This window comes from Pseudomonas sp. CAM1A, assembly GCF_047501685.1.
Lineage (GTDB): Bacteria > Pseudomonadota > Gammaproteobacteria > Pseudomonadales > Pseudomonadaceae > Aquipseudomonas.
In genome coordinates this window covers 1-48,752 of the sequence record NZ_JBFNXP010000018.1, presented here as the reverse complement: position 1 = coordinate 48,752, position 48,752 = coordinate 1, and the positions used below count along the sequence as shown (strand labels likewise).

Sequence of the window (48,752 nt, the reverse complement as noted above, 5' to 3'; positions counted from 1 at the left end):
ATCCGCGATGAAAAGCATTTTAAGGTCCATAGGTTTCAGCTCTCGCCAAGGCATGGTCAGATCCTCGAAAACCGACCCTGCCAGTTAAAGACTGTTACCCATGTGCGTGAACTGATTTGTAACCCATGTGGGTGAGTCATACCGCGAGCGGTTTTTGCCTTCTTTTGCCCGCGTGCAAAAGAAGGTCGCCTTAAAGGCGAAAAGGTGAGTATGCGTCGCCATCGCCTCTGAATGCGCATACATCCATCAAAACCATCACCAACACTCTAAAGCCCGCCCGCCCGCCCGCCCGCCCGCCCGCGCACCCAGCCCGCCAAATCCCCCAAAACCAAAAGTTGGAAAGCTTCTTGCAAAGGCAGCGCCAGGCGCCACGCAGGCGTCAAAGTTTTGCTTGAAGAGGACTCGCGGTGGATCGCACTCAGTTAATCAGCAACGCCCGCAACAACCTGGCCGGTCTCGGCCGGGGCAATCTCGGCGTGCCGTTGCTGCTGCTGGTGATGTTGGCAATGATGATGTTGCCGATACCGCCGTTCCTGCTCGACGTGTTCTTCACCTTCAACATCGCCCTGTCGATCGTGGTGCTCCTGGTCTGCGTCTATGCGCTGCGTCCCCTCGACTTCGCAGCGTTCCCGACGATCCTGCTGGTGGCGACCTTGTTGCGTCTGGCGCTGAACGTTGCGTCAACCCGCGTGGTCATGCTGCACGGCCAGGAAGGCCATGGCGCCGCGGGCAAGGTGATCCAGGCCTTCGGTGAAGTGGTGATCGGCGGCAACTATGTCGTCGGTGCCGTGGTGTTCGCCATCCTCATGATCATCAATTTCGTGGTGGTGACCAAGGGCGCAGGGCGTATCTCCGAAGTGAGTGCACGATTCACCCTCGACGCCATGCCCGGCAAGCAGATGGCCATCGACGCCGACCTCAATGCCGGCCTTATCGACCAGGCCCAGGCCAAGGCGCGGCGCAGCGAAGTTGCCCAGGAAGCCGAGTTCTACGGTTCCATGGACGGTGCCAGCAAGTTCGTGCGCGGTGACGCCATCGCCGGCCTGCTCATCCTCTTTATCAACCTCATCGGTGGCATGCTCATTGGCATGCTGCAGCACGGCATGAGCTTCGGCGATGCCGGCAAGGTCTATGCCTTGCTGACCATCGGTGACGGTTTGGTGGCGCAATTGCCATCACTGCTGCTGTCCACCGCAGCCGCAATCATGGTCACTCGCGCCTCGGGCTCCGAGGACATGGGCAAGCTGATCAACCGTCAGATGTTCGATTCGCCCAAGGCGCTGGCGGTGTCTGGCGGCTTGATGATTGTCATGGGGCTGGTGCCGGGCATGCCGCACATGGCCTTCCTGGGACTTGGGGGGGTGGCCTGCGGTGGCGCCTACCTGCTCTGGAAAAAGCAGCAAAAGGCCAAGGTCGTGGCGCAGCAGGAGGCCCAGCGCCAGCAGGACCTGCTGCCTTCGCCGCAGCGTGCCATGGAAACCAAGGAACTGGGCTGGGACGACGTCACCCCAATCGACATGATCGGCCTTGAGGTTGGCTACCGGCTGATCCCGCTGGTCGACCGCAACCAGGGCGGGCAGTTGCTGGCGCGGATCAAGGGCGTGCGCAAAAAGCTCTCCCAGGACCTGGGCTTCCTCATGCCCACCGTGCACATCCGCGACAACCTCGACCTGCAGCCCAGTGCCTATCGCCTGACGCTGATGGGCGTGATCCTGGCCGAGGCAGAGATCTACCCGGACCGGGAGCTGGCAATCAACCCCGGCCAGGTGTTCGGCGCCCTCAATGGCATCGCCTCGCGTGATCCGGCGTTCGGCCTGGAGGCGGTGTGGATCGATGTTGGTCAGCGCGCCCAGGCACAGTCGCTGGGCTACACCGTGGTCGATGCCAGCACCGTGGTCGCCACGCACCTCAACCAGATCCTGCAGAAGCACTGCCACGAGCTGATCGGGCACGAGGAGGTGGTGCAACTGCTGCAGGTGCTGGCCAAGGTCTCGCCGAAACTGGCCGAGGAAGTGGTGCCGGGCGTCATTTCCTTGTCGGGCCTGCTCAAGGTCCTGCAGGCGCTGCTCGCTGAACAGGTGCCGGTGCGTGACATCCGCAGCATTGCCGAAGCCATCGCCAACAACCCGGCCAAGAGTCAAGATACCGCCGCGCTGGTGGCGGTGGTGCGCGTCGGATTGGCCCGCGCCATCGTGCAAAGCATTGTCGGCGTTGAGTCCGAGCTGCCTGTGATCACCCTGGAGCCAAGGTTGGAACAAATCTTGCTCAATAGTCTGCAAAGGGCCGGGCAGGGTCAGGAAGATGGTGTTCTTCTTGAACCGAGCATGGCCGAAAAGCTTCAGCGCTCGTTGATCGAGGCGGCCCAGCGTCAGGAAATGCAGGGCCAGCCGGCCATCCTCCTGGTCGCCGGCCCGATCCGCGCCATGCTGTCGCGCTTCGGTCGCCTGGCTGTACCGAATTTGCATGTTTTGGCGTATCAGGAAATACCTGACAACAAGCAAGTCACCATCGTTGCCACCGTGGGCCCGAACGGCTGAGGTAGTGGGTTATGCAAGTTAAGCGTTTTTTCGCCGCCGATATGCGTCAGGCCATGAAGCTGGTCCGCGATGAGCTCGGCTCCGACGCCGCCATCATCGGCAACCGACGCATCGCTGGCGGTGTCGAGCTGACGGCTGCGCTGGACTACAAGCTGTCCGCCCTGGCCCCGCGCGTGCCCAACGCGGAGCTAGAAGACGAGCTGCGCAAGACCCAGTCGCGCATCGTTACCGCCCAGGCCGAACTGACCGGGCGTGGCGATGCTGTCGAGGGCGGCAACCGGCAATTGTTCGCCGGGCAGCCGCTGACCGCTTCGGAACCGCTGGTCGAGCCACATGTCGATGAGCCCGCGCCGGTTGCCGCGCCAGCGTCGGCACCCGTTGATCCACGCCTGTTCGATGCCATGCGCTTCGAGCTGACTGGCTTGCGCGAGTTGCTCGAAGTCCAGCTCGGTTCGCTGGCCTGGAGCCAGCTGCAAGGCAGCAAACCGCAGCAGGCCAACCTCTGGCGCCGGCTGCAGCGCCTCGGCCTTTCCGGTGGCCTGGCCCGCGAGCTGCTCGACCTCACTGCCGGGATCGAAGAACCACGCCATGCCTGGCGCATGGTCTTGGCGCACCTGGCGCGGATGATCGACGTGCCCGAGATCGAACCGATCGAGGAGGGCGGGGTGATCGCCATGGTCGGCCCTGCCGGCATGGGCAAGACCACCACGTTGGCCAAGCTGGCCGCGCGTTACGTGCTCAAGTACGGCGCGAACAACCTGGCGCTGGTGAGCATGGACAGTTTTCGCATTGGCGCCCAGGAACAGCTCAAGACACTGGGCCGCATCCTCAATGTGCCGGTCACCTACGTCGATCCGGGCGAGTCGCTGGCTCAGGCCCTGGAGCCGTTGCTGCGCAAGCGTGTGGTGCTGATCGACACCGCTGGTCTGCAGGCCAGCGACCCGGCGCTGCGCATGCAGCTCGAGACCCTGGCCGGGCGCGGCATCGCCGCGAAGAATTACCTGGTGCTGGCGACCACCAGCCAGAAACAGGTGCTCACCGCCGCCTACCACAGCTACAAGCGCTGCGGCCTGGCCGGGTGCATCCTGACCAAACTCGACGAAACGGCCTGCCTCGGCGAAGTGCTGAGCCTGGCCATCAGTCATGAATTGCCGGTGGCCTATCTGACCGATGGGCCGCGCATTCCCGACGACCTGCAGCTACCGCGCAAGCACCAGTTGGTAAGCCGCGCCGTCAGTGTGCAGTTGCAGGAAGAGCCCAGCGACGAGGCCATGGCCGACATGTTCGCTGATCTGTACCACAACCCTGGCAAGCGCGCGGGTTGAGGGTGAATACTGTGCAAAGTACCTACATCATGGGGTTGCCCGGCCGGACCGAGGCCTTGAATGTTCAGCCCCTCATGTGGCCTGGGTCCAAGCGAGACAAGGTAAAGAACAGACATGGGTAGCATGCATCCCGTACAGGTGATCGCCGTGACCGGTGGCAAAGGTGGCGTCGGCAAGACTAACGTTTCAGTGAACCTGTCCCTGGCGCTGGCCGAGCTCGGCCGCCGGGTGATGTTGCTTGACGCCGACCTGGGCCTGGCCAATGTCGACGTTCTGCTGGGGCTCACGCCCAAGCGCACCCTCGCCGACGTGATCGAAGGTCGCTGCGAGCTGCGTGATGTGCTGTTGCAGGGGCCGGGCGGTGTGCGCATCGTCCCGGCGGCCTCCGGCACGCAGAGCATGGTGCACCTGGCGCCCGCGCAACACGCCGGCCTGATCCAGGCTTTCAGCGACATCGGCGACAACCTCGATGTGCTGGTGATCGACACGGCTGCGGGTATCGGTGACTCGGTGGTCAGTTTTGTCCGCGCCGCCCAGGAAGTGCTGCTGGTGGTGTGCGACGAGCCGACCTCGATCACCGACGCCTATGCGCTGATCAAGCTGCTCAACCGCGATTACGGGATGAATCGATTCCGTGTGCTGGCCAACATGGCCCAGAGCCCACAGGAAGGCCGCAACCTTTTCGCCAAGTTGACCAAGGTCACGGACCGCTTCCTCGACGTCGCCCTACAATACGTCGGTGCCGTGCCTTACGACGAATGCGTGCGCAAGGCCGTGCAGAAGCAGCGGGCGGTCTATGAGGCCTTCCCTCGGTCCAAGTGTGCGCTGGCGTTCAAGGCCATCGCGCAGAAGGTCGACAGCTGGCCGCTGCCTGCCAACCCGCGCGGGCACCTGGAATTCTTTGTCGAGCGCCTGGTGCAGCCCACCAGTGCAGGGCCGGTGCTATGAACGCGAGCGGTTTCAAGATGTACAGCAAGGCCGCCAAGGACGCGCAGTACGAGCTGATCGAACGCTACGCGCCGTTGGTCAAGCGTATCGCCTACCACCTGCTGGCTCGCCTGCCGGCCAACGTCCAGGTCGAGGATCTGATCCAGGCCGGGATGATCGGCTTGCTGGAAGTGGCCAACAAATACGATGCCAGCAAGGGTGCCAGTTTCGAAACCTACGCCGGTATCCGTATTCGCGGCGCCATGCTCGACGAGGTGCGCAAGGGCGATTGGGCGCCACGCTCGGTGCACCGCAACACGCGCATGGTCAGTGACGCGATCCGTTGTGTCGAAGCAAAGACTGGCCGCGACGCTAAAGATCACGAGGTTGCTGCCGAACTCCAATTGAGTCTCGATGATTACTACGGGATTCTGAATGACACCTTGGGCAGCCGCCTGTTCAGTTTCGACGACCTGCTGCAGGACGGCGAACATGAAGGGTTGCACGAGGACGGAGCCAGCGGCCAGCTGGAGCCGGCGCGGGACCTGGAAGACGAGCGCTTCCAGGCTGCGCTGGCCGATGCGATTGCCAACCTGCCAGAGCGCGAACGCCTGGTCCTGGCGCTGTACTACGACGAAGAGCTGAACCTCAAGGAAATCGGTGAGGTCCTGGGGGTCAGCGAATCGCGTGTCAGCCAGTTGCACAGCCAGTGCGCCGCGCGTTTGCGCAGCCGCCTTGGGGAGTGGCGGGCACGTTGAACCCGGGTTCAGTGCAGTCGTTTTTTTGTAGTGCCGAATTGATTGAGCGCGCGCTCGGCGCCGAGCGCGTTTAAGACTGCTTGGAGGTCTAATTGAACAAAGACATGAAAATCCTCATCGTTGACGACTTTTCGACGATGCGGCGGATCATCAAGAACCTGTTGCGTGACCTGGGTTTCACCAACGTCAAGGAAGCTGATGACGGCAACACGGCACTGCCGATGCTCAACAGCGAGAACTTTGATTTCCTGGTGACCGACTGGAACATGCCGGGCATGACCGGTATCGATCTGCTGCGCGCCGTGCGTGCCGACGAGCGTCTCAAGCACCTGCCGGTACTGATGGTCACCGCAGAAGCCAAGCGCGAGCAGATCATCGAAGCAGCCCAGGCCGGCGTCAACGGCTACGTGGTCAAGCCTTTCACCGCCCAGGCGCTGAAAGAAAAGATCGAAAAGATCTTCGAACGCGTCAACGGCTGAGTCACGTCTGGGGGGCGCAATGGAGTCAACCAATAACTCTTTGGGTGAGTTCGAATCAACCCTGAAGAAGCATGCCCAGGAGCTGGTCGAGAGCCTCGAGCGCGGCCGCTTCGGTGAGGCGGTGCAGCTGATCCACCAACTGAACCAGACCCGTGACCGCGGGCTGTACCAGGAAGTCGGCAAGCTCACCCGCGAACTGCACAGTGCAATCGTCAACTTCCAGATCGACCCGGCCATGCCGCAGGCCGAGGAAGTGTCGCAGATCACTGATGCCGCCGAGCGCCTCTCCTACGTGGTCCGCCTCACCGAAGGTGCGGCCAACCGCACCATGGACCTGGCGGAGGCATGTACCCCGGTGCTCAACGACCTTGCCACCGAGGCCCAGAGCCTGTCCGCCGACTGGCAGCGCTTCATGCGCCGCGAGGTGGCGGCGCCGGAGTTCCGTGAGCTGGTCAAGCGTGTGGACAGTTTCCTGACGCATAGCGCCGAAGGTAATCAGAAGGTCGCGGGCCATATCAACGATATCGTCCTGGCCCAGGATTATCAGGATCTCACCGGCCAGGTGATCAAACGGGTGACCACGCTGGTCACCGAAGTCGAAAGCAATCTGCTCAAGCTCGTGCTGATGGCAAGCCAGGTCGACCGCTTTGCCGGTATCGAACATGACCACCAGCAGCTGCGTGCTGAAAAAGATCAAGAAAAACATCCGACTCGGGGTGAAGGTCCGCAGATTCATGCCGATAAGCGTGAAGACGTCGTGTCCAGCCAGGACGATGTCGACGATCTGTTGTCCAGCCTGGGTTTTTAAGGAGCACGTTTAATGAGCTTCGGCGCCGATGAAGAAATCCTTCAGGATTTCCTGGTAGAAGCCGGCGAAATCCTCGAGCAACTGTCCGAGCAATTGGTCGAGCTGGAAAGCCGGCCCGATGATGCGGACCTGCTCAACGCGATTTTCCGCGGTTTCCACACTGTAAAAGGGGGCGCCGGCTTCCTTCAGCTCAATGAGTTGGTGGAGTGCTGCCACATTGCCGAGAACGTGTTCGACATCCTGCGCAAAGGTGAGCGCCGGGTCGACGCGGAGCTGATGGACGTGGTGCTTGAAGCACTCGACACGGTCAACAGCATGTTTGGCCAGGTACGTGAGCGCACCGATGTCACGCCGGCCACCCGCGAGCTGCTGGCGGCGCTGTCGCGCCTGGCCGAGCCCGCTGGTACCGAAGAGCCGGCCCCGGTCGAGGTGGCCGTTGTCGCCGAAGCGCCGGCGGCCGAACCCGACATCACCGACACCGAGTTCGAGCAACTGCTCGACTCGCTCGATGCAGTCAAGGCCCAAGCCGAGGTTCACGAGCAACTGCAGGGTGAGCAGGTCAGCGCCGGTGGCGACGAGATTACCGACGCCGAATTCGAGTCGTTGCTCGACCAGTTGCACGGCAAGGGCCAGTTCTCGCCCGATGCTGCGGCCAGTGAGCCCGCAGTAGCGGCGCCGGCCAGCGATGAGATCACCGACGACGAATTCGAGTCGCTGCTCGATCAGTTGCATGGCAAGGGCACCTTCGCCGTCGATGCATTGCCTGGCGTCGCTGCGCCTGTAGCCAGCGCGGCACCAGCGGCGGCTGACGAGAGCATCACCGAACACGAATTCGAGGCGCTGCTCGACCAGTTGCACGGCAAGGGCAAGTTCTCTGGCGAGGCGGTTGTAGCCGAAGCGCCAGCCGCCGCCGTTGCCGCACCTGTCGCGGCCAAGGCCGAAGCCAAGCCTGTTGCCAAACCTGCGCCAGCGCCTGCTCCTGCGCCAGCCGCTGCCAAGTCCGCCGCCCCGGCTCGGGCGCCAGCGCCAACCGCCGAAAAGCACGGCGCCAGCGAGGCCGAAACCACCGTGCGAGTCGACACCGCGCGTCTGGACGAGATCATGAACATGGTCGGCGAGCTGGTGCTGGTGCGTAACCGCCTGGTGCGCCTGGGGCTCAACAGCGGTGACGAGGCCATGTCCAAGGCCGTGTCCAACCTCGATGTGGTCACCGCCGACCTGCAGACCGCGGTCATGAAGACGCGCATGCAGCCGATCAAGAAGGTCTTCGGGCGTTTCCCGCGCCTGGTTCGCGACCTGGCCCGCCAGCTCAAGAAAGAGATCAACCTGGAGCTGGTCGGCGAAGAAACCGACCTGGACAAGAACCTGGTCGAGGCTTTGGCCGACCCGTTGGTGCACTTGGTGCGCAACGCCGTCGACCATGGCGTCGAGATGCCCGACGAGCGTGAAGCCTCCGGCAAGTCGCGCATGGGCCGGGTAGTGTTGTCCGCCGAGCAGGAAGGTGACCACATCCTGCTGTCGATTTCCGACGACGGCAAGGGCATGGACCCGAGCATCCTGCGCGCCAAAGCCGTGGAAAAGGGCCTGATGGACAAGGACGCGGCCGACCGCCTGAGCGAGTCGGACTGCTACAACCTGATCTTCGCCCCGGGCTTCTCGACCAAGACCGAGATCTCCGACGTGTCCGGCCGCGGCGTCGGCATGGACGTGGTGAAGACCAAGATTTCCCAGCTCAACGGTTCGATCAACATTTTCTCGGCCAAGGGCCAGGGCTCGAAGATCGTCATCAAGGTGCCGCTGACCCTGGCGATCATGCCGACGCTGATGGTGATGCTGGCCAACCAGGCGTTCGCCTTCCCGCTGGTCAACGTCAACGAGATCTTCCACCTCGACCTGTCGCGTACCAACGTGGTCGACGGCCAGGAAGTGGTGATCGTGCGCGACAAGGCGCTGCCGCTGTTCTACCTCAAGCGCTGGCTGGTCCAGGACCACGAGCACGAGGAGCAGCACGAAGGTCATGTGGTGATCCTGTCGGTCGGCACCCAGCGCATCGGTTTCGTGGTCGACCAGTTGGTCGGCCAGGAAGAGGTGGTGATCAAGCCGCTGGGCAAGATGCTGCAGGGAACCCCGGGCATGTCCGGCGCGACCATCACCGGTGACGGCCGTATCGCGCTGATCCTCGACGTCCCGAGCATGCTCAAGCGTTACGCCGCCCGGCGTATTTGATTTCGGTGGCGCGCCCAGGCGGGTGCGCCACCTAACGGAGTGTTTATGGCAGTCAAGGTCCTGGTGGTGGATGATTCCGGTTTCTTCCGCCGCCGCGTCTCGGAAATTCTCGCGTCCGACCCGACGATCCAGGTCGTGGGTACCGCGACCAACGGCAAGGAAGCGATCGACCAGGCGCTGGCGCTCAAGCCCGATGTCATCACCATGGACTATGAAATGCCCATGATGGACGGCATCACTGCGGTGCGCCACATCATGCAGCGCTGCCCGACGCCGGTATTGATGTTCTCCTCGCTGACCCATGAAGGCGCCCGCGTCACCCTCGACGCCCTGGATGCCGGTGCGGTCGACTACCTGCCGAAGAATTTTGAAGACATCTCGCGTAACCCGGAAAAGGTCAAGCAGATGCTCTGCGAGAAGGTCCACACCATCTCGCGCAGCAACCGCCGGTTCAGCGCTTATTCCAGCCCGGCACCGGTCGCCGCGCCGGCTCCTGCCAGCAGCCATGCCCCGGCCAGCAGCTTAGCCGGCACCGCGCCTGCGCGCACTGCCGCTCCAGCCCGCGCCGCGGCAGCGGCTGGCACGCATTCGCCAGCACCCAAGCGCAAGCCGTACAAGCTGGTTGCCATCGGCACCTCCACGGGCGGCCCGGTGGCGCTGCAGCGGGTGCTGACCCAGCTACCTGCCGGTTTCCCTGCGCCGATCGTGCTGATCCAGCACATGCCGGCTGCCTTCACCAAGGCCTTCGCCGAGCGCCTGGACAAACTGTGCAAGATCAGTGTCAAGGAGGCCGAAGACGGTGACGTGCTGCGCCCGGGCCTGGCCCTGTTGGCCCCGGGTGGCAAGCAGATGATGGTCGACGGCCGTGGCACGGTGAAGATCCTGCCGGGCGACGAACGTCTGAACTACAAGCCCTGCGTGGATATCACCTTCGGCTCCGCCGCCAAGTCCTATGGCGACAAGGTGCTCTCGGTGGTCCTCACCGGCATGGGCGCCGATGGCCGCGAAGGCGCGCGCCTGCTCAAGCAGGGCGGCAGCACCGTGTGGGCGCAGGATGAAGCCAGCTGCGTGATCTATGGCATGCCCATGGCCATCGTCAAGGCCAACCTCGCCGACGCCGTCTACAGCCTGGACGAGATCGGCAAGCACCTGGTCGAGGCGTGCGTCTGATGGATGTGTTGAGCCTGATCGGCCTGATCCTCGCCTTTGTCGCCATCGTTGGCGGCAACTTCATGGAGGGCGGCCACGTCGGTGCGCTGATCAACGGCCCGGCGGCGCTGATCGTGCTGGGCGGCACCCTGGCGGCGGCATTGCTGCAGTCGCCGCTGTCGTCGTTCAAGCGTGCCCTGCAGATCATTCGCTGGATTTTCTTCCCGCCACGGGTCGACCTGGCCGGCGGCATCGACCGGGTGGTGAACTGGAGCCTGACGGCGCGCAAGGAAGGCCTGCTGGGTCTGGAAGGCGTGGCTGATGCCGAGCCCGACCCCTATGCCCGCAAAGGCCTGCAGTTGCTGGTCGACGGCGCTGAGCCGGAAGCCATCCGCAGTATCCTCGAAGTCGATTTTTTGACTCAGGAGTCCCGTGACATCCAGGCCGCCAAGGTGTTCGAGAGCATGGGCGGCTACGCGCCGACCATCGGTATCATCGGCGCGGTAATGGGCCTGATCCATGTGATGGGCAACCTGGCCGATCCGTCGCAGCTGGGCAACGGTATCGCCGTGGCCTTCGTCGCCACCATCTATGGCGTGGCCAGTGCCAACCTGATCCTGCTGCCGGTCGCCAACAAGCTCAAGGCCATCACCCTGCGCCAGTCGCGTTACCGCGAGATGCTGCTCGAAGGCCTGCTGTCGATCGCCGAAGGCGAGAACCCACGCTCGATCGAGCTGAAGCTGCAAGGCTTCATGGAGTAAGCCATGGCCCGCCGTCGCAAGATCGAAGAGCACGAGAACCACGAACGCTGGCTGGTCTCGTATGCTGACTTCATTACCCTGCTGTTCGCCTTCTTCGTGGTCATGTATTCGATTTCGTCGATCAACGAAGGCAAGTACAAGCAGATTTCCCAGGCGCTGATCGGGGTGTTCAACGACCCCGAACGCAGCATGAAACCGATCCCGATCGGCGATGAGCGCCCGCTGAGCGTCAAGCCGGCCGAGCCGTTGATCAAGGACAGCGAGCAGACCGACGCGGGCCTGGCGCAGACCAGCGCCGATCCGCTAAAGACCATCACCGACGATGTCCGCGACGCCTTTGGCGACCTGATCAAGTCCAACCAGATGACCGTGCGCGGCAACGAACTGTGGGTGGAGATCGAGCTCAACTCCTCGCTGCTGTTCGCCAGTGCCGACGCCATGCCCAGCGATGTCGCCTTCGAGATCATCGAGAAGGTGGCGAAGATCCTCAGGCCGTTCGCCAACCCGGTGCACGTCGAGGGCTTCACCGACAACCTGCCGATCCGCACGGCCCAGTACCCGACCAACTGGGAGCTGTCGTCGGCGCGGGCGGCGAGCATCGTCCGCTTGCTGGCCATGGAAGGGGTCAACCCGGCGCGCATGGCCTCGGTGGGGTACGGCGAGTACCAGCCGGTGGCCAGCAACGACAGTGCCGACGGCCGAGCGCGCAACCGCCGGGTGGTGCTGGTGATCTCGCGTAACCTGGAGGTGCGTCGCAGCCTGACCGGCAGCGGCAGCGCCAATGCCACCCCGGATGCGGCGATGCGCCGGGCTGGCACACAAAGTGCACCAGCCTCGCCAGCACCGTCGACCGGGGGCTGATTTCGTCAAATCCCCGTCACTGAACTTCACACCGTTCCCGGCAGGGCAGGCGGCCATACCGGGAGGAAGCAACGCACGATGAGAGTCTGGGCAGTAGCCAATCAAAAAGGTGGCGTCGGCAAGACCACCACCACCATCGCCCTGGCCGGCCTGCTGGCCGAGGCGGGCAAGCGCGTGGTCGTGGTCGACCTCGACCCGCACGGCTCGATGACCAGCTATTTCGGGCACAACCCCGATGCGCTCGAGCACAGTTGCTACGACCTGTTCCTGCACAAGGGCACGGTACCCGAGGGCTTGCCGGGGCAGTTGCTGTTGCCGACCAGCGACGAGCGAATCTCGCTGCTGCCGTCGAGCACCGCGCTGGCGGTGCTGGAGCGCCAGTCGCCGGGGCAGAGTGGCCTGGGCTTGGTGATCGCCAAGAGTCTGGCGCAGCTGTGGCAGGATTTCGACTTCGCCCTGATCGACAGCCCCCCCTTGTTGGGCGTACTGATGGTCAACGCGCTGGCCGCCAGCCAGCAGTTGGTGATCCCGGTGCAGACCGAGTTTCTCGCGGTCAAGGGCCTGGAACGCATGGTCGGCACGTTGGGCATGATCAACCGTTCGCGCAAACAGGCGTTGCCGTACCAGATCGTGCCGACCCTGTTCGACCGCCGTACGCAGGCTTCGCTGGGCACCTTGAAAGTGCTGCGCGACACTTATGGCGATCAGGTCTGGCAAGGCTACATCCCGGTGGATACGCGCCTGCGCGACGCCAGCCGCAACGGTGTCACGCCCTCGCAGTTCGATGGCAAGAGCCGCGGCGTGGTGGCTTATCGCGCGCTGCTCAAGCACCTGCTCACCTATCGCTCCGCGCTGCAGGTGGCCTGATGAACCAGGCACCGCACATCACCACCAAGCCGCAAATGGCCTTGCAGTCCTACCTGGATGGGTTGCTGCAGGAAGCCACCGAGCCGTTCGAGTTGCCGCCCGAGCAAGATCTGCCTGTCGCGCAGCCCATGGAGCAGGCTCCCGGCGATGAGTTCGAGGCGGCGGTCCGCGAGGAACAGGCCCGCGATGCTCAGCGCCAGGTAACGCCAGCCGCGCCTGCGCCCCGGCCTTTCGCCGAGCCGCAGGCCAAGGTCCTGCCAACCGTGCTGCCGCCCGCCACACCTGTCATGGAACCGGTGGTGGCGGTGGTCGAGCGCGAGGTGGTGGCTGAGGCCAGCATCCCGCTGTTGACCGACCCCCCGGCCATCGAGCCGGCGACGCCACTGGTGGAGCTGCACCTGCCGGCGGCGCCTGCCGCGCCGACACCACCGGCGACGGTAGACGGGCGTCCTGAATGGGCCGCCGAGCCATTCGAATGCCTGCTGTTCGATGTCGCCGGGCTGACCCTGGCGGTGCCTCTGGTGTGCCTGGGTTCGATCTATACCCTGGCCGGTCAGGAGCTGACACCGCTGTTCGGGCAACCGGACTGGTTCCTCGGCATCCTCACCTGCCAGGCGGGCAACCTAAAGGTACTCGACACGGCGTGCTGGGTGATGCCGGATCGCTACCGTGATGACTTCCGCCAAGGCCTGCAATACGTGATATCCGTGCAGGGCTACGAATGGGGATTGGCCGTGCATCAGGTCAGCCGCTCGCTGCGCCTTGACCCGAGTGAGATCAAGTGGCGCAGCCAGCGCGGCCAGCGCCCGTGGCTGGCCGGCACGGTGATCGAACACATGTGCGCACTGCTCGATGTCGCCGAGCTGGCCGAGCTGATCGCCAGTGGCGCGGTCAAGCAGATGAACACCAAACACAACTGAATCAACGCCGCTACTGCCGCGGCTACACAGAGCACACCGCCGAAGGCGGATTTAGAGGGCTAGGGGAATGAAAAAGTCGTCTGCACAGGGTTCCGAAGATCCGATCCTGCAATGGGTTACCTTCCGTCTGGACAACGAGTCCTACGGCATCAATGTCATGCAGGTGCAGGAAGTCCTGCGCTATACCGAGATCGCCCCGGTACCGGGCGCCCCCAGCTATGTGCTGGGCATCATCAACCTGCGCGGCAACGTGGTGACGGTGATCGACACCCGCCAGCGCTTCGGCCTGATGTCGAGCGAAGTCACCGACAACACCCGTATCGTCATCATCGAGGCGGACAAGCAGGTGGTCGGCATCCTCGTCGACAGCGTCGCTGAAGTGGTGTACCTGCGCCAGTCGGAGATCGAGACCGCGCCTAACGTCGGCAACGAAGAGTCGGCCAAGTTCATCCAGGGCGTGTGCAACAAGAACGGCGAGCTGCTGATCCTGGTCGAGCTGGACAAGATGATGACCGAGGAAGAGTGGTCCGAGCTGGAGAACATCTGAGTTGATCTTCGAGGTTGCTGTCATCTTCCTGGCGCTGCTGTGGGCGCTGAGCCTGTGGTTTTTCCTCAACTACAGCAAGCGCCAGCGCGAGCTGGCCGCCCAGCAGGCCCAGGGCGATGCGCTGCGTGACCAGCGCATCAAGGACCTCGCCAAGCGCCTGGACGACTACCAGAACGGTACCGTGCGTATGGGCGAAGCGATCCATGAGCTGCGCGCGGTGGTGGCACCGCTGCCCGAGAAGCTCCAGCAACTCGAGCAGCGCGACCCCAACAGCGTCACCTTCGCCCAGGCCGCCAAACTGGTGGGAATGGGCGCCAGCGTCGAGGAACTGACCCAGACCTGCGGGTTGACCCAGGCCGAGGCGCAGTTGATGAGCAAGCTGCACCGCGGCGAGTGATGAAGGAAGGCGACCCTGCGGTCGCCTTTTTTCTGTCCGCAATCAAGGCTTTGCCCACGAGTGATTGCAACCCACGCGTATCAGGCGGTTGAGCGGCAGCCACTGGCGTAGTGCCGCACGATAGGCCTCCGGATCCACATACTGGAAGGTATTGATGCGCGGCATCTAGAACAGATTGGTGATATGGCGCAGGGTCTTCAGCAGCGGCAGGTGCTGGTCTACGACGTCGGTGAGCAGCCCCGGGCCGGTCAAGCGGTTGAGGCTGGCGGCATAACGATAGAAGCCGGTCTGGTCGTCCCGCAGGCCGGGGCGGTTGCCATAGAACTCTGGTTCAACCAGATAGCGGCTGCGCATCTCCTCTCTGATCGCCAGCAATGTCGGGTTGCCGGCGTGGCTGCCGATCAGGCTGGTGTTGAACTGGCAGTTCATCCCGAGCTTTTCGTTGGACATCGGAGGGAACAGCAGTAGCCCTTCGTCGTTGATGCTCAGCTCGACCTGCCCGATGGCTTCATCCGGGCTGCCCACCGGCCGGCCATTTATCTTGTAGGGGTGTTCACCCACGGCCAGCAGCGTGTCGTCGACGTCCATGTAGATGCCGCCTTCGCTGTGCAGCATGGGATAGCGCAGCACATCAGAGGCGGAGGAGAAAGTTGCCACCATTCAGGGCAGCCTGGTACTGGGCATGGTACGGGCCTTCACGAAAATGGATGAACCAGTCCTGATCTTCCAGCGGTACACATCGACGCCAGGTGCCTCCTTTGCGAGCAGGTTCAGGTTTTCATCAAAAGCACTGCTGTTGGCCTTCGAGAGATACAGCCGCAGGTTGTAGGCGCTGGCGCGCAAGCGTTCGGCATTGCTGCGCAGATTGCTCAATAATTGCGCGTCGATCGCTTTGTCCCCTACCCAAAGGCTAAGAAACTGTCTCGGAACGGGCCGTGCTCCGGCAGGAAGCGGGCCAGGCATCTGCACCGGCAGGTGCAGCTCCACGCCAAAGGCTCGCAGCGTGCGCATGCGCATGGCGTCGGTGACCTGTCGGCTGGACAGACTCACCGGCTGCAGGTCGCGGCTGCTCAGCTGGGCAATGTAGTGCTGGGGATCGATCGCATCGCCATTGCTGGTAATGCGGTAGTCGGCGTCCTCGTAGCCAGACCGCCTCCGGTGAATACATGCGGCCAGCACGCGAGCGGCAACAGGCTACCGCCCGATATCAGGGACGGTAAGGCAGGCCTGGCAGTTGTGGCGTGATGTCGCGCTCGGCGGCGGGCTCGTCCCTGAAGTTGACAGGCACCTTGCCGCGCAACTGCCAGGCGAACGCGATGATCTCGGCGATGGTCAGGTACAGCGCCTCGGGTATCTGCTCGCCCAACTCCAGCCTTGCCAACAGGCGCACCAGCTCGGCGTTCTCGTAGATCGGTACTTCGTGTTCGCGGGCCAGGGCGAGGATGGCTTCGGCCAGTTCGTCGTCGCCTTTGGCACTCAGGGTCGGGGCCTGTTGGCCGTCGTAGCTCAGGGCGATGGCCTGGCGCGGTTGCTTGTTGCTCATGCGTTCTCGTCCACCCAGCGTTGTTCCAGTCGCGTGCGCGGGCCTTGGGGCGGCGTGCCGGGGTGGCATTCCAGGTCGCCGACATCCAGGCCGCGGGCCAACAGGCGTTCGCGCAAGGCGCCCAACTGGCTGTCGATCAGGCGCGCCGTTTGTTCCTGCTGTGCCCACAGCTGGCCGGACAGTCGGCCCTGGGCCAGTTGCGCCTGGACCTGCAGCGGGCCGAGCGGTGACAGGTCGAAAGCCAGCTCGATGCGCCACAAGGCCTTGAGCGGATCATCCTGTTCGCGGTCTCGGTCGGCCTGTTGTTCCGGGGTTTCTTCGCGTTGCAGCTTCACTTGCAGGGGAATGAACTCCTGGCCATGGCGAACCGGGATCTCGCTCTGCCAGGTAGTCTGCTGGTTGCCGTTGTCGAGTGTGCCGGTCTGCTGCAGGCTGGACAGCGAATGGCTCTGCAGCCGGGAGATCGCCGCGGCGGCCAGGCGCAGCAGTTGCTGCAGGTCGCCTTCGCTTTCCAGCTTCTGCAGCAGACGTGAGGGCAGGGGGAATGCACTGGGCAGCGGTCGCGGGCTGACCTGGCCAAGCATGCCCAGGGCACTGCGGGCCAGGCCTGGCAGGGCCTGGGCGATGGTAGCGGTGCCCAGCGGCGGGTGTCCGGGAGTACCGGGCAGTGCCTGGGCCATCAGCTTGACCAGTTGCGCCTTGAGATCGGGCGCGATACTGCTCGTCTGCCCGCCGAGCAGCTTGGACTCGAAGAACGCTCCGCTGTTGTTGAGTGCCTGCGCCAGGCCTTTGGCGTCTCCCATCTGTCGGGCATCCGGCAGGCTGGCGAGCAGGCGCTCGGCGCTGGCGCGCAATTCGGGGGCCGTATCGGGACTGCTAGCGATCCGTTGCAGGCTGGCGAGCACGCCCGGCAGGGAAGCCTGGAGGCCCTGTTGGGTCGACAGGTGCTGGGTAATGGCCAACTGGTCCTGCCGGTTACTCAGGGGCACGAAGCGCAGCGCCTGCTCCCCCTGCACCAGCGCGCTGAGCAGGCTGCCCACGGGGAGCCGTCGAGGGCTGTCAATGGCCAGGGTGGCACCTGCCTGGCTGCTGTTGAGCACGCTCACCAGCGAGCGGAAGGTCGCGGGCAGGCCAGGGCTCTGCGACAAGGCCTGGCTGGTTAGAACCTTGGCCTGCAGCAAGGTGCCGACCGGTAGCTGCCGGGTGTCGAGTTGGGTCAGGGTGGCGATGTTGCCGGCAGCGGCCTGTTGCACCATTACCGCCAGGCGGTTGGCCTCGGGCTGGCTGACCAGGATCTGGCTGCCGGGTGGCATGGGCTGGCTGGCAGTGGTCAGTACTTGTGTCTGGTTGCCATTGGCCTGGGTAAGGCGCAGCAGCATCTGGAACTCCTGGCCGAGCTGGCGCAGGCTGACGACCTCGGCTTCGGCGGTTTCTCCGGGTGGCAGCAGGCCGGGCTGGGCCTGCAGCAGGCGCAGCATTTCACCGGTCATCGCGGCCCGTGTCGCTTGGGCGCTTACCGCAGTTTGTGTGCTGAGACTATTGATTTCAGTCATGATTGTATACAACCTGTCGAACCAGCCCTCTTGGCAGCGCGCTGGCGCGTGCAATAATGCCGCTCGCTCGCCACTGCCAGTATAACGGCAAGGGTTGGAGCGACTTGAGACACAGACTGCATAAGGCGATACCGTGACCCTTCACCTCCAAGCCGCGGGCCTGGCCTGCGAGCGCGACTGGCGGCTGCTGTTCGAGCATCTGCACTTCGAGCTGCACCCCGGCGACATGCTGCAGATCGCCGGCCCCAACGGTAGCGGCAAGACCAGCTTGCTGCGCCTGCTGGCAGGGCTCATGCAGCCCACTGCCGGGCAGATCCTGCTAGGAGGCGAGCCGTTGGCCGAACAACGCCATGCCCTGGCCAGCATCCTGCTGTGGATCGGCCATGCCGCCGGGATCAAGGACCTGCTTACCGCCGAAGAGAACCTTGCCTGGCTCTGCGCGTTACACCGCCCGGCCAACCGGGAGGCGATCTGGCAGGCGCTGGAGGCGGTCGGCCTACGCGGTTTCGAGGATGTGCCCTGTCATACCTTGTCTGCCGGCCAGCAGCGCCGCGTGGCCCTGGCCCGGCTGTACCTGGACAGCCCGCCGCTGTGGATCCTCGACGAACCGTTCACCGCCCTCGACAAACAGGGCGTGGCCCAGTTGGAGGCCCACCTCGCGGCCCACTGCGAGCAGGGCGGCACCGTGGTGCTGACCACCCATCACACGCTCGAACGCAAGCCATCCGGCTATCGCGAGCTGAACCTGGGGCAATGGGCGGCATGAGCGTATTCCTTCTGCTGTTGCGCCGTGAGGCGCGGCTGCTGTTCCGCCGCCCGGCGGAGCTGGCCAACCCGCTGGTGTTCTTCGCCATCGTCGTCGCCCTGTTCCCGCTGGCGGTAGGGCCCGAGACACAATTGTTGCAAACCTTGTCGCCGGGGCTGGTCTGGGTCGCGGCCTTGCTGGCGGTATTGTTGTCGCTGGACGGGTTGTTCCGCAGTGATTTCGAGGACGGCTCGCTCGAGCAGTGGGTGCTTTCGCCGCATCCGCTGGCGATGCTGGTGCTGGCCAAGGTGCTGGCACACTGGATCTTTTCCGGGTTGGCGCTGGTATTGTTGGCACCATTGCTGGCGCTGATGCTGGGCCTGCCGCCCAGTTGCTTGCCGGTGCTGCTCGCTTCCTTGCTGCTGGGTACGCCGGTGCTGAGCCTGCTGGGCGCGGTGGGGGCGGCGCTGACGGTCGGTCTGAAGCGCGGCGGCCTGCTGCTGGCGTTGCTGATTCTGCCGTTGTATATCCCTGTATTGATCCTGGGCAGTGGTGCGTTGCAGGCGGCGTTGCAGAATATGCCCGCCACCGGTCATCTGCTCTGGCTCGCCAGCCTGACGGCCCTGGCGGTGACATTGGCACCCTTTGCGATCGCGGCCGGCCTGAAGATCAGCGTCGGCGAATAACGAGTGCCGGGCATTGCAGCCCGGCCAACACCCTGGATGTACCCTGATGAAAATAAGCTGGACGTGGTTCCACAAGCTAGGCTCCCCCAAATGGTTCTATGCCATCAGCGGCCGCATGCTGCCGTGGCTGACCGTTTGCGCCATCGTGCTGTTGCTGGTCGGCATCACCTGGGGCCTGGCCTTCGCCCCCCAGGACTACCAGCAGGGCAACAGCTTCCGCATCATCTATATCCATGTGCCGACCGCCATGCTGGCGCAGTCGTGCTATGTGATGCTCGCCGTGGCAGGCGTGGTGGGGCTGGTATGGAAGATGAAGCTGGCCGATGTCGCGCTGCAGTGCGCGGCGCCCATCGGTGCCTGGATGACCGCAGTGGCGCTGGTCACCGGAGCGATCTGGGGCAAGCCCACCTGGGGCAGCTGGTGGGTCTGGGATGCGCGCCTGACGTCCATGCTTATCCTGCTGTTCCTGTACTTCGGCATCATTGCCCTGGGCCAGGCCATCAGCAACCGTGACAGCGCGGCCAAGGCCTGTGCGGTCTTGGCGATCGTCGGCGTGATCAACATCCCGATCATCAAGTATTCGGTGGAGTGGTGGAACACCCTGCACCAGGGCGCCACCTTCACCCTCACCGAAAAGCCGGCAATGCCGGTGGAAATGTGGGCGCCGTTGCTGATTACCGCGTTGGGCTTCTATTGCTTCTTCGGTGCGGTGCTGCTGCTGCGCATGCGTCTGGAAGTGCTCAAGCGTGAAGCGCGGGCCAGCTGGGTCAAGGATGAAGTGCTGAGCCAGCTTGGCCGGGAGGCGGCACGATGAGCTTTGCCTCCTTCAGTGATTTCCTCGCCATGGGCCACCATGGCCTGTACGTCTGGTCGGCCTACGGGATCTGCCTGGCAGTGCTGGCGCTGAATGTCGCCGCGCCTCTGCTGGCCCGTCGCCGCTACCTGCAAGAAGAGGCGCGTCGTCTGCGCCGGGAGAACAAACCGTGAATCCGCAGCGCAAGAAACGCCTGTTCATCATCCTCGGCCTGCTGGCCGGTGTCGGCGTCGCCGTGGGCTTTGCCCTGAGCGCGCTGCAGCAGAACATCAACCTGTTCTATACCCCGACGCAGATCGCCAACGGCGAAGCGCCGCTGGACACCCGCATCCGCGCCGGCGGCATGGTCGAGAAAGGCTCGGTGCAGCGCTCGGCCGACTCGCTCGATGTGCGCTTCGTGGTCACCGACTATGCCAAGTCGGTGCCGATCACCTACCGCGGCATTCTCCCCGACCTGTTCCGTGAAGGGCAGGGCATCGTCGCCCTCGGCAAGCTCAATGCCGACGGCGTGGTGGTGGCCGATGAGGTATTGGCCAAGCACGATGAGAAATACATGCCGCCGGAAGTTACCAAGGCCCTGAAGGAAAGCGGTCAGGCCGCCACTGGTGGGGAGGCCAAGCCATGAACGCAGCTCTGGTGATTCCCGAACTGGGCCAGTTGGCGATGATCCTGGCGATCTGTTTCGCCGTGGTGCAGGCCAGCGTGCCACTGCTCGGCGCCTGGCGCGGTGACAGCCTGTGGATGGGCCTGGCGCGGCCGGCGGCCTGGGGGCAGTTCGCCTTCCTGGCGTTTGCCTTTGCCTGCCTCACTCATGCCTTCATGACCGACAACTTCTCGGTCGCCTATGTGGCCAGCAACTCCAACAGCGCCTTGCCCTGGTACTACAAGTTCAGTGCCGTGTGGGGCGCCCACGAAGGCTCGCTGCTGCTGTGGGCGCTGATCCTCGGCGGCTGGACCTTCGCCGTGTCGATCTTCTCGCGCCAGTTGCCGCAAGTGATGCTGGCGCGGGTGCTGGCGGTCATGGGCATGATCAGCGTGGGCTTCCTGAGCTTTTTGATCATCACCTCCAACCCGTTCCAACGCCTGCTGCCGCAGGTGCCGGGCGATGGTCGCGACCTCAACCCGCTGCTGCAGGACTTCGGCCTGATCGTCCACCCGCCGATGCTGTACATGGGCTACGTGGGCTTCTCGGTGGCGTTCGCCTTCGCCATCGCCGCCTTGCTCGGCGGGCGTCTGGACGCGGCCTGGGCACGTTGGTCGCGGCCCTGGACCATCGTCGCCTGGGCCTTCCTCGGCGTCGGCATCACCCTCGGCTCCTGGTGGGCCTACTACGAGCTGGGCTGGGGTGGCTGGTGGTTCTGGGACCCGGTCGAGAACGCGTCCTTCATGCCTTGGCTGGTGGGCACCGCGTTGATTCACTCGCTGGCGGTCACCGAGAAGCGCGGGGTGTTCAAGAGCTGGACCGTGCTGCTGGCCATCGCCGCGTTCTCCCTGAGCCTGCTGGGGACATTCCTGGTGCGTTCCGGTGTACTGACCTCGGTGCACGCGTTCGCCGCCGATCCTTCGCGTGGCATCTTCATCCTGTTCTTCCTGCTGTTCGTGGTCGGCGGCTCGCTGACCCTGTTCGCCCTGCGCGCGCCGGTGGTAAAGAGCCAGGTGGGCTTTGCCCTGTGGTCCCGTGAAACCTTGCTGCTGGCCAACAACCTGGTGCTGGTGGTGGCGGCCTCGATGATCCTGCTGGGTACCCTGTACCCGCTGGTGCTCGACGCCCTGACCGGGGCCAAGCTGTCGGTCGGCCCGCCGTACTTCGACGCGTTGTTCCTGCCGCTGATGGCGCTGCTGATGGTGGTGCTGGGCATTGGTGTGGTGGTGCGCTGGAAGGACACACCGGGCAAGTGGCTGGCCGGCATGCTGACCCCGGTGCTGATCGGCAGCGCGGTGCTGGCGCCGGTCGCCGGGCTGATCGTCGATGATTTCGACTGGCCGGCGCTCAGCGTGTTCGCCCTGGCCGCCTGGGTGGTGCTCGCCGGCGTGCGCGACATTCTCGACAAGACGCGCCACAAGGGTCTGGTCAAAGGCCTGGGGGGGCTCAACCGCAGCTACTGGGGCATGCACCTCGCGCACCTTGGGCTGGTGGTCTGTGCCCTGGGCGTGGTGCTGTCGAGCAACAACAGTGCCGAGCGCGACCTGCGCATGGCGCCGGGCGAGACTGTCGAGCTGGGGGGGTACCACTTCCTGTTCGAGGGGGCCAAACACTTCGAAGGCCCGAACTTCATCTCTGACAAGGGTACTATTCGCGTTTCGCGCGATGGCCGCGAAGTGTCCGTGCTGCACCCGGAAAAACGCCTGTACACCGTGCAGCAGTCGATGATGACCGAGGCCGGCATCGATGCCGGTTTCACCCGTGACCTGTATGTCGCCCTGGGCGAGCCGCTGGAAAACGGCGCCTGGGCGGTACGGGTGCATATCAAACCCTATGTCCGCTGGATCTGGCTGGGCGGTCTGCTGACCGGCCTGGGCGGCTTGCTGGCGGCCCTCGACCGGCGCTACCGCGTCAAGGTCAAGACCCGGGTGCGTGAGGCCCTGGGCGTGTCTGGAGCAACTGCATGAAGCGTTGGATCATGGTGGTGCCCCTGGCGGTGTTCCTGTTGGTGGCGGTCTTTCTCTACAAGGGGTTGTTCCTCAAGCCCGACGAGCTGCCTTCGGCGATGATCGGCAAACCCTTCCCGGCGTTCTCCCTGGCGACGGTGCAGGATGACCGCACCCTGACCCAGGCCGACCTGCTCGGGCACCCGGCGTTGGTAAACGTGTGGGGAACCTGGTGCCCATCGTGCAAGGTCGAGCACCCGTACCTGAACCAGCTCGCCAAGCAGGGCGTGGTGATCCACGGGGTCAACTACAAGGACGACAACGCCGCCGCGCTGAAGTGGCTGGCCGAGTTCCACAACCCTTACCAGCTGAACATCGCCGACCAGCAAGGCACGCTGGGCTTGGACCTGGGGGTGTACGGCGCGCCGGAAACCTTCCTGATCGACGCAAAAGGCATCATCCGCTACAAGCATGTTGGCGTGGTCGATGCCACGGTGTGGCGCGAGCAACTGGCGCCGCTGTACCAGGGCCTGGTCGACGAGGCCAGGCCATGAGGCGCTGGCTTACCGCTGCCGTGCTGGGCCTGAGCCTGGCCGGGGTGGCCAAGGCCGCCATCGACACCTACCAGTTCCGCGACGAAGCCGAGCGCGAGCGCTACCAGCAACTGACCAAGGAGCTGCGCTGCCCCAAGTGCCAGAACCAGGACATCGCTGACTCCAATGCACCGATCGCCGCCGACCTGCGCCGCGAGATCTTCCGCATGCTGGGTGAAGGCAAGAACAACCAGCAGATCGTCGATTTCATGGTTGATCGCTACGGTGACTTCGTGCGTTACAAACCGGCGCTCAGCGGGCGCACCTGGCTGCTCTGGTTCGGCCCGGGGATCCTCCTGGCCGGTGGTTTCGTGGTGTTGGCGGTGATCGTCCGTCGTCGCCGCGGGCAGGCTGTGGCCGGCAATACCGAACTGTCCGCCGACGAACGCGAGCGTCTGGCCAAACTGTTGGATAAAGAACGTACCCATGACTGAATTCTGGCTTAGCGCGGGCCTGCTGCTGCTCGCGGCCCTGGCTTTCCTGCTGCTGCCGATCCTGCGTGGCTACCGCCGCCAGCAGGCCGAGCAGGACCGTACCGCACTCAATGTGGCGCTCTACGAAGAGCGCGTCGCCGAGCTGGCTGCCCAGCAGGCGGCTGGGGTGCTCGATGATCGACAACTGGCAACGGGCCGTGACGAAGCTGCCCGCGAACTGCTGGCCGACACCGAACGCGACGAGGCAGCGCGCCAGGGCCGCCTGGGCAAGGCCATCCCGCTGCTGGCGGCGGTGCTGGTGCCGGTAATGGCCCTGGGGCTCTACCTGCACTTCGGCGCAGCCGACAAGGTCGAGCTGACCCAGGAGTTCGCCAGCGCGCCGCAGTCGATGAGCGAAATGACCACGCGCCTGGAGCGCGCGGTGCAGGCCCAGCCGGATTCGGCCGAGGGCCTGTACTTCCTTGGTCGGGCATACATGGCCGAGCAGCGGCCGGTTGATGCGGCCAAGGCCTTCGAGCGTGCCGTGGCCCTTGCCGGGCGCCAACCCGAGCTGCTCGGACAATGGGCTCAGGCGCTGTACTTCGCCGCCGACAAACAGTGGTCGGCGCAACTGCAGGCGCTCACCGATGAAGCGCTGAAAGCCGATCCGCAGGAAGTCACCAGCCTTGGCCTGCGCGGCATCGCTGCATTCGAGGGCGAACGTTTCCAGGAAGCCATCGACTACTGGCAGCGCCTGTTGGCGCAACTGCCGGAGGGCGATGCCTCCCGTGCCGCGCTGCAGGGTGGCATCGATCGAGCCGCCGACAAGCTCAAGGCCGGCGGCGGCAAGGTCGCCGAGGCCGCGCGCCTGAAAGTGCGGGTCGAACTGGCCGCGGCGCTCAAGGACAAGGTGCGCCCGGACGATACCGTGTTCATCTTCGCCCGTGCCAGCAATGGCCCGCCCATGCCGCTGGCGGCCAAGCGGGTGACGGTGGCGCAGTTGCCGATCGAAGTGGAGCTGTCGGATGCCGACGCGATGATGCCGCAGATGAAACTGTCGGACTTCACCGAAGTCCAACTGGTTGCCCGAGTCTCGCGTGCCGGCGTGCCGACCCGCGGCGAGTGGAAGGGCCAGAGTGCGCCACTGGCCACCGCCACCCAGGCCACCCAGCACCTGACCATCGACAGCCCCGATTCGTAAGAGAGCTACCGTCATGAACAGCACCGTCCGCCTGACCCTGATCACCCTGGCCCTGGGTCTTTCCGCGTGTACGGTGCATCAGCCGGGCGAGCGTGAACCGCTGCCGCCGATCGAGACCACGCCGCCACCGCACCAGGGGCCGGTGGTCAAGCCATTGCCAGGTGGCCAGCCCGGTACCCAGCCGAGCAAGCCGGCGGCGATTCCCAAGCCCATGCCACGCACTTCTGCCAGCTTCGCGCCTCCACCCGGTGGCGCCAGCCATTGGGATCCGAAGCTGGGGGTCTATGTGCTGGAGAAACAACCCAACACCTTCTACCGCCAGCGCACCTACTACCGCTGGAACAACGGCTGGAGCTGGTCGCTGAGCCCCAACGGGCCTTGGCAGGACACCGACAGCAGTGGCGTGCCGGGCGGCCTGGGCAGGGCGTTCGGGCAATAATTGCCGTTGGCCCTATCGCGGGGCAAGCCCGCTCCCACGCATTTGACGACGAGCATTACTGGCGTGGGAGCGGGCTTGCCCCGCGACAGGGCCGGCGGCGCCAACAACTGGCATAATCCCCCTTCGCATACAACCGGAGGGTGGCATGAGCAAGACAGTCCTGGTGCTGGTGGAAACCGTCGATGACTACCTGCCGCTATTGGAACAGGCCGGCTACCGGCTGATCCGCGCACCGTCGCCGCAGATGCGCGCCGACGCCATCGCCCGCCATGCCGGCGAGATCGACGCCGTGCTCACCCGCGGCCCGCTGGGCCTCACGGCCGGCGAAATTGCCACTTTGACCCAACTCCAGATCATCTGCGTGATCGGCGCCGGCTACGAGCAGGTCGACCTCGAGGCCGCCGCGGCGCGTGGTATTACCGTTACCAATGGCGCTGGGGCAAATGCCGGTCCCGTTGCCGACCACGCCATGGCGCTGCTGCTGGCCTTGTTGCGCGATATCCCGCGTGCCGATGCCAGTACCCGGCGCGGCGAATGGAACCGGGTGATCAGCCCCTCGGTCAGCGGCAAACGCCTGGGCATCATCGGCCTGGGCGCGGTCGGCCAGGCCATCGCCCGCCGTGCTAGCCAGGGCTTCGACATGAATGTCAGCTACCACAGCCGCACACCCCGCCGGGACCAACCGTACACCTGGCACGACAGCCCGTTGCGCCTGGCCGAGGCCGTGGACATCCTGGTGGTCGCCACGCCCGGCGGCGCTGCTACCCGGCATCTGGTCGATGCCCCGGTGTTGGCGGCCCTGGGCGCCGAGGGCTATCTGGTGAATATCGCCCGCGCCAGCGTCGTGGACACCCCGGCGCTGATCGCGGCGTTGGAGCAGGGCGTGATTGCGGGGGCCGCACTGGATGTATTCGATGATGAACCGGCAGTGCCCGCTGCGCTGAAGGCGCTGGGCAACACGGTGCTGACCCCGCACGTGGCGGGGCAGTCGCCGGAAGCCGCGCACGACACCGTGGCCCTGGTGCTGCGCAACCTGCAGGCGTTCTTTGCCGGCGAGCCGGTGCTGACCCCGGTTCGCGGTTGACTCCTTTTCGGAGTCCGCCCGGCACTGCGCCGGGCTTGAGAAGCCTTCGCACCGCTAGCGGGTGGCCGATCGGCCTCCCGCTTTTTCCGCGAATTGGCCGTTTGTCCCTCGCGAGGCCGGGCTTAACCTGCAGGTAGATCCCTACAGGAGAAGCCCCATGCGATCCATCCATTTGCCCGCCGCCTTGCTGACGCTCGGCCTGCTAGCCCCACTGTCCCTCGCCTGGGCCCATGGCGAAAAGCCTGATCAAGTCAGAATCCTCCAGGAGCAACTGCCCACCAATGCCCCCGGCAACAAAGCCGTGATGCTCACGGTGAGCTATGCCCCTGGCGAGGCATCGCCAGGCCACTGGCATCCGGGTGCGGTCATGGCCTATGTGCTGGAAGGCGCGGTGACATCCAAGCTCAATGACGAACCGGAGAAGACCTACAAGGCCGGCGAATTCTGGTACGAGGCCCCGGGGACGGTACACAGCGTCTCACGCAATGCCAGTAAAAGTGCGCCAGCCAAGCTTCTGGTATGGAGCCTGGTGGAGGAGGGCAAGCCGGTGACCGAACCGTTGCCCAAGCGCTGAAGCGCAGGCAATAAAAAACCTCCAGTGCTTGCGCATCTGGAGGTTTTCAGTGTTTGGCTCCGCGACCTGGACTCGAACCAGGGACCCAATGATTAACAGTCATTTGCTCTACCGACTGAGCTATCGCGGAATCTGCGCGTATCTTACTGCGTGTCTGGGGGAAGTCAAGCTTCCCCTAGACAATCAAGTAGTTACAGCACTTCGACGATGGCCTTGGTGACCACGTGGATGTTGCTCTGGTTCAGCGCGGCGACCGCGATGCGGCCAGTGTCCAGAGCGTAGATGCCGAACTCGTTCTTCAGGCGTGCCACTTGCTCCACGGTCAGGCCCGAGTAGGAGAACATTCCGCACTGACGGCCGACAAAGCTGAAGTCACGCTTGGCGCCGTACTCGGCCAGCAGCTCGACCATCTGCTTGCGCATGCCGTGGATACGTTCACGCATCTCGGCCAGCTCGGTTTCCCACATCTGACGCAGCTCGGGGCTGTTGAGCACCGCGGCGACGATGCTGGCGCCGTGGGTCGGCGGGTTGGAGTAGGTGGTGCGGATTACACGCTTGACCTGCGACAGCACGCGGGTGCTTTCATCTTTCGAGGCAGTGACGATCGACAGCGCGCCAACGCGCTCGCCGTACAGCGAGAACGATTTGGAGAACGAGCTGGAAACGAAGAACTCCAGGCCCGATTCGGCGAACAGGCGCACGGCGAAGGCGTCTTCGTCGATGCCGGCACCGAAACCTTGGTAGGCCATGTCGAGGAACGGGATGTGGCCTTTGGCCTTGACCACTTCCAGGACGTTCTTCCAGTCATCCAGCGAAAGGTCGACGCCGGTCGGGTTGTGGCAGCAGGCATGCAGCACGATGACCGAGCCCGATGGCAGGCTGTTCAGGTCTTCGAGCATGCCGGCGCGGTTCACGTCCTGGCTGGCGGCGTCGTAGTAGCGGTAGGTCTGAACGGGGAAGCCGGCGCTCTCGAACAGGGCGCGGTGGTTTTCCCAGCTCGGGTCGCTGATGGCGACTACGGCGCCCGGCTGCAGGCGCTTGAGGAAGTCGGCGCCGATTTTCAGCGCGCCGGTACCGCCGACAGCCTGCACGGTGACCACGCGGCCTGCGGCCAGCAACGGCGATTCGGCGCCGAAGATCAGTTTCTGCACAGCCTGGTCGTACTGGGCGATGCCGTCGATCGGCAGGTAGCCGCGGGAGGCGTGCTGGGCGGCACGGGCGGTCTCGGCTGCGATCACTGCGCGCAGCAGCGGGATGCGGCCTTCCTCATTGCAGTAGACGCCCACGCCCAGGTTCACCTTGTCGGTGCGTGGGTCGGCGTTGAATGCTTCGTTGAGGCCCAGGATAGGGTCGCGGGGTGCCAGCTCGACAGCGGAAAACAGGCTCATTGTTACCTTGGCTCTGATAGGAGAGTGATAGGGGGGCACGCTCCAGCCGAAGGCACTGAAGCGGTGCACAAACGGGGAGTCAGTATAGTGATACCCATCGGTCACTGCGACAGTCTGGCGCAGCTTTTCCGGCTGTTTGCGCAAATATTTTTCGACCATTGGTCGAATTGCCGGGTCCATTGCCATGAAGGTTCAAGGGCTGCCCTTGAATCCGACGCCCGCCAGGCGCATTTGGGTATAGACTACTGGCTAAATTTACAGTTGCCGCGCCATCCACGAGGTCCGTCATGTCCGAATTCCAGCTCGTCACCCGATTCCAGCCGGCTGGCGATCAGCCCGAGGCCATCCGCCAGATGGTCGAGGGCATCGATGCCGGCCTTTCGCACCAGACCCTGCTCGGGGTGACCGGCTCGGGCAAGACCTTCAGCATCGCCAACGTCATCCAGCAGGTGCAGCGCCCGACCATGGTGCTGGCGCCGAACAAGACCCTGGCCGCCCAGCTGTACGGCGAGTTCAAGGCATTCTTCCCGAACAACGCCGTCGAGTATTTCGTCTCCTATTACGACTACTACCAGCCGGAAGCCTATGTGCCGTCGTCGGATACCTTCATCGAGAAGGACGCCTCGATCAACGACCATATCGAGCAGATGCGCCTGTCGGCGACCAAGGCGCTGCTGGAACGGCGCGACGCGATCATCGTCACCACCGTGTCGTGCATCTACGGCCTGGGCAGCCCCGAGACGTACCTGAAGATGGTCCTGCACGTCGACCGTGGCGACAAGCTCGACCAGCGCGCCCTGTTGCGCCGCCTGGCCGACCTGCAGTACACCCGCAACGAGATGGACTTTGCCCGCGCCACCTTCCGCGTGCGCGGCGATGTGATCGACATCTTCCCGGCCGAATCGGACCTCGAGGCCATCCGCATCGAGCTGTTCGACGACGAAGTGGAGAACATCGCCGCCTTCGACCCGCTCACCGGCGAGGTGATCCGCAAGCTGCCGCGCTTCACCTTCTACCCCAAGAGCCACTACGTGACCCCGCGGGAAACCCTGGTCGAGGCAGTGGACGGCATCAAGGAAGAGCTCAAGCAGCGCCTCGAGTACCTGAACGCGAGCAACAAGCTGGTCGAGGCGCAGCGCCTGGAGCAGCGCACCCGTTTCGACCTGGAGATGATCCTCGAACTGGGCTACTGCAATGGCATCGAGAACTACTCGCGCTACCTCTCCGGCCGCCCGGCCGGCGCGCCGCCACCCACGCTTTACGACTACCTGCCGGATGATGCGCTGCTGGTGATCGACGAATCCCACGTCAGCGTTCCCCAGGTCGGCGCCATGTACAAGGGCGACCGTTCGCGCAAGGAAACCCTGGTGGAGTACGGCTTCCGCCTGCCGTCGGCACTGGACAACCGGCCCATGCGTTTCGATGAGTGGGAGGCGGTCAGCCCGCAGACCATCTTTGTTTCGGCTACCCCCGGCCCCTACGAGGCCGAGCACGCCGGGCGGGTGGTGGAGCAGGTGGTGCGGCCGACCGGCCTGGTCGACCCGCAGGTCGAGGTGCGTCCGGCGCTGACCCAGGTCGACGACCTGCTGTCGGAGATCGGCAAGCGCGTCGCCCTGGGCGAGCGGGTGCTGGCCACCACACTGACCAAGCGCATGGCCGAGGACCTCACCGACTACCTGGCCGACCACGATGTGCGGGTGCGCTACCTGCACTCGGACATCGACACCGTCGAGCGCGTGGAGATCATTCGCGACTTACGCCTGGGCACCTTCGACGTGCTGGTGGGGATCAACCTGCTGCGTGAAGGCCTGGACATGCCCGAGGTGTCGCTGGTGGCGATCCTCGACGCCGACAAGGAAGGCTTCCTGCGTTCGGAGCGTTCGCTGATCCAGACCATCGGCCGCGCCGCGCGTAACCTCAACGGCAGGGCGATTCTGTACGCCGACAACATCACCGGCTCCATGCAGCGCGCCATCGACGAGACCGAGCGGCGCCGCGAGAAACAGGTCGCCTTCAACCAGGCCAATGGCATCGTGCCCAAGGGCGTGGTCAAGGACATCACCGACATCCTCGAAGGCGCTACCGTGCCTGGAGCCCGCAGCAAGAAGCGCAAGGGCATGGCCAAGGCGGCGGAGGAGGCCGGGCGCTACGAGGTCGAGTTGCAGACCCCGGCGCAGATCAGCAAGCGCATCAAGCAACTGGAAGAGAAGATGTTCCAGTTCGCCCGCGATCTGGAGTTCGAGGCGGCGGCGCAGTTGCGCGACGAGATTGGCAAACTGCGCGAGCGGCTGATCGTCAGCTGATCGCCGTCTGTTAGTGTTTTTTGGCGTGGGAGCGGGCTTGCCAATGGGTCAATGGGCTTCCCCGGCTTTCAATCCCTGCGGCAGCTTGCGCGTCAACAGCACCGCCAGCATGCTTACCACCAGGCCGATGCCGACAAAGTGGAAGGCATCGTTGTAGGCCATGATCAGCGCCTGCTGGTGGGTGATCTCCGAGAGCTTGCCCAGTGCCGCATTATCACTGCCCAGGCGTTCGGCCAGTTGCGCCAGGCGTTCGGCGACCTGCGGATTGTTCGGCACCACCGCCTCGCGCAAGTAGTCGAAGTACACCTTGGTCCGCGCATCCAGCAGTGTCGCCAGCAGGGCGATGCCGATGGCGCCCCCCAGGTTGCGCAGGATGTTGAACAGGCTCGAGGCCGACCCCGCGTCCTGTGGCTGGATGTAAGCCGTGGCGATCAGCGAGATGGTCACCATGATCATCGGCTGACCGAGGGCACGGATCACCTGGATCTGGTTGAACTGCGGGCCGGCAAAGTCCGGGTTGAGCACGCCGGAGCCGAAACTGGCCGCGCCGAACAGGCAGAAGCCCAGGGCGCACAGCACCTTGGGTGGGATCACCTTCATCAGTTGCGGTACCAGCGGGATCAGGAACAGCTGCGGTACGCCCATCCACATGATCACCTTGCCGATCTGCAGGGCGTTGTAGCCCTGGACCTGCGCCAGATAGAGCGGCAGCAGGTAGATCGAGCCATACAGGCCGACGCCCATGCCCAGGCTGGCGATGCTCGACAGGCCGAAGTTGCGGTTGCCGAGGATGCGCAGGTTGATCAACGGGTGCGGCCGGGAGAACTGCAGGATCACGAACAGGATCAGGGCGAGCAGGGCGGCGGTACCCAGGCTGACGATCAGGCTCGACTCCAGCCAGTCCTTGCGATGGCCTTCCTCGAGAAAAACCTGCAGGCAACCCAGACCCAGGCCGAGGGTGACGATGCCGGCGTAGTCGGTGCTTTTGAGCAGTTCCCAGTGCGCTTCCTTCTTCTCCAGTCCGTAGAGCAGCCCGGCGATCATCAGCAGCCCCGGCGGGATGTTGATGTAGAAGATGTATTCCCAGCCCCAGTTCTCGGTCAGCCAGCCGCCCAGGGCCGGGCCGATGGAAGGAGCGAAGGTGGCGGTCATGGCGAACATGGCCATGCCTTTGGCGCGGTGATGCTCGGGTAGCTTGATGAGGGTCAGGGTAAAGGCCAGCGGGATCAGCGCGCCGCCGGTGAACCCCTGCAGGGCGCGGAACACGATCATGCTCTCGAGGTTCCAGGCCATCGAGCACAGCAACGAGGACACCAGGAAACCCAGTGACACCCACACCGCCAGGCGCCGAGCCGAGAGCAGCTGCACCAGCCAAGCGGTCAGCGGGATCATGATGATCTCGGCCACCAGGTACGAAGTGGAGATCCACGAACCCTCTTCCAGGGTCGCCGACAGCGCGCCCTGGATGTCCTTGAGCGAGGAATTGGTGATCTGGATGTCCAGCACCGCCATGAAGGCGCCGAGCATCACGCTCATTACCGCGATCCAGTCGCGGCGGGTCGGCTCGGCAGTGGGGCGCAGCAGCGCGTCACCGGCCATGCTGGTCGTCGTCTTCGCCACGCAGGTCGACGGTGACGGTCACCGACATGCCCGGGCGGATGCGACCGTGCAGCGGGTTGTCCGCGGCGAAGGTCAGCTTGACCGGGAGGCGCTGCACGACCTTGGTGAAGTTGCCGGTGGCGTTGTCCGGCGGCAGCAGGCTGAATTGCGCGCCAGAGGCGGCGAACAGGCTGTCGACCCGGCCTTCGACCGGGGTGTCGGGGTAGCTGTCGAACACCAGCTCGGCGCGTTGGCCGGGGTGCATCCTGCCGATCTGGGTTTCCTTGAAGTTGGCCTGTACCCAGATGTCCTCGTCGGGGACGATCGACAGCAGGTAGGCGCCGGCCTGCACCACCTGGCCGTTGCGGGCGTTGCGCTGGCCGATGGTGCCGCTGATCGGCGCGTGGATCTCGCAGCGGGTCAGGTTCAGTTCAGCCTGGGCCAGGTCTGCGTGGGCATTGGCGATCTGCGCGTCGAGGCGCTTGAGTTCGGCGGCCAGGGCATCGACCTGCTGGCGCTGGCCCTTGAGGTCGGCCTGGGCCTTGTCCACCTGGGAGCGGGCGACATGGCTTTCGGCCGACAGGGTTGTAACGCGTTCTTCGGAGACGAACCCAGGTTTACGCAGGGCCTGGGCGCGGTTGAGGTCCAGTTGCGAGCGGTCGAGGGTGGCCTGGTTGGCGGCAACCTGGGCCTGGCCCGCCGCGATCAGGCTGCCTTGCTGGGTCAGGCGGCTGCGCGCCTGGGCGAGTTCGGCCTCCCGGCTGGCCAGGGCGGCGCGGGCACGCTCGACGGCCAGCTCGAAGTCGGCGGCCTCCAAGCGCACCAGCACGTCGCCTTTGCTCACGTGCTGGTTGTCCTCGACGCGCACCTCTTCGATGCGCGCACCCAGCTGGCTGGAAATACGCGTGATCTCGCCCTGCACATAGGCGTTGTCGGTGCTCTCGTAGAAGCGCCCCTTGAAGTACCAGTGGGCCAGGAAGGCGAGGCCGACCAGCAGCACCAAGGTAATGAAGATCAGCAAGCGACGTTTGAGTGGGCTAGGCATGGGGGCATTCGTTGCGAAAGTGTAAGCAAATTTAACAGCGACCGGTGGTAAGGTCACAAGTGACGATAGCGCCATTGCTGGAGCCCGATGCCCGCTCCCTGCTAACATCGCGCCTTTGTTTCTCTTCGTTCGAGACTCTCAATGACCACCGTTCGCACGCGTATTGCGCCATCGCCCACCGGCGACCCCCATGTCGGCACCGCCTACATCGCCCTGTTCAACTACTGCTTCGCCAAGCAGCACGGCGGTGAGTTCATCCTGCGTATCGAAGACACCGACCAGTTGCGCTCCACCCGTGAGTCGGAACAGCAGATCTTCGACGCACTGCGTTGGCTCGGCATCGAATGGAACGAAGGCCCGGACGTCGGCGGCCCGCACGGCCCTTACCGGCAAAGCGAGCGTGGCGAGATCTACGCCAAATATGCCAAGGAACTGGTCGACGCCGGCCATGCCTTCTACTGTTTCTGCACCGCCGAAGAGCTGGAGCAGATGCGCGCCGAGCAGATGGCCCGCGGCGAAACCCCGCGCTATGACGGGCGTGCCCTGCTGCTGAGCGACGAAGAAGTGCAGCGCCGCCTCGCCGCTGGCGAGCCCCACGTGATCCGCATGAAAGTGCCGAGCGAAGGCATCTGCGTGGTCCCGGACATGCTGCGTGGCGACGTCGAGATCCCATGGGATCGCATGGACATGCAGGTGCTGATGAAGAACGACGGCCTGCCGACGTACTTCCTGGCCAACGTGGTCGACGACCACCTGATGGGCATCACCCATGTGCTGCGCGGCGAAGAGTGGCTGCCATCGGCGCCCAAGTTGATCAAGCTGTACGAGTACTTCGGCTGGGAACAGCCCAAGCTGTGCTACATGCCGCTGCTGCGCAACCCGGACAAGAGCAAGCTGTCCAAGCGCAAGAACCCGACCTCGGTGACCTTCTACGAGCGCATGGGCTTCATGCCCGAAGCCATGCTCAACTACTTGGGCCGCATGGGCTGGTCGATGCCGGACGAGCGCGAGAAGTTCTCGCTGGACGAGATGGTCGAGCACTTCGACCTTTCGCGTATCTCCCTGGGCGGGCCGATTTTCGACATCGAGAAGCTCTCCTGGCTGAATGGCCAGTGGCTGCGCGAGCTGCCGGTGGAAGAGTTCGCCGCACGCGTGCAGAAGTGGGCGTTCAACAGCGACTACATGATGAAGATCGCCCCGCACGTCCAGGGTCGGGTCGAAACCTTCAGCCAGGTCGCCCCGCTGGGTGGTTTTTTCTTCGAAGGCGCGCTGAAGCTCGACGCTAAACTGTTTGAGAGCAAGAAACTGTCGGCCGACCAGGTGCGCCAGGTGATGCAGCTGATCCTGTGGAAGCTTGAAAGCCTGCGCCAGTGGGAAAAGGACCGTATCACCGGCTGCATCCAGGCCGTGGTCGAGTCGCTGGAACTCAAGTTGCGCGACGCCATGCCGCTGATGTTCGCCGCCATCACCGGCCAGGCCAGCTCGGTGTCGGTGCTCGACGCCATGGAAATCCTTGGCCCCGACCTGACCCGCTACCGTCTGCGCCAGGCCATCGACCTGCTCGGCGGCGTGTCGAAGAAGGAAAACAAGGAGTGGGAAAAGCTGCTGGCGAACATCGCCTGATCCAGACTTTTCCTGCCACGTGGGAGTGGGTTTGCCCCGCGATTGCGATGTCGGATTCATGACCGCCATCGCGGGACAAGCCCGCTGCCACGGGCTGCACTCCTCGCAGAGGGGTGGGGCAGGGCGGTAAGTGATTGTTATCTGTGAAAAAAATTTTGAATATTTTCGAAAATTCGTTTGACAGCCCTGCAATCCGATCTTAATATGCGCCCCGTCCACAGCGATGAACGAAAACGAAACGCCAGGCACCCAGCCAGCGCTTCGGTTCAGAGCGACATTGTGGGGCTATAGCTCAGCTGGGAGAGCGCCTGCATGGCATGCAGGAGGTCAGCGGTTCGATCCCGCTTAGCTCCACCAAATTCCGCTTGATGGCCAAGGCCGTCAGGCAAGACCGGTTCCAGCGAGCGGGTCTTGAAGGTAAGAAGGTTCGTCCCCTTCGTCTAGTGGCCTAGGACACCGCCCTTTCACGGCGGTAACAGGGGTTCGAGTCCCCTAGGGGACGCCAGTTTTGCACAAGCGATATTGAATGATGTCGCTGGGCCGCGAGGCTAAAAATCCGGGGCTATAGCTCAGCTGGGAGAGCGCCTGCATGGCATGCAGGAGGTCAGCGGTTCGATCCCGCTTAGCTCCACCAATTTTTGCCGCGATTCGCGAAAGCGGGTCGGCACGAAGGTTACGTCCCCTTCGTCTAGTGGCCTAGGACACCGCCCTTTCACGGCGGTAACAGGGGTTCGAGTCCCCTAGGGGACGCCACTTTTACCCGCGTTTTGCGGGAGTTGAAAGGCTCATCATCCAGATCGATGAGTCTTTTGTTTTACTCGGGGCTATAGCTCAGCTGGGAGAGCGCCTGCATGGCATGCAGGAGGTCAGCGGTTCGATCCCGCTTAGCTCCACCAATTTGCCACGATTCGCGTAAGCGGGTCGGCACGAAGGTTAAAGTCCCCTTCGTCTAGTGGCCTAGGACACCGCCCTTTCACGGCGGTAACAGGGGTTCGAGTCCCCTAGGGGACGCCAATTTTTTACCTGCGTTTTGCAGGACTTATAAGGCTCATTCGATTATTGAATGGGCCTTTTGTTTTTTCTGTCTTCCCAAAAATCCAGCTGTGCCGATCAGTGGCCGCAGATTCCGCTTGCCAGAAAATATTATGAGCATAATATGATGGCCATAATGTTTGAGGTGAGCCATGAACGACAAGAAGAGCAAGACCCGCGAACGCATCCTCGATGCAGCCCGCAGTGCGCTGGTCCAGCAGGGGCCGGCCGAGCCGAGCGTCAGCCAGGTCATGGGCGCCGCAGGCCTGACGGTCGGCGGTTTCTATGCCCATTTCGAGAGCAAGGACGAGCTCATGCTCGAAGCCTTCAGCCAGTTGCTCGCCGAACGCCGTGCGTTGCTCGCCCAGCTCGATCCTGCCCTTGACGGTACCGAGCGCCGGGCCCTGGTCGCGGCCTTCTACCTGTCGCGCAAGCATCGCGATGCCGAGGTACAGGCCTGCCCGATTCCCAATGCGCTGAGCGAGATGCAGCGCCTGCCGGACGCCTTCCGTGACGTGCTGGCCGAACACATCGAGCTGATGACCGCGCAAATGGTCGACCGCCCCGAGGATATCGACAAGGCGCTCGCCGATTTCGCCCTGATGGTCGGCGGCCTGGCCGTGGCCCGCGCCCTGGGCGATGGCGAGCTGTCCGACCGGATACTGCGTGCCGCCAAGTCGGCGGTGATCTGAGCAACCTGACCCTGGAGCAAGGCGATGACTACCCTGAGCTGGATTCGTGGCGTCAATGGCACCCTCGGCCACCTGGTCCCTGAACATGTTGCCGGCAAGATGCGCCGCGCCTTCATGACCCCGCGCAACCTGCCACCCAAACCCTGGGAGCTGCCGCTGCTGGCCAGGGCCGAACGCATCACCTTGCGTTTCGGGCTGTCGGCGTTGCGCTGGGGGCAGGGCCCGACGGTATTGCTGATGCATGGCTGGGAAGGCCGCCCCACCCAGTTCGCGGCACTGATCGAGCGGCTGGTGGACAGCGGCCATACCGTGGTGTCGCTGGAAGGGCCGGCCCATGGGCGCTCGCCCGGCGAGCAGGCGCATGTGGTGGCGTTCGCCCGCGCCTTGCTGGAGGCCGCGGCCGAGCTGCCGCCGTTGCGGGCGGTGATTGGCCACTCGATGGGCGGCGCCAGCCTGTTGCTGGCCCTGCAGTGGGGGCTGCGCACCGATGCGGCGGTGAGCATTGCTGCCCCGGCCCGCTTGCTTGGCGTGCTACGGGGCTTTGCCCGGCGGCTGGGCTTGCCGGCCCGGGCCCGGGCGGCTTTCATCCGCCAGGTGGAGCGCGATGTCGGCGTCCAGGTGGCGCGCTTGGATGTCAGTGGCTACCAACTGGATGTGCCGGGCCTGGTGGTGCATGCCGAGGACGATCCCGTAGTGCCCGCCAGTGAGGCGCCGCTGATTCACCAGGCCTGGTTCGACAGCCGCCTGCTGCTGCTGGAGGAGGGCGGTCATCAGCGGGTGCTGGCCGATCCGCGCCTGGGCCAGGCGGTGATCGAGCTGCTCGCGCGCTCCACCGAGCGGGCGCGGCAAAGCGCCTGAGCATCCGGTACACTCTGCCCGTTCACTGAAAACCAGGAGCAGGCATGAGCTGGGATCTGGCGGCACCATTCATCATCGACCTACGCGTCGGCAGCGAGGATATCGACGGCCTCGGCCACGCCAACAACGCCGTCTATGTCACCTGGCTGGAGCGCTGCGCCTGGCGCCACTCCCAACGCCTGGGGCTGGACCTGGCCGAGTATCGTCGGCTGGACCGGGCCATGGCGGTGGTCCGCCATGAGATCGACTACCTCGCCGCCGCCTATGAGGACGACGAGCTGCAACTGGCCACCTGGATCATCGACTGGGACCAGCGCCTGCGCATGACCCGGCGCTTCCAGCTCAAGCGCCCGAGCGACGGCGTGACCTTGCTGCGGGCACAGACCACCTTTGCCTGCATCGAGCTGTCCAGTGGCAAGCCCAGGCGCATGCCGGCGGAATTCATCGACGGCTACGGCCCGGCGCTGACCGGCAGCTGACGGCTGGCGGAAGTTTGCTAGACTGCCGCCTTTTTCATGGCGAGACCCTGAAATGCAAATTGCCCTGGCCCCCATGGAGGGGCTGGTCGACAACATCCTGCGCGACGTCCTGACCCGTGTGGGCGGTATCGATTGGTGCGTCACCGAGTTCATCCGCGTCTGCGACCGCCTGCTGCCGGCCTCTTCGTTCGACAAGCTGGCGCCGGAGCTGCGCCAGGGCGCCCGTACCGCCGCTGGTGTGCCGATGCGCGTGCAACTGCTCGGCTCCGATCCGGTATGCCTGGCCGAGAACGCGGCGCTGGCCTGCGAGCTGGGCGCGCCGGTGATCGACCTGAACTTCGGCTGCCCGGCCAAGACCGTCAACAAGTCCCGGGGCGGGGCGGTGCTGCTCAAGGAGCCGGAGCTGCTGCATGCCATCGTTCGCGAGGTGCGTCGCGCGGTGCCGGCGCATATCCCGGTGACCGCGAAGATGCGCCTGGGCTACGACAGCCCCGACGGCGCGCTGGACTGCGCCAGGGCGCTGGCCGAAGGCGGCTCGGCGCACCTGGTGGTGCATGCGCGAACCAAGGTCGAGGGCTACAAGCCGCCGGCCCACTGGGAGTGGGTGGCGCGGGTGCAGGATGTGGTCAAGGTGCCGGTGTTCGCCAATGGCGAGATCTGGACCGTCGACGACTGGCGGCGTTGCCGTGAGGTCAGCGGCGCGCAAGACATCATGCTGGGGCGCGGGCTGGTGTCGCGCCCGGACCTGGCCCTGCAGATCGCCGCGGCCCGCGATGGCGTCGAGTACCAGCCGATGAGCTGGGAAGAGCTGCTGCCGCTGCTGCGCGAGTTCTGGCGCCAGGCTCAGGACAAGCTGTCGCCGCGCTACGCCCCGGGGCGGATGAAGCAGTGGCTGGCGATGCTGACCCGCGGTTATCCCGAGGCGGTGGCCTTGTTCGCCGAGTTGCGTCGGGAGGATGACTGCCAGCGCATCAGCGGGTTGCTGGGGATGGAGGTACGGGCCGTCGAGGCTTGTGTCGCCTGAACTGGCGCTATCGCGGGGCAAGCCCGCTCCCACGATGCCATACCCAGTCGAAAAATTTTCATGCCAGCCCTTGAAAGCTTTTCGCCCGGACATATCTCTTGAGTACGCGATGCCGAAGTCGGGTCGCGTAGTGACTTAACTTGCTGAATCTCAGGAGTTCATGACCATGACTACCGCTTTCTCTCTCGCACCACTTTTCCGCAACTCCGTCGGTTTCGACCGCTTCAACGACCTGTTCGAAGCCGCCGCCCGTAACGAGGCGGGTAGCAGCTACCCACCCTACAACGTGGAAAAGCATGGCGATGACCACTACCGCATCGTGGTCGCCGCCGCCGGCTTCCAGGAGCAGGACCTCGACCTGCAGGTCGAAAAAGGCGTCCTGACCGTGACCGGCGGCAAGCGCGACGGCAGCAGCGAAGGCGTCACCTTCCTGCACCAGGGCATCGCCCAGCGCGCTTTCAAGCTGTCGTTCCGCCTCGCCGACCACATCGAGGTCAAGGGCGCGGGCCTGGCCAACGGCCTGCTCAGCATCGAACTGCTGCGCATCGTGCCGGAAGAAGCCAAGGCCAAGCGTATCCCGATCAACGGCGACAAGCCGGCGCTGAACTGATTTCAGCGCAGTGAAGAAAGGGCACCTTCGGGTGCCCTTTTTGCGTTCTGCGGCGTATCCAGCCCTCAGTAATCCGCCGGTGCCTCCAGCAGGATCTGGCGAAACTCCGGCAGCGGCAGCGGTCGGCTGTGCAGATAGCCCTGGTACAGATGGCAGCCCTGGCGCTCGAGGAACTCCAGCTGCTCGGTCAGCTCCACGCCCTCGGCGATCACCGCGAGCTCCAGGCTGCGGGCCATGGCGACGATCGCGCGGACGATTTCGGCGTCGTTGGGGTCGACCGGCGCGTCGCGCACGAAGGTCTGGTCGATCTTCAGCGCATCCACCGGCAGGCGCTTGAGGTAGGTGAGCGATGAATAACCCGTGCCGAAGTCGTCCATGGCGAAGCTCACACCGTGGTGCTTGAGTTCGCGCATCTTGCTGATGGTGTCCTCCAGGTTCTGGATGACGATGCCTTCGGTGATCTCCAGCGTGAGCATGCGCCGGGGCAGGCGGTAGTCGTCGAGGCTGCGCAGCACCCGATCGACGAAGTCGTTCTGGCGGAACTGCCGTGGGCTGATGTTGACGCACAGGCTGAAGTCGTCAGCGTCGATCAGGCCGTCGGCGAGCATGCGCGCGCAGGCGTCGCAGGCTTCGTCGAGAATCCAGCTGCCAACCTCGAGAATCAGGCCGCTTTCTTCGAGAACCTGGATGAACTGCGCCGGCGGCTGCTGGCCCAGTTGCGGGTGGTGCCAGCGCAGCAGCACTTCGGCACCGACGATACGGTTGTCGCGGGCATCGACCTGGGGCTGGAAGTGCAGGGCCAGTTCACCGCGGGCCAGGGCCAGGCGCAGGTCGCTCTCCATGCGCAGGCGCTCGCTGGCGGCCTTCTGCATGGTGGTGTGGAACAACTGCGTGGTGTTGCGCCCGGAGTCCTTGGCGCGGTACAGGGCGATGTCGGCCCGCTTGAGCAGGTCGGCGGGTGTGGCGCCATGGTCGGGGATCAGCGCCACGCCGATGCTCGGCGTGACCTGCAGGCGCTGGCCATCCAGCGACATCGGTTCGGCCAGCAGTTCGCGCAGGGTGTCGGCCAGTTCGCGAACCTTGTTTTCCACCTGCTCGCGGCTGCCTTCCAGGCCGCTGAGCAGCACCACGAATTCGTCGCCGCCCAGGCGCGCCACGGTGTCTTCTAGGCGCACGCTGGCCTCAAGGCGGGCGGTGATGATCTTCAGCACCGTGTCGCCCACCGGGTGACCGAGCGAGTCGTTGATGTGCTTGAAGTGGTCCAGGTCTAGGAACAGCAGGGCGCCGCGCAGGTTGTGGCGCTTGAGCAGGGCGATCTGCTGGCTCAGGCGGTCCATCAGCAGGGCGCGGTTGGGCAGGTTGGTCAGCGGGTCATGGTAGGCCAGGTGGCGGATCTGCGCCTGGGCGTTCTTCAGCAGGCTGACATCGCGCGCGTTGATCAGCAGGCAGTCGGTCTCGTTGAGGTTGATCGGCTCCACCGACACTTCCACGGTAAGGATATCGCCACGCTTGTTGCGCCCGAGCATCTCGCGGTGATGCACCCGACCGCGCTCGCGCAGCTCGTTGAGCAGGGCGGCGCGCTGTTTTTCATCGGCCCAGATGCCGATCTCGTAGACCGTGCGACCCACCACTTCCTCGGGGCTGTAGCCGGTCAGCCGGCTGAAACCGTCGTTGACCTCCACATAACGCCCGCTGTGGCGCTCGGTGATGGTGATGGCGTCGGGGCTGGAATGAAACGCCTTGGCGAATTTCTCCTCGCTGGCCTTGAGCGCCGCCTCGGCGCGCTGCTGCTGGGTGATGTCGCGCAGGGTGGTGACGCTGCACGGCTGGTTGTCGACGCTGATCAGGCGGCTGGAGATCACGCAGGTCAGCGGCGTGCCGTTGCGGTGATTGACCACCACCGCCACATTGCTCAGGGCCTGGTCGCGGATCACCCGTTCGATGCGCTGGGCACGTTCGGCCGATTCGGCCCACAGGCCGATTTCCTCGGCGGTGTGGCCGAGGATCTGCTCCGGGGCCCAGCCGAAGGTCTGGCTGAAGGCTGGGTTGATCTCGATGAACTGGCCGCTGTCCTGGCGGGTCACGCAGATCGGGTCGGGGCTGACCTGGAACAGGCTGGCGAACTTTTCCTCCGAGGCCGTCAGGCGCTGTTCGCGTTCCACCTGGTCGGTGATGTCGAGCAGGGTGCCGGCCATGCGCAGCGGGTTGCCCTGGTCGTCGCGGTACAGGCGGGCGCGGCTTTCGATATAGCGCGAGTTACCGTTGTCGAGCTGTACGCGGTAGGTGATCTGGTAATTGCCCGCCGGCCCTTCGCGCAGGCTGCGGTAGGCCTGGCGCATGACGCTGCGTTCGTGCTCGGGCACGCCTTCGAAAAAGGCCTCGAACGATTCGTGGAAGGGCACCGGGTCCAGCCCGTGCAGTTGTGCGGCGCGGGCCGAGCCATAAAGCATGCCGCTGGGGATGTGCCAGTCCCAGGTGCCCAGCTGGGCCGAGTCCAGGGCCAGGTCGAGACGCTCCTGGCTGTCCTTGAGCGCCTGTTCGGCGCGTTTGCGCTCGGTGGTGTCGACGAAGGTGCTGATCAGGTAGGTGATGCCTTCGAGCTCGATGCCCTGGGTGCAGAGAATGCCATCGTGAATCTTGCCGTTGGTGGCGCGGAACTGCACCTCGAGGGTCAACGGGCCGCTACCGGCGCGGGTGGCGTCCAGCACCTGGTGACGTTGCTCGGGGTTGACCCACAGGCCCAGTTCCACGCTGGTCTTGCCGACGACTTGAGCGCCTGGCCAGCCGAACATGTGTTCGAAGTGCTGGTTGACCTCGATGATCAGGCCGTCATGGCGGCGCGTCAGGAGAATGGCATTGGGGCTGAGGTGGAACAGGGTGGCGAAGCGCTTCTCCGAATTGATCAGCGCGGTTTCGCGCTCGCGTTGGCGGGTGATCTCGCGGATCACCCCGATCATCTGCGGGCGACCATGGGGGTCGTGGGTCAGGCTGCCGTTGATTTCCAGCCAGTGCACGCTGCCATCGGGCCAGCGGATGCGGTGGCGCATGGCCTGCTCGACCGGCTCGCCGTTGACCACGGCCTGGAACGCCTGGCGCGTGCGGGCGCGGTCCTCCTCGGGCAGCAGGTCGAGGTAGTCGACATCGTTGGGCAGCGGGCGTTGCGGGTCGAAACCGAACAGCGCCTGGGTGCCCCGCGACCAGCTCACCCGGCCACTGTCGATATCCCACAGCCAGGCGCCCAGGCGCGCGGCGTTGAGCGCGGCCAGCAACTGGGGAGCGTTCTGCCAGGCCTGTTCCGACTCCTGGGGGTCGGCTGCGGGAATGCGGGGCAGGCGCGGAAAGCGGTTTGCTGATTTGGGCATCGATACCAGACCTTTGGCGGAAAACGCGTCCTTGTGGAGAGAAATGCCGTGCCTGCGACCGGTCAGGCTGCCCCGGCGTGGCTGTCGAGCAGCGCCATGAAGGCCCTGGCCGCGTTCGATAGCGTGCGCTCCGTGTGCAATATGTAGCCTAGCTGGCGTGACAGCTGTATGCCGGGCAGGGCGATGGGCGCCACCTGCTCATCGAGCATAGTACGTGGCAGCACACTCCAGGCCAGGCCGATCGACACCATCATCTTGATGGTTTCCAGGTAGTTGGTGCTCATGGCGATGTTCGGCACCAGGCCCTGGCTTTCGAACAGGCGCTGGACGATGTGGTGGGTGAAGGTGTTGCCACCGGGGAATACGGCCGGGTGGCGCGCCACGTCGGCCAGGCTGACCACGCCGTTGCTGGCCAGCGGGTGCTCGGGCGAGGCGACGAAGTCCAGGGCGTCGTTCCACACCGGCACCGCCCGTACCAGGTGATGCGGCTCGGGTGCCAGGGTGATCACGGCGATTTCGGCGCGACCATGCAGGACTTCGTCGTAGGCCGCCTCCGAGTCGAGGAACTGGATATCCAGGGCAACGGCGGGGTACTGGCGGGTGAAGGCGCGCAGCAGCGGCGGCAGGCGGTGCAGGCCGATGTGATGGCTGGTGGCCAGGGTCAGGCGACCGCTCACCGCCCCGGTGAGGTTGGTCAGGGCGCGGCGGGTATCATCGAGTACGTTGAGGATCTGGTAGGCGCGGGGCAGCAGGGCGCGGCCGGCCTCGGTCAGGGTGACCTCGCGGCCCAGGCGGTCGAACAGACGCACGTCCAGTTGCTGCTCCAGGCCGGCGATACGCTTGCTGATGGCCGGCTGGGTCAGATGCAGGCGTTCGCCGGCCCCGGAAAAACTGCCGGTTTCGGCGATGGCGATGAAGGCGCTGAGATTCGCGAGGTCCATTCAGTTCGAATTCCTGATGGTTATGCAAAGCATGAAAATTATGAATTTGAGTTATTCAATCTATCGCCATAGCATCGTCCGTACAAGCCAAGGGGTCTTTGGCATAGAAAGACGCTGATGAGGAACAGTCTGATGGCTGGCAAAACGCTCTACGACAAACTCTGGGAAGCTCATGAGGTCAAGCGCCGCGATGACGGCTCGTCCTTGATCTACATCGACCGTCATATCATCCACGAAGTGACCTCGCCCCAGGCTTTCGAAGGCCTGCGCCTGGCCAGCCGCAAGCCATGGCGCATCGATGCCAACATTGCCACCCCTGACCACAACGTACCGACCACGCCGGAGCGCAAGGGTGGTATCGAGGCCATCGCCGACCAGGTGTCGCGCCTTCAGGTGCAGACCCTCGATGAGAACTGTGACGAATATGGCATCGTCGAATTCAAGATGAATGACGAGCGTCAGGGTATCGTCCATGTCATCAGCCCGGAACAGGGCGCGACCTTGCCGGGCATGACCGTGGTCTGCGGCGATTCGCACACCTCCACCCATGGCGCGTTCGGCGCCCTGGCCCATGGCATCGGCACCTCCGAGGTCGAGCACGTGCTCGCCACCCAGTGCCTGGTGGCCAAGAAAATGAAGAACATGCTGGTGCGCGTCGAGGGTCAATTGCCCGCCGGCGTCACCGCCAAGGACATCGTCCTCGCCGTGATCGGCAAGATTGGCACCGCTGGCGGTAACGGCCACGCCATGGAGTTCGCCGGCAGCGCCATCCGCGAGCTGTCGATGGAAGGCCGCATGACCATCTGCAACATGTCCATCGAGGCCGGTGCCCGCGTCGGCCTGGTGGCCACCGATGCGACCACCGTTGCTTATGTCGAAGGTCGTCCCTATGCGCCCAAGGGCGAGCAGTGGAAGCTTGCGGTAGAGGCCTGGAAGGACCTGGTGTCGGATGCTGACGCGGTGTTCGACACCGTGGTCGAGCTGGATGCCGTGCAGATCAAGCCGCAAGTCAGCTGGGGCACCTCGCCTGAGATGGTGTTGGCGGTGGACCAGCGTGTGCCGGACCCGGCTGCCGAAACCGACCTGATCAAGCGTGGTTCGATCGAGCGGGCGTTGAAGTACATGGGGTTGAGTGCCAACCAGGCCATCACCGACATCAAGCTCGACCGAGTGTTCATCGGTTCGTGCACCAACTCGCGTATCGAAGACCTGCGCGCCGCCGCGCAGATCGCCAAGGGGCGCAAGGTTGCCGCCAGCGTCAAGCAAGCCATCGTCGTGCCGGGCTCCGGCCTGGTCAAGGCGCAGGCCGAGCGCGAGGGGCTGGACAAGGTCTTCCTCGAAGCCGGTTTCGAATGGCGTGAGCCGGGCTGCTCGATGTGCCTGGCGATGAACCCGGACCGCCTGGAGAGCGGCGAGCACTGTGCGTCCACCTCCAACCGCAACTTCGAAGGCCGCCAGGGCGCCGGTGGTCGTACCCACCTGGTCAGCCCGGCCATGGCCGCCGCCGCCGCGGTGACCGGCCACTTCATCGATGTCCGCGAGTTGATCCAAGGGAGCGCAGCATGAAAGCCTTTACCCAGCACACCGGCCTTGTCGCGCCATTGGATCGTGCCAACGTCGACACCGACCAGATCATTCCCAAGCAGTTTCTGAAGTCGATCAAGCGCACCGGCTTCGGCCCCAACCTGTTCGACGAGTGGCGTTACCTGGACGTCGGCCAGCCTTACCAGGACAACAGCAAGCGCCCGTTGAACCAGGACTTCGTGCTCAACCATGCGCGTTACCAGGGGGCCAGCGTGCTGCTGGCGCGGGAGAACTTCGGTTGCGGCTCGAGCCGCGAACACGCCCCGTGGGCGCTCGACGAGTACGGTTTCCGCAGCGTGATCGCGCCGAGCTTCGCCGACATCTTCTTCAACAACAGTTTCAAGAATGGCCTGTTGCCGATCATTCTCGACGCTGCCGAGGTTGACGAGCTGTTCAAGCAGGTCGAGGCCAACCCGGGCTACCAGTTGACCATCGACCTTGACGCCCAGGCCGTGACCCGCCCGGACGGCAAGGTGCTGAAGTTCGAGATCGACGCGTTTCGCAAGCACTGCCTGCTCAACGGCCTGGACGATATCGGCCTGACCCTGCAGGACAGCGACGCGATCAAGGTGTTCGAGGGCAAGCACCGCGCCAGCCAGCCCTGGTTGTTCCGCGATTGATCGACGGCCTCAGTGGGAGCAGGCTTGCCCCGCGATGAGGCCCATTGGACACTGAGTTTATCGGCGCGCCGACAGGGCGCGCCGCTTGATTGGATAGAGGAACGCATGAGCAAGCAGATTCTGATTCTCCCAGGTGATGGCATCGGCCCGGAAATCATGGCCGAGGCGGTCAAGGTGCTGGAGCTGGCCAACGACAAGTTCCAGCTCGGCTTCAGCCTCACCCACGACGTGATCGGTGGCGCGGCCATCGACAAGCATGGCGTGCCGCTGGCCGACGAGACCCTGGAGCGTGCGCGCCAGGCTGACGCCGTGCTGCTGGGCGCCGTGGGCGGCCCGAAGTGGGACAAGATCGAGCGTGACATCCGCCCGGAGCGCGGCCTGCTGAAGATCCGCTCGCAACTGGGCCTGTTCGCCAACCTGCGCCCGGCCATCCTCTATCCGCAACTGGCCGATGCCTCTTCGCTCAAGCCCGAGATCGTTTCCGGCCTGGACATCCTCATCGTCCGCGAGCTGACCGGCGGCATCTACTTCGGCGCGCCACGCGGCCAGCGCGAGCTGGAAGGCGGCGAGCGCCAGGCCTATGACACCCTGCCGTACAGCGAGAGCGAAGTGCGCCGCATCGCACGCGTCGGCTTCGACATGGCCCGCGTGCGCGGCAAGAAACTGTGCTCGGTGGACAAGGCCAACGTCCTGGCTTCCAGCCAGCTGTGGCGCGAAGTGGTCGAGGAAGTGGCCAAGGACTACCCGGACGTCGAGCTGAGCCACATGTACGTCGACAACGCCGCCATGCAGCTGGTGCGCGCGCCCAAGCAGTTCGATGTGGTGGTGACCGACAACATGTTCGGCGACATCCTGTCGGATGAGGCTTCCATGCTCACCGGTTCCATCGGCATGCTGCCGTCGGCATCGCTGGATGCCGACAACAAGGGCATGTACGAGCCGTGCCACGGTTCGGCGCCGGACATCGCCGGGCAAGGCATCGCCAACCCGCTGGCGACCATTCTCTCGGTGTCGATGATGCTGCGCTACAGCTTCAACCAGACGGCCGCCGCCGAGGCGATCGAGCAGGCGGTGAGCCTGGTGCTGGACCAGGGCCTGCGTACTGGCGACATCTTCTCCGAGGGCTGCCGCAAGGTCGGTACGCAGGAAATGGGCGATGCAGTAGTCGCAGCGCTGCGGAATCTGTAATCTCTCTGGCCCGCCACCCAAAACTCCCGGTGGCGGCCCACTTTTAGCAAAGGTGTAGTTGCGATGAAACGTGTAGGTCTGATCGGTTGGCGTGGAATGGTCGGTTCCGTGCTCATGCAGCGGATGCTCGAAGAGCAGGACTTCGACCTGATCGAGCCGGTGTTCTTCACCACCTCCAATGTCGGTGGCCAAGGCCCGGCGGTGGGCAAGGACATTGCGCCGCTCAAGGATGCCTACAACATCGAAGAGCTCAAGACCCTCGACGTCATCCTGACCTGCCAGGGCGGCGACTACACCAATGAAGTATTCCCCAAGCTGCGTGAAGCCGGCTGGCAGGGCTACTGGATCGACGCGGCCTCGTCCCTGCGCATGCAGGACGACGCGGTGATCATCCTCGACCCGGTCAACCGCAAGGTCATCGACCAGCAACTGGATGCGGGCACCAAGAACTACATCGGCGGCAACTGCACCGTCAGCCTGATGCTGATGGGCCTGGGCGGCCTGTTCGAGGCTGGCCTGGTCGAGTGGATGAGCGCCATGACCTACCAGGCGGCCTCGGGTGCCGGCGCGCAGAACATGCGTGAGCTGATCAAGCAGATGGGCGGTATCCATGCGGCGGTCGCCGACGACCTGGCCAACCCGGCCAGCGCCATCCTCGACATCGACCGCAAGGTGGCCGAGGCCATGCGTGGCGAGGGCTTCCCGACCGACAACTTCGGCGTGCCGCTGGCCGGCAGCCTGATCCCGTGGATCGACAAGGAACTGCCGAACGGGCAGAGCCGTGAAGAGTGGAAGGCCCAGGCCGAGACCAACAAGATCCTCGGGCGCTTCAAGAACCCGATTCCGGTCGATGGTATCTGCGTGCGGATTGGTGCCATGCGTTGCCACAGCCAGGCGCTGACCATCAAGCTGAACAAGGATGTGCCTTTGGCGGATATCGAAGGCATGATCAGCCAGCACAATCCCTGGGTGAAGCTGGTGCCTAACCAGCGTGAGATCAGCATGCAGGAGCTGAGCCCTACCCAGGTGACCGGGACCCTGAACGTGCCGGTCGGGCGTTTGCGCAAGTTGAACATGGGGTCGCAGTATCTTGGGGCCTTTACGGTTGGTGATCAGTTGCTGTGGGGGGCTGCGGAGCCGCTGCGGCGCATGCTGCGGATTCTGCTGGAGCGGTGATCGGTCTGGTTTGAGTTGGGCTGTTGAAGAACCCGTGTCGCGAGAGTGATGCGGGTTTTTTTATTGGTGCTAGATTGGTTGTTGGTTGTTGGTTGTTGGTTGTTGGTTGTTGGTTGTTGGTTGTTGGTTGTTGGTTGTTGGTTGTTTTGATTTTTTTATGCGCATTCATTTGCGATGTCGACGCTTATTCACCTTTCCGCCCTTACGGCGGCTTACTTTGGTCGTAACTCGCCGTCCGCGGCCAAAGTAAGCAAAGCCGTGGCGCTCCATTCATCCGGCCCTGCGCTTCGCTCCGGGTCCCCTCACTCCGGCCTTGCTCCCGGGAGGACCGCGCTGAACGCCCCATCCTGGGGCGCAGCGCTTGACGGGCATCCATGCCCGTCACCTCCCTCCGCAAGACCTGCGTTCGGCCTCCTGAAGTCGCGAAGTTAC

General features: G+C 64.4%; 46 protein-coding genes and 7 tRNA genes. 43 read left to right on the top strand and 10 right to left on the bottom strand.

Annotated features, from left to right (window positions below):
- Window positions 1-407 precede the first annotated feature (407 nt).
- From flhA to ABZO33_RS25565, 14 genes are all read left to right on the top strand, one after another.
- Window positions 408-2,537, top strand: coding sequence for a flagellar biosynthesis protein FlhA (gene flhA / locus ABZO33_RS25630; RefSeq protein WP_414538324.1), 2,130 nt, complete (start codon window positions 408-410; stop codon window positions 2,535-2,537).
- A gap of 11 nt (window positions 2,538-2,548) precedes the next feature.
- Window positions 2,549-3,862 carry a flagellar biosynthesis protein FlhF gene (flhF, locus tag ABZO33_RS25625; RefSeq protein WP_414538323.1) on the top strand — a complete coding sequence of 438 codons (1,314 nt, stop codon included), beginning with the start codon at window positions 2,549-2,551 and terminating at the stop codon, window positions 3,860-3,862.
- Window positions 3,863-3,976: 114 nt separating this feature from the next.
- Complete coding sequence (gene fleN / locus ABZO33_RS25620; RefSeq protein WP_023630864.1) at window positions 3,977-4,810, top strand: flagellar synthesis regulator FleN; 834 nt, start codon at window positions 3,977-3,979, stop codon at window positions 4,808-4,810.
- The gene (fliA, locus tag ABZO33_RS25615) at window positions 4,807-5,547 is read left to right on the top strand and encodes an RNA polymerase sigma factor FliA (protein ID WP_038706555.1); all 741 of its coding nucleotides are present in this window, start codon (window positions 4,807-4,809) and stop codon (window positions 5,545-5,547) included. Before fleN ends, fliA begins: the two co-directional genes overlap by 4 nt.
- Window positions 5,548-5,651: 104 nt before the next feature.
- Entirely contained in the window at window positions 5,652-6,026 is a 375-nt protein-coding gene (locus tag ABZO33_RS25610) for a chemotaxis response regulator CheY (RefSeq protein ID WP_217839637.1), read from the top strand.
- Window positions 6,027-6,045: 19 nt separating this feature from the next.
- Window positions 6,046-6,834: a protein phosphatase CheZ gene (locus ABZO33_RS25605; protein ID WP_046854691.1), complete on the top strand. Its 789-nt coding sequence runs from the start codon at window positions 6,046-6,048 to the stop codon at window positions 6,832-6,834.
- A 12-nt stretch (window positions 6,835-6,846) separates the two neighbouring features.
- The gene (locus tag ABZO33_RS25600; protein WP_414538322.1) at window positions 6,847-9,060 is read left to right on the top strand and encodes a chemotaxis protein CheA; all 2,214 of its coding nucleotides are present in this window, start codon (window positions 6,847-6,849) and stop codon (window positions 9,058-9,060) included.
- A gap of 45 nt (window positions 9,061-9,105) precedes the next feature.
- Window positions 9,106-10,230, top strand: a complete 1,125-nt coding sequence (locus ABZO33_RS25595) for a protein-glutamate methylesterase/protein-glutamine glutaminase (protein ID WP_414538321.1) — start codon at window positions 9,106-9,108, stop codon at window positions 10,228-10,230.
- Complete coding sequence (locus tag ABZO33_RS25590) at window positions 10,230-10,970, top strand: flagellar motor protein (protein ID WP_023631606.1); 741 nt, start codon at window positions 10,230-10,232, stop codon at window positions 10,968-10,970. Before ABZO33_RS25595 ends, ABZO33_RS25590 begins: the two co-directional genes overlap by 1 nt.
- A 3-nt stretch (window positions 10,971-10,973) precedes the next feature.
- Window positions 10,974-11,831, top strand: a complete 858-nt coding sequence (gene motD / locus ABZO33_RS25585; RefSeq protein ID WP_414538320.1) for a flagellar motor protein MotD — start codon at window positions 10,974-10,976, stop codon at window positions 11,829-11,831.
- A 78-nt stretch (window positions 11,832-11,909) separates the two neighbouring features.
- Window positions 11,910-12,698 carry a ParA family protein gene (locus tag ABZO33_RS25580; RefSeq protein ID WP_046854695.1) on the top strand — a complete coding sequence of 263 codons (789 nt, stop codon included), beginning with the start codon at window positions 11,910-11,912 and terminating at the stop codon, window positions 12,696-12,698.
- The gene (locus ABZO33_RS25575; protein ID WP_414538319.1) at window positions 12,698-13,618 is read left to right on the top strand and encodes a CheW domain-containing protein; all 921 of its coding nucleotides are present in this window, start codon (window positions 12,698-12,700) and stop codon (window positions 13,616-13,618) included. Before ABZO33_RS25580 ends, ABZO33_RS25575 begins: the two co-directional genes overlap by 1 nt.
- Before the next feature lie 67 nt (window positions 13,619-13,685).
- Window positions 13,686-14,165: a chemotaxis protein CheW gene (locus ABZO33_RS25570; protein ID WP_023630607.1), complete on the top strand. Its 480-nt coding sequence runs from the start codon at window positions 13,686-13,688 to the stop codon at window positions 14,163-14,165.
- Window position 14,166: 1 nt separating this feature from the next.
- Window positions 14,167-14,562, top strand: a complete 396-nt coding sequence (locus tag ABZO33_RS25565) for a DUF2802 domain-containing protein (protein ID WP_023630608.1) — start codon at window positions 14,167-14,169, stop codon at window positions 14,560-14,562.
- 165 nt (window positions 14,563-14,727) lie between these two features.
- On the opposite strand, the gene ABZO33_RS25560 is transcribed toward ABZO33_RS25565, so the two are convergent.
- Genes ABZO33_RS25560 through ABZO33_RS25545 form a run of 4 tightly spaced genes read right to left on the bottom strand, consistent with a single transcriptional unit; the run spans window position 14,728 to window position 17,658 of the window.
- A complete protein-coding gene (locus tag ABZO33_RS25560; protein WP_414538318.1) occupies window positions 14,728-15,222 on the bottom strand; it encodes a glycosyltransferase in 495 nt (164 codons plus the stop codon).
- Window positions 15,223-15,741, bottom strand: coding sequence for a hypothetical protein (locus ABZO33_RS25555; RefSeq protein ID WP_414538317.1), 519 nt, complete (start codon window positions 15,739-15,741; stop codon window positions 15,223-15,225).
- A 28-nt stretch (window positions 15,742-15,769) separates the two neighbouring features.
- The gene (locus tag ABZO33_RS25550; RefSeq protein WP_414538316.1) at window positions 15,770-16,105 is read right to left on the bottom strand and encodes an EscU/YscU/HrcU family type III secretion system export apparatus switch protein; all 336 of its coding nucleotides are present in this window, start codon (window positions 16,103-16,105) and stop codon (window positions 15,770-15,772) included.
- Window positions 16,102-17,658 carry a flagellar hook-length control protein FliK gene (locus tag ABZO33_RS25545; RefSeq protein WP_414538315.1) on the bottom strand — a complete coding sequence of 519 codons (1,557 nt, stop codon included), beginning with the start codon at window positions 17,656-17,658 and terminating at the stop codon, window positions 16,102-16,104. Before ABZO33_RS25545 ends, ABZO33_RS25550 begins: the two co-directional genes overlap by 4 nt.
- Before the next feature lie 133 nt (window positions 17,659-17,791).
- Between ABZO33_RS25545 and ccmA the strand changes: the two genes are divergently transcribed.
- The 12 genes from ccmA to ABZO33_RS25485 all read left to right on the top strand — a co-directional run bounded on the left by ccmA (window position 17,792) and on the right by ABZO33_RS25485 (window position 26,796).
- Window positions 17,792-18,424: a cytochrome c biogenesis heme-transporting ATPase CcmA gene (gene ccmA, locus ABZO33_RS25540; RefSeq protein WP_414538314.1), complete on the top strand. Its 633-nt coding sequence runs from the start codon at window positions 17,792-17,794 to the stop codon at window positions 18,422-18,424.
- Complete coding sequence (gene ccmB / locus ABZO33_RS25535; RefSeq protein WP_031315999.1) at window positions 18,421-19,089, top strand: heme exporter protein CcmB; 669 nt, start codon at window positions 18,421-18,423, stop codon at window positions 19,087-19,089. Before ccmA ends, ccmB begins: the two co-directional genes overlap by 4 nt.
- Window positions 19,090-19,135: 46 nt before the next feature.
- Window positions 19,136-19,903, top strand: coding sequence for a heme ABC transporter permease (locus tag ABZO33_RS25530; RefSeq protein ID WP_023632019.1), 768 nt, complete (start codon window positions 19,136-19,138; stop codon window positions 19,901-19,903).
- Window positions 19,900-20,076 carry a heme exporter protein CcmD gene (gene ccmD, locus ABZO33_RS25525; protein WP_046854700.1) on the top strand — a complete coding sequence of 59 codons (177 nt, stop codon included), beginning with the start codon at window positions 19,900-19,902 and terminating at the stop codon, window positions 20,074-20,076. The genes ABZO33_RS25530 and ccmD overlap by 4 nt, the downstream gene beginning before the upstream one ends.
- A complete protein-coding gene (gene ccmE / locus ABZO33_RS25520; protein ID WP_414538313.1) occupies window positions 20,073-20,528 on the top strand; it encodes a cytochrome c maturation protein CcmE in 456 nt (151 codons plus the stop codon). Before ccmD ends, ccmE begins: the two co-directional genes overlap by 4 nt.
- A gap of 11 nt (window positions 20,529-20,539) precedes the next feature.
- Window positions 20,540-22,513 (top strand): heme lyase CcmF/NrfE family subunit, encoded by a 1,974-nt coding sequence (locus tag ABZO33_RS25515; protein WP_414538325.1) that lies wholly within the window; start codon window positions 20,540-20,542, stop codon window positions 22,511-22,513.
- Window positions 22,510-23,046 carry a DsbE family thiol:disulfide interchange protein gene (locus ABZO33_RS25510; RefSeq protein ID WP_414538312.1) on the top strand — a complete coding sequence of 179 codons (537 nt, stop codon included), beginning with the start codon at window positions 22,510-22,512 and terminating at the stop codon, window positions 23,044-23,046. Before ABZO33_RS25515 ends, ABZO33_RS25510 begins: the two co-directional genes overlap by 4 nt.
- Complete coding sequence (locus ABZO33_RS25505; protein ID WP_414538311.1) at window positions 23,043-23,519, top strand: cytochrome c-type biogenesis protein CcmH; 477 nt, start codon at window positions 23,043-23,045, stop codon at window positions 23,517-23,519. The genes ABZO33_RS25510 and ABZO33_RS25505 overlap by 4 nt, the downstream gene beginning before the upstream one ends.
- Entirely contained in the window at window positions 23,512-24,699 is a 1,188-nt protein-coding gene (gene ccmI / locus ABZO33_RS25500; RefSeq protein ID WP_414538310.1) for a c-type cytochrome biogenesis protein CcmI, read from the top strand. The genes ABZO33_RS25505 and ccmI overlap by 8 nt, the downstream gene beginning before the upstream one ends.
- 13 nt (window positions 24,700-24,712) lie before the next feature.
- Window positions 24,713-25,138, top strand: coding sequence for a hypothetical protein (locus tag ABZO33_RS25495; protein ID WP_414538309.1), 426 nt, complete (start codon window positions 24,713-24,715; stop codon window positions 25,136-25,138).
- A gap of 145 nt (window positions 25,139-25,283) precedes the next feature.
- The gene (locus tag ABZO33_RS25490) at window positions 25,284-26,222 is read left to right on the top strand and encodes a 2-hydroxyacid dehydrogenase (protein ID WP_414538308.1); all 939 of its coding nucleotides are present in this window, start codon (window positions 25,284-25,286) and stop codon (window positions 26,220-26,222) included.
- Between the two features lie 157 nt (window positions 26,223-26,379).
- On the top strand, window positions 26,380-26,796 hold the full coding sequence (locus ABZO33_RS25485) for a cupin domain-containing protein (protein WP_414538307.1): 417 nt from the start codon (window positions 26,380-26,382) through the stop codon (window positions 26,794-26,796).
- Between the two features lie 54 nt (window positions 26,797-26,850).
- On the opposite strand, the gene ABZO33_RS25480 is transcribed toward ABZO33_RS25485, so the two are convergent.
- Window positions 26,851-26,926 (bottom strand) — tRNA-Asn (locus ABZO33_RS25480).
- Window positions 26,927-26,987: 61 nt separating this feature from the next.
- The gene (locus tag ABZO33_RS25475; RefSeq protein WP_094012465.1) at window positions 26,988-28,184 is read right to left on the bottom strand and encodes an amino acid aminotransferase; all 1,197 of its coding nucleotides are present in this window, start codon (window positions 28,182-28,184) and stop codon (window positions 26,988-26,990) included.
- A gap of 287 nt (window positions 28,185-28,471) precedes the next feature.
- On the opposite strand from ABZO33_RS25475, the gene uvrB reads away from it, so the two are divergent.
- Entirely contained in the window at window positions 28,472-30,487 is a 2,016-nt protein-coding gene (uvrB, locus tag ABZO33_RS25470) for an excinuclease ABC subunit UvrB (protein WP_414538306.1), read from the top strand.
- A 48-nt stretch (window positions 30,488-30,535) separates the two neighbouring features.
- Here uvrB and ABZO33_RS25465 read toward each other — a convergent pair whose 3' ends face one another.
- On the bottom strand, window positions 30,536-32,086 hold the full coding sequence (locus ABZO33_RS25465; protein ID WP_414538305.1) for an MDR family MFS transporter: 1,551 nt from the start codon (window positions 32,084-32,086) through the stop codon (window positions 30,536-30,538).
- The gene (locus tag ABZO33_RS25460) at window positions 32,076-33,131 is read right to left on the bottom strand and encodes an HlyD family secretion protein (protein ID WP_414538304.1); all 1,056 of its coding nucleotides are present in this window, start codon (window positions 33,129-33,131) and stop codon (window positions 32,076-32,078) included. Before ABZO33_RS25460 ends, ABZO33_RS25465 begins: the two co-directional genes overlap by 11 nt.
- A 141-nt stretch (window positions 33,132-33,272) precedes the next feature.
- On the opposite strand from ABZO33_RS25460, the gene gltX reads away from it, so the two are divergent.
- The 12 genes from gltX (at window position 33,273) to ABZO33_RS25400 (ending at window position 39,449) form a co-directional block, all read left to right on the top strand.
- Entirely contained in the window at window positions 33,273-34,754 is a 1,482-nt protein-coding gene (gene gltX / locus ABZO33_RS25455; RefSeq protein ID WP_414538303.1) for a glutamate--tRNA ligase, read from the top strand.
- A 281-nt stretch (window positions 34,755-35,035) separates the two neighbouring features.
- Window positions 35,036-35,111, top strand: a tRNA-Ala gene (locus ABZO33_RS25450).
- Between the two features lie 72 nt (window positions 35,112-35,183).
- A tRNA-Glu gene (locus ABZO33_RS25445) sits at window positions 35,184-35,259 on the top strand.
- Between the two features lie 53 nt (window positions 35,260-35,312).
- A tRNA-Ala gene (locus tag ABZO33_RS25440) sits at window positions 35,313-35,388 on the top strand.
- Window positions 35,389-35,431: 43 nt separating this feature from the next.
- Window positions 35,432-35,507: transfer RNA gene (locus tag ABZO33_RS25435), tRNA-Glu, on the top strand.
- A gap of 67 nt (window positions 35,508-35,574) precedes the next feature.
- Window positions 35,575-35,650, top strand: a tRNA-Ala gene (locus ABZO33_RS25430).
- A gap of 42 nt (window positions 35,651-35,692) precedes the next feature.
- Window positions 35,693-35,768, top strand: a tRNA-Glu gene (locus tag ABZO33_RS25425).
- 170 nt (window positions 35,769-35,938) lie between these two features.
- Window positions 35,939-36,478 carry a TetR/AcrR family transcriptional regulator gene (locus ABZO33_RS25420; RefSeq protein WP_414538302.1) on the top strand — a complete coding sequence of 180 codons (540 nt, stop codon included), beginning with the start codon at window positions 35,939-35,941 and terminating at the stop codon, window positions 36,476-36,478.
- Between the two features lie 24 nt (window positions 36,479-36,502).
- Complete coding sequence (locus tag ABZO33_RS25415; protein WP_414538301.1) at window positions 36,503-37,336, top strand: alpha/beta fold hydrolase; 834 nt, start codon at window positions 36,503-36,505, stop codon at window positions 37,334-37,336.
- A 44-nt stretch (window positions 37,337-37,380) separates the two neighbouring features.
- Entirely contained in the window at window positions 37,381-37,815 is a 435-nt protein-coding gene (locus tag ABZO33_RS25410; protein WP_023632910.1) for an acyl-CoA thioesterase, read from the top strand.
- A 52-nt stretch (window positions 37,816-37,867) separates the two neighbouring features.
- Window positions 37,868-38,839 carry a tRNA dihydrouridine synthase gene (locus ABZO33_RS25405; RefSeq protein WP_414538300.1) on the top strand — a complete coding sequence of 324 codons (972 nt, stop codon included), beginning with the start codon at window positions 37,868-37,870 and terminating at the stop codon, window positions 38,837-38,839.
- 166 nt (window positions 38,840-39,005) lie between these two features.
- Window positions 39,006-39,449, top strand: a complete 444-nt coding sequence (locus ABZO33_RS25400; RefSeq protein WP_031315058.1) for an Hsp20 family protein — start codon at window positions 39,006-39,008, stop codon at window positions 39,447-39,449.
- 65 nt (window positions 39,450-39,514) lie between these two features.
- Here the strand turns inward: ABZO33_RS25400 and ABZO33_RS25395 are convergent, their stop codons facing one another.
- Window positions 39,515-42,811: a PAS domain S-box protein gene (locus ABZO33_RS25395; protein ID WP_414538299.1), complete on the bottom strand. Its 3,297-nt coding sequence runs from the start codon at window positions 42,809-42,811 to the stop codon at window positions 39,515-39,517.
- Window positions 42,812-42,873: 62 nt separating this feature from the next.
- A complete protein-coding gene (locus ABZO33_RS25390; RefSeq protein ID WP_414538298.1) occupies window positions 42,874-43,752 on the bottom strand; it encodes a LysR family transcriptional regulator in 879 nt (292 codons plus the stop codon).
- 132 nt (window positions 43,753-43,884) lie between these two features.
- Between ABZO33_RS25390 and leuC the strand changes: the two genes are divergently transcribed.
- From leuC to asd, 4 genes are all read left to right on the top strand, one after another.
- The gene (leuC, locus tag ABZO33_RS25385; protein ID WP_414538297.1) at window positions 43,885-45,318 is read left to right on the top strand and encodes a 3-isopropylmalate dehydratase large subunit; all 1,434 of its coding nucleotides are present in this window, start codon (window positions 43,885-43,887) and stop codon (window positions 45,316-45,318) included.
- Entirely contained in the window at window positions 45,315-45,956 is a 642-nt protein-coding gene (gene leuD / locus ABZO33_RS25380) for a 3-isopropylmalate dehydratase small subunit (protein WP_367858290.1), read from the top strand. The genes leuC and leuD overlap by 4 nt, the downstream gene beginning before the upstream one ends.
- 105 nt (window positions 45,957-46,061) lie before the next feature.
- Window positions 46,062-47,144 carry a 3-isopropylmalate dehydrogenase gene (leuB, locus tag ABZO33_RS25375; protein WP_414538296.1) on the top strand — a complete coding sequence of 361 codons (1,083 nt, stop codon included), beginning with the start codon at window positions 46,062-46,064 and terminating at the stop codon, window positions 47,142-47,144.
- A 63-nt stretch (window positions 47,145-47,207) separates the two neighbouring features.
- Window positions 47,208-48,320 (top strand): aspartate-semialdehyde dehydrogenase, encoded by a 1,113-nt coding sequence (gene asd / locus ABZO33_RS25370; protein WP_414538295.1) that lies wholly within the window; start codon window positions 47,208-47,210, stop codon window positions 48,318-48,320.
- Window positions 48,321-48,752: the final 432 nt, after the last annotated feature.

Bases quoted from the DNA above. Each gene is read 5' to 3' on its own strand.
- flhF (WP_414538323.1), top strand. From the start codon at position 2,549: ATGCAAGTTAAGCGTTTTTTCGCCGCCGATATGCGTCAGGCCATGAAG.
- fleN (WP_023630864.1), top strand. From the start codon at position 3,977: ATGGGTAGCATGCATCCCGTACAGGTGATCGCCGTGACCGGTGGCAAA.
- fliA (WP_038706555.1), top strand. From the start codon at position 4,807: ATGAACGCGAGCGGTTTCAAGATGTACAGCAAGGCCGCCAAGGACGCG.
- ABZO33_RS25610 (WP_217839637.1), top strand. From the start codon at position 5,652: ATGAAAATCCTCATCGTTGACGACTTTTCGACGATGCGGCGGATCATC.
- ABZO33_RS25605 (WP_046854691.1), top strand. From the start codon at position 6,046: ATGGAGTCAACCAATAACTCTTTGGGTGAGTTCGAATCAACCCTGAAG.
- ABZO33_RS25600 (WP_414538322.1), top strand. From the start codon at position 6,847: ATGAGCTTCGGCGCCGATGAAGAAATCCTTCAGGATTTCCTGGTAGAA.
- ABZO33_RS25595 (WP_414538321.1), top strand. From the start codon at position 9,106: ATGGCAGTCAAGGTCCTGGTGGTGGATGATTCCGGTTTCTTCCGCCGC.
- ABZO33_RS25590 (WP_023631606.1), top strand. From the start codon at position 10,230: ATGGATGTGTTGAGCCTGATCGGCCTGATCCTCGCCTTTGTCGCCATC.
- motD (WP_414538320.1), top strand. From the start codon at position 10,974: ATGGCCCGCCGTCGCAAGATCGAAGAGCACGAGAACCACGAACGCTGG.
- ABZO33_RS25580 (WP_046854695.1), top strand. From the start codon at position 11,910: ATGAGAGTCTGGGCAGTAGCCAATCAAAAAGGTGGCGTCGGCAAGACC.
- ABZO33_RS25575 (WP_414538319.1), top strand. From the start codon at position 12,698: ATGAACCAGGCACCGCACATCACCACCAAGCCGCAAATGGCCTTGCAG.
- ABZO33_RS25570 (WP_023630607.1), top strand. From the start codon at position 13,686: ATGAAAAAGTCGTCTGCACAGGGTTCCGAAGATCCGATCCTGCAATGG.
- ABZO33_RS25560 (WP_414538318.1), bottom strand. From the start codon at position 15,222: ATGGTGGCAACTTTCTCCTCCGCCTCTGATGTGCTGCGCTATCCCATG.
- ABZO33_RS25550 (WP_414538316.1), bottom strand. From the start codon at position 16,105: ATGAGCAACAAGCAACCGCGCCAGGCCATCGCCCTGAGCTACGACGGC.
- ABZO33_RS25545 (WP_414538315.1), bottom strand. From the start codon at position 17,658: ATGACTGAAATCAATAGTCTCAGCACACAAACTGCGGTAAGCGCCCAA.
- ccmB (WP_031315999.1), top strand. From the start codon at position 18,421: ATGAGCGTATTCCTTCTGCTGTTGCGCCGTGAGGCGCGGCTGCTGTTC.
- ABZO33_RS25530 (WP_023632019.1), top strand. From the start codon at position 19,136: ATGAAAATAAGCTGGACGTGGTTCCACAAGCTAGGCTCCCCCAAATGG.
- ccmD (WP_046854700.1), top strand. From the start codon at position 19,900: ATGAGCTTTGCCTCCTTCAGTGATTTCCTCGCCATGGGCCACCATGGC.
- ABZO33_RS25510 (WP_414538312.1), top strand. From the start codon at position 22,510: ATGAAGCGTTGGATCATGGTGGTGCCCCTGGCGGTGTTCCTGTTGGTG.
- ABZO33_RS25505 (WP_414538311.1), top strand. From the start codon at position 23,043: ATGAGGCGCTGGCTTACCGCTGCCGTGCTGGGCCTGAGCCTGGCCGGG.
- ccmI (WP_414538310.1), top strand. From the start codon at position 23,512: ATGACTGAATTCTGGCTTAGCGCGGGCCTGCTGCTGCTCGCGGCCCTG.
- ABZO33_RS25495 (WP_414538309.1), top strand. From the start codon at position 24,713: ATGAACAGCACCGTCCGCCTGACCCTGATCACCCTGGCCCTGGGTCTT.
- ABZO33_RS25490 (WP_414538308.1), top strand. From the start codon at position 25,284: ATGAGCAAGACAGTCCTGGTGCTGGTGGAAACCGTCGATGACTACCTG.
- ABZO33_RS25485 (WP_414538307.1), top strand. From the start codon at position 26,380: ATGCGATCCATCCATTTGCCCGCCGCCTTGCTGACGCTCGGCCTGCTA.
- ABZO33_RS25475 (WP_094012465.1), bottom strand. From the start codon at position 28,184: ATGAGCCTGTTTTCCGCTGTCGAGCTGGCACCCCGCGACCCTATCCTG.
- uvrB (WP_414538306.1), top strand. From the start codon at position 28,472: ATGTCCGAATTCCAGCTCGTCACCCGATTCCAGCCGGCTGGCGATCAG.
- ABZO33_RS25465 (WP_414538305.1), bottom strand. From the start codon at position 32,086: ATGGCCGGTGACGCGCTGCTGCGCCCCACTGCCGAGCCGACCCGCCGC.
- ABZO33_RS25460 (WP_414538304.1), bottom strand. From the start codon at position 33,131: ATGCCTAGCCCACTCAAACGTCGCTTGCTGATCTTCATTACCTTGGTG.
- gltX (WP_414538303.1), top strand. From the start codon at position 33,273: ATGACCACCGTTCGCACGCGTATTGCGCCATCGCCCACCGGCGACCCC.
- ABZO33_RS25420 (WP_414538302.1), top strand. From the start codon at position 35,939: ATGAACGACAAGAAGAGCAAGACCCGCGAACGCATCCTCGATGCAGCC.
- ABZO33_RS25415 (WP_414538301.1), top strand. From the start codon at position 36,503: ATGACTACCCTGAGCTGGATTCGTGGCGTCAATGGCACCCTCGGCCAC.
- ABZO33_RS25410 (WP_023632910.1), top strand. From the start codon at position 37,381: ATGAGCTGGGATCTGGCGGCACCATTCATCATCGACCTACGCGTCGGC.
- ABZO33_RS25405 (WP_414538300.1), top strand. From the start codon at position 37,868: ATGCAAATTGCCCTGGCCCCCATGGAGGGGCTGGTCGACAACATCCTG.
- ABZO33_RS25400 (WP_031315058.1), top strand. From the start codon at position 39,006: ATGACTACCGCTTTCTCTCTCGCACCACTTTTCCGCAACTCCGTCGGT.
- ABZO33_RS25395 (WP_414538299.1), bottom strand. From the start codon at position 42,811: ATGCCCAAATCAGCAAACCGCTTTCCGCGCCTGCCCCGCATTCCCGCA.
- ABZO33_RS25390 (WP_414538298.1), bottom strand. From the start codon at position 43,752: ATGGACCTCGCGAATCTCAGCGCCTTCATCGCCATCGCCGAAACCGGC.
- leuC (WP_414538297.1), top strand. From the start codon at position 43,885: ATGGCTGGCAAAACGCTCTACGACAAACTCTGGGAAGCTCATGAGGTC.
- leuD (WP_367858290.1), top strand. From the start codon at position 45,315: ATGAAAGCCTTTACCCAGCACACCGGCCTTGTCGCGCCATTGGATCGT.
- leuB (WP_414538296.1), top strand. From the start codon at position 46,062: ATGAGCAAGCAGATTCTGATTCTCCCAGGTGATGGCATCGGCCCGGAA.
- asd (WP_414538295.1), top strand. From the start codon at position 47,208: ATGAAACGTGTAGGTCTGATCGGTTGGCGTGGAATGGTCGGTTCCGTG.